We start from the raw sequence: 55,844 nt of genomic DNA on the forward strand, positions 1-55,844 counted from the left end.
AGGTGGCCTTCCTGTTCTCCGTGGGCATGATTGCCTCAGGCCAGACCCAGTTCATGGGCGCCATGGCCTGCGCCATCCCGGCTGCCCCCCTTGGCATGTCGCTCGCCACCGTGCTCGGTCGCAAGCTCGGCATCTTCGATGAAACCGAAATAGAGGCAGGCAAGGCCGCCGGCGCCATGGGCCTGGTGGGGATCTCCGAGGGGGCCATTCCGTTCGCCGCCCGTGACCCGCTCGCCGTCATTCCGGCCAACATGCTGGGCAGCATGACCGCAGCCGTCATGGCCTTCCTGTTTGGCATCACCAACAGCGTGGCCCACGGTGGCCCCATCGTGGCTCTGCTGGGGGCAGTCAACAAGCCGCTGCTGGCCCTGCTCTGCATGATCTGCGGCGCCATCGTTACCGGCGTGGTGGCGATTGCCCTGAAAAAGCTGCGGATGAAGAAGACGGACGAGCGCGCGCTGGCCAAGGCCGCCTGATCCCCTCCTGGCTGCAAGAAAGCACTGCAAGACGCAAAGAGGCCACCCCAAGGTGGCCTCTTCTTGTTTCTGGTCACAGCGCCTGCCCACTTACGGCCTGGCCAAGCCAGCCCTCCGTCATCACATTGACCATCCCGCCTCCCTGCCGCCGCGTCCCCTGCCGCCCACTCTTGCCGTGATCCCCTTCACAGTTCAGGGGCGAACACCGCCAAACTAGGAAATTTTCTTAAGTCCACTAGGGATGGCTCTCACGCCACAGGCGGCGCCCCTCATTACAGTCAGGCCTACCTGATGCAGTGATCCCCCGCCAAACGGCGACCGGACACAGGTTCCACAGGCAGGAGAGCGAGACAAGAGTCCACCCTGCCGCCTTTTCGTGGCGTGACCTCCCATAACAGGCCGACCCATCGGCCGCCAGAACCCAGGGGCGCGGCGAAAATTCCGTCTATTCGCAGAGGAAGAACGAAGATGTTGAAACTGCTCGAACAGGTCAGGGTCCCCACCCTGGATCTGCCGCTCGAAGCCCGGCGCAAGCTCTGGTTCAAGCCCTTTATGCAATCCTATCTGGTGGTCTTCATCGGCTACCTGACCATGTATCTGATCCGCAAGAACTTCAACATTGCACAGAACGACATGATCCAGGAGTACGGCCTCTCCATGACCGAGCTCGGCATGATAGGCCTCGGCTTCTCCATCACCTACGGGGTGGGCAAGACCATCGTCTCCTACTACGCGGACGGCAAGAACACCAAGCAGTTCCTGCCGCTGATGCTGATCCTCTCCGCCCTGTGCATGCTGGGCTTCAGCGCCAGCATGGGGGGCACGGGTTTCAGCCTCTACCTGATGATCTTCTTCTATGCTCTGAGCGGCTTCTTCCAGAGCTGTGGCGGCTCCTGCAGCTACTCCACCATCACCAAGTGGACCCCTCGCAACAAGCGTGGCACCTACCTCGGCATGTGGAACCTCTCCCACAACGTGGGCGGGGCCGGTGCGGCCGGGGTGGCGCTGTTTGGTGCCAATTACCTGTTCGATGGCAACGTGCTCGGCATGTTTATCTTCCCCTCCATCATTGCCCTCATCGTCGGCTTCGTGGGCCTGCGTTTTGGCAGCGATTCGCCGGAATCCTATGGCCTCGGCAAGGTGGAAGAGCTGTTTGACGAAGTGGCGAGCGAAGAGGACGTCGCCACCGAGGAGCAGAAGCTCACCAAGTGGCAGATCTTCGTGAAATACGTGCTGATGAACAAGGTGATCTGGCTGCTCTGCTTCGCCAACATCTTCCTCTACGTGGTGCGCATCGGCATCGACCAGTGGTCTACCGTCTATGCCCACCAGGAGCTCGGCTTCTCCAAGGACGTGGCCATTCAGGGCTTCACCTTCTTCGAAGTGGGCGCCCTGGTCGGCACCCTGATGTGGGGTTACCTCTCGGATCTGGCGAACGGGCGCCGCGGCCTGGTAGCCTGCGTGGCGCTGGCCCTCATCATCGCCACCCTGGGACTCTATCAGCACGCAACCACCCAGTTCATGTTCCTGGGTTCCCTCTTCCTGCTGGGCTTCCTGGTGTTCGGTCCGCAGCTGCTGATCGGTGTCGCCGCCGTGGGCTTCGTGCCGAAACAGGGCATCAGCGTGGCCGACGGGGTCAAGGGCACCTTCGCCTACCTCATCGGTGACAGCTTCGCCAAGCTGGGTCTTGGCATGATTGCCGACGGCACCCCCATCTTCGGTCTGACCGGCTGGGACGGCACCTTCGCGGCGCTGGACATGGCCGCCGCCGCCTGCCTGGTGTTGATGGCCTGCGTGGCCGTGGCCGAGGAGCGCAAGATCCGCCGCATCAAGCGGGAGATGAAGGCCGCCACCCTGGCGACCCAATCCGTCTGATAACCCAGGTTTCACTCCGTTGTGTGCATTCGGCTCGCCTCTGGCGGGCCGTTTTTTATACCGCCTTCAAATGGCCCCATGCCTTGCACAAAGGGGCACCAGAGCGCCGCCAAGATCCCACTTTTGCGGCTCCCCTTTGGCAAAAACGACCCTGCGGCGCTATTGTGTTGCCCCACCCGAATTTGCCGTGAGAGCCCATGAAGATCCTCGCCGTCACCGCCTGCCCCACCGGCATCGCCCACACCTACATGGCCGCCGAGGCGCTGCAAAAAGCCGCCGACAAGCTGGGGCTCAAGATCAAGGTCGAGACCCAGGGCGCCATGGGGCTGGAGAACGTGCTGACCGCCCGGGACATCGCCTGCGCGGATCTGGTGCTCATCGCCTCCGACATCGACATCGAGCAGAAAGAGCGCTTCGCCGGTTGCACGCTGCGCCAGGTATCGCTGGAATCCGTGCTGCTGGATGCCGCCGCCGTGCTCAAAACCGCCACCGCCACCCGCTGATGCTCAGCCGCGAGATCACCTTCTTCTGCCGCGCCGGGCTCACCATCACCCAGGCCAAGCAGCTTTGTCGGCTGGCGGGGCTGTTCAAATCCCATGTCCAGTTCGCCAATCTGACCCGCCGCCAGAGCGTGGGGGCGGCCAACCAGCTCGCTCTGCTCACCCTGGCGACCCAGCCGGGGGATCTCTGCCAGTTGCAGATAGAGGGGCTGGACGCCGAGCTCGCCCACATGGCCTTCACCTGCTGGTGCGGGGAGCTGGGCCAGCCGCTGGGGCGCCCAGGCCAGGCCGCCCAGGCCGAGCAACACCTGTGCCAGATCCTGCCCGATTATTGCTTCACCCAATCCCAGCTCGGTCACGCCAGCGCCCCCATCGACAAGGCGCTGGCGCTGACGGTGCTGGTGGACTTGCTGCCCGCCGAGCTGGTGCGCGATAGGGGCGCGCTGGATCTCGCCATCGACGAGCGGGAGAGACTCGCCCCTACCATCATCCGGCCGGGGCTCGCCATGCCCCATGTGATCTGCCCGGCCATCCGCCAGCCCTCCCTCTCGCTACTCAGCAGTGCCACCCCCATCGACTGGGGCTCTTCCCTGGGGCAGGTGGAGACCATCATCCTGCTGGCGATCCCCGCCGGGCTTCCCCCCGAGCAGTTGCGTCCCCTCACCCGCTTGGCCCGCGCCCTGATGGACGACGTGGTGAGCACGGGCCTGCTCAAGGCCGGCACGGCCTCCGCCCGTCAGGCCATGGTCATCGACGCCCTGCTCAGCTGAGCGCCCACGTTCCCCCCGTTCATCCCGTTCATCCCTGCGCCCGTCCCCCTGTGTTACAATCCCCCATCCCCTGTTTTTGGTATGCCCGCGATGAAACCAAGCCGCCCCCGCCTCTCCCTCTCCCCCCGGCCTGCTGCCGAGCGCACGCCCACCGTGGGCCAGCGCCGACGTGAACCCGGGAGCGAGGCCCCTCGCAAGCCTGAGGTGGCGCCCGAGGATCGCAAGCTGCTGCTGCTGAACAAGCCCTACATGGTGCTCTGCCAGTTCACCGACGAGGCCGGGCGCGAGACCCTCAAGGATTACATCTCCGAGCCCGGCATCTATGCCGCAGGGCGGCTCGACCGCGACAGCGAGGGGCTCTTGCTGCTCACCAACGACGGCAAGCTGCAGGCGCACCTCACCCAGCCGGGAGAGAAGACCCCCAAGACTTACTGGGTGCAGGTAGAGGGAATTCCGAGCGAGGCGGCGCTGGCGAGCCTGCGGGCCGGAGTGGCGCTGAGCGACGGCATGACCCTGCCCGCCGGGGCGCGGATCATGGCGGAGCCCGCCCTGTGGCCGCGTAACCCGCCGATCCGTGAGCGCAAGGCGATCCCCACCTGCTGGCTCGAGATCACCATAGTGGAGGGGCGCAACCGTCAGGTGCGGCGCATGACGGCCCACATCGGCCACCCCACCCTGCGTCTCATTCGCTACGCCATCGGAGAGTGGAACCTGGGTAACTGGCAAGAAGAGGGGCTGGCCCCGGGCGAGAGCCGCGCCCTGCCCGTCCCCGCGCTGACGGCGCTCTCTCGCGCGCCTGCCTCCCGCCGGGACGATCACAGCCACCCGAAACAGGCAGTCAAAAACACTACCCACGGCGTTTCTGGCGATCGGTCACCCAACAAAAACAGGTCAAAAACAGTACAAGACACTGCCGATCGCGCCGCCCCCCAGCGCCCTCGCACCGGTGGCCCCCGTGCCGACCAGCCCACCCCTGGCAAGCCTCGCAGCCCGGGTCGTGGCACGGCCCGCCGCCCCGCTCGCGGTGGCAATGGCAATGGCCAATCCTGAATCCCATCACGCGACAAGGAGTCCCCATGCTTGAACACCCGCCGACAGAGGAGAGAATGCAGAGCCGCCTGACGGTCGCCGCCCTGGTGCACTGGCAGGGCCGCTTCCTGCTGGTGGAAGAGGAGATAGCGGGCCAGCGCCGCTTCAACCAGCCCGCCGGCCATGTGGAGCCTGGCGAGACACTGATCGAGGCCGCCTGCCGCGAGCTGAAGGAGGAGACGGGCCTTGACGCCGCCCCCACCGCCTGGCTCGGGGTCTATCTGTTCAAACCGGCAGACAGCGAGGCCACCTTCATGCGCACCGCCGTCATCTTCGACCTTGAAAAGGCGCCGGGTCAGCACCATCCAGAGGATCCCGACGGGGACGTGCTGGCCTGCCACTGGCTCACCCTGGAGGAGATCGCCGAGTGCAAACCGGCCCTGCGCAGCCCCCTGGTGTGGCAATGCATCCAGGATTATCTGGCCGGCACCCGTTTGCCCCTGTCGGCGATCCAGGCCTTTATCTGAGGCCGGGTGACGCCACTTTTCCAATGACGGGGGGATGGCGAGAAAAACGATTTCCCCTTGCCGGGACTCCCACGGGATCCCGCGCAGGGAGATGTGACCGGGGGCGCAAAACTCTGGTAGAATACGCCCCGTTTAAACGAACTGGTAACTTCGACTAATGACAGACAACAGCCAAATCAAGGTGATCGTCGGCATGTCCGGCGGTGTGGATTCTTCCGTCTCGGCCTACCTGCTCCAGCAGCAGGGCTATCAGGTCGAAGGTTTGTTCATGAAGAACTGGGAAGAAGACGACACGGACGAGTATTGCTCTGCCTCCCAGGATTTGGCTGACGCTCAGGCCGTCTGCGACAAGCTGGGCATGAAGCTGCACACCATCAACTTCGCCGCCGAGTACTGGGACAACGTGTTCGAGCACTTCCTCGAAGAGTACAAGGCGGGCCGCACACCGAACCCGGATATCCTGTGCAACAAGGAGATCAAGTTCAAGGCGTTCCTGGAGTTTGCCGCCGAAGAGCTGGGGGCCACCTACATCGCCACCGGCCACTATGTGCGCCGTGACGACAGCACCGGCCGCCCGCGTCTCTTGCGCGGCCTCGATGGCAACAAGGATCAGAGCTACTTCCTCTACACCCTGAGCGAAGCTCAGGTGGGTCAGAGCCTGTTCCCGGTCGGCGATCTGGAGAAGCCCGAGGTGCGCCGCATCGCCGAGCAGCTCGACCTCATCACCGCCAAGAAGAAGGACTCCACCGGGATCTGCTTCATCGGTGAGCGCAAGTTCAAGGACTTCCTCGCGAAATTCCTGCCCGCCCAGCCCGGCCCCATCGAAACCGTCGATGGCAAGGTGATAGGCGAGCACCAGGGGCTGATGTATCACACCCTGGGTCAACGCAAGGGCCTTGGCATCGGCGGTCGCAAGGACGCCACCGAGGAAGCCTGGTACGTGGTGGACAAAGAGGTGGAGCGCAACACCCTGATCGTGGCGCAAGGGGAACATCCCCGTCTCTACTCCGACGGCCTCATCGCGAGCCAGCTGCACTGGGTGGATCGCACCCCCATCCGCGCGCCGCGCCGCTGCACCGTCAAGACCCGCTACCGCCAGGAAGACATTCCTTGCCTCATCCAGCCCATCGACGATGAGACCATCCGGGTCATCTTCGACGAGAAGCAGGCTGCGGTGACCCCGGGCCAGTCCGCTGTCTTCTACGACGGGGAAGAGTGCCTGGGCGGCGGCATCATAGAGCAGCGCTTCAGCCACCCGGTCTAAGGGCCGCCCTGGCGCCTTCCTCCGATGAGCGAAGGCACGGGAGAGGAGCAAGCCCCTCTCCCTCAACGAACAGAGAAAAGGATCATGGCTTGCTACGGCATCAGCCAATGAGTGAACAAGACAGGGCCGTGAAACGATGAGCGATAAATTCCAAGACAGAACCATGGCCTTTGCCGGCATCTGCCAGGCGGCCTACCTGGTGCAGAAGGTGGCCCGCGACGGCACCTGTGACGAATCCTCCCTGCGCGAGAGCCTGCAAAGCGTGCTGGTGACCGATCCCAAGCAACCCCTGGAAGTGTTCGGCAGCCACCTCGCCATTCGCGACGGCTACCGCGCCCTAGTGGAGCAACTCGGCGCCGACGGCAGCCAGAAGAACGCCGAACTGACCCGTTACGTGGTGAGCCTGATTGCGCTCGAGCGCAAGCTCGCCAAGCGCAAGGACATCCTCAACATGCTGGGGGAGCGGATCAGCCAGATCGGTCGCCAGCAACAGCATTTCGATCTGCTCGACGAGCAGATCCTGGCCAACATGGCGAGCATCTACAGCGATCTCATCAGCCCCATAGGCCCCCGGATCCAGGTAGCGGGCACCCCGCTGTTCCTGCAGCAGCCGCTGGTGCAGCACAAGGTGCGTGCCCTGCTGCTCGCGGGGATCCGCGCCGTGGTGCTGTGGCGCCAGCTTGGCGGCAGCCGCACCCAGATCATCTTCGCCCGCAAGAAGATGGTGGAACTGGCCAAACGTTTTTAAGTTTCTCACCCCCACACATCAGGAGTTCACCCCATGGAGCTGTCCGCGCTGACTGCTGTTTCCCCGATTGACGGTCGTTATGGCGACAAGGCCGATGCCCTGCGTCCTATCTTCTCCGAATTCGGCCTGCTGCGTTTTCGCGTCGAAGTCGAGGTGCGCTGGTTGCAAAAACTGGCAAGCCACGCCGGGATCCCGGAAGTCCCTGCCCTGAGCGCAGCCGCGAGCGCCCTGCTCGACGGCATCGTCAGCAACTTCAACGAGAGCGACGCCGCCCGTATCAAACAGATCGAGCGCACCACCAACCATGATGTGAAAGCGGTGGAGTACTTCCTCAAAGAGAAGGTGGAAGTGAACCCGGAGCTCGCCGCCATCAGCGAGTTCATCCACTTCGCCTGCACCTCGGAAGACATCAACAACAACTCCCACGGCCTGATGCTGAAAACCGCTCGTGAAGAGGTGATCAAACCTTATTGCGAGAAGCTGATTTCCGAGCTCAAGCGTCTGGCCCATGAGTACCGCGACATGCCGCTGCTCTCCCGTACCCACGGCCAGCCGGCGACCCCGAGCACCATGGGCAAGGAGATGGCCAACGTCGCCTACCGTCTGGAGCGCCAGTACAAGCAGATCATGGCCGTCGAGATCCTCGGCAAGATCAACGGTGCGGTCGGCAACTACAACGCCCACCTGAGCGCCTACCCGCAGGTGGACTGGCACCAGTTCGCCGAGGAGTTCGTCACCTCCCTCGGTCTTTCCTGGAACCCCTACACCACCCAGATCGAACCCCACGACTACATCGCCGAGCTGTTCGACGCCCTGGCCCGCTTCAACACCATCCTGATCGACTTCGACCGCGATGTATGGGGCTACATTTCGCTCGGCCACTTCAAGCAGCGCACCATCGCCGGCGAGATTGGCTCCTCCACCATGCCTCACAAGGTCAACCCCATCGACTTCGAGAACTCCGAAGGCAATCTGGGTCTGGCCAACGCCGTGTTCCAGCACCTGGCGAGCAAGCTGCCCATCTCCCGCTGGCAGCGTGATCTCACCGACTCCACCGTGCTGCGCAACCTGGGTGTGGCGGTCGGTTACTCCCTGATTGCCTATCAGGCGACCCTGAAGGGGATCTCAAAGCTCGAGGCGAACAGCGATGCCATGGCCGCCGATCTGGACGCGAACTGGGAAGTGCTGGCCGAGCCCATCCAGACCGTGATGCGCCGCTACGGCATCGAGAAGCCCTACGAGAAGCTGAAAGAGCTGACCCGTGGCCGCCGTGTCGACGCCGAAGGCATGCGTACCTTTATCGACACCCTCGAATTGCCTGAGGACGTGAAGGTAGAACTCAAGAAGCTGACGCCGGCCAACTACATCGGCGACGCCCAGCGTCTGGTCGATCTGCTGAAGTAAGCGGTCAACCCAACCTGACAGAGGCCCTGCCATGGCTGCAGGGCCTCTGTTGATCTTGGCCCGCGCCATCACATCATCCGTGATCGGGCCATATCAGAGCACTTGCCCAAGCCCGGTTTGGGCAAGATCTCTCACAAGATACGAGAAGCACCATGTACGAACTCAATCTGGATATCGCTCACTTCCTCGAGCATCACTGGCAGAAGCGCCCCCTGCTCATCAAGGGCGGCTTCAAGGACTTCCTGGATCCCATCAGCCCGGACGAGCTGGCGGGCCTGGCCATGGAAGAGGTGGTGGAATCGCGCCTCGTCACCCGCTTCAACAACAAGTGGGAGGCGGCCCACGGCCCCTTCGAATCCTACGATCATCTGGGGGAAGAGAACTGGACCGTGCTGGTGCAGGCGTGCAACCACTGGGCTCCCGAGGTACACGAACTGGCGCTGCCGTTCCAGTTCATCCCGGGCTGGCGCTTTGACGATGTGATGGTGAGCTTCTCCACCCCTCACGGCGGCGTCGGCCCCCACATCGACAACTACGATGTCTTCATCACCCAGGGTCAGGGCAAGCGCCACTGGCGGGTCGGCGATGCCAAGCCTTTGAACGAGTTCGCCGCCCACGCGGCCCTGCTGCACTGCGAGCCGTTCGAGGCAATCATCGACGTCATCATGGAGCCGGGTGACATCCTCTACATCCCGCCCGGATTCCCCCACGAGGGCTATGCCATCGAGCCCTCCCTGAACTTCTCCGTGGGCTTCCGCGCCCCGGACGCCAAGGCGCTCATCTCCTCCTTTGCCGATCACCTGATCGACAACGAGGTGCGCACCGAGCGTTATGGCGATGCCGATCTCAAGCCCCGCACCCGCCACGGCGAGATCCAGCCCCATGAGCTGCACCGCCTGCGGGAACTGATGCAGCAAGCCCTGGACGACGAGACCCTGTTCAAGGAGTGGTTCGGCGCCATGATCTCCGAGGCCAAGCACGATCTGGACGTCAATCCGGTGGAGCCGGACTACAGCGCCGAGGAGATTGCCGACCTGCTGACCCAGGGCGAGCCCGCCATCAAGGTGCCGGGCCTGCGTACCGTCTGGTTCAGCGGCGAAGCCCACGTCTGCTACATCGACGGCGAAGCCTGGTCCCTGCAAAGCGAGGACGCCGCCGCCATCTCCCTTCTGTGTGACAAGGACATGGTCACCCAGGCCGACATGGTGGAGCTCGCCGATCAGGCTGGCTTCCTGCAACTGCTGACCCAGCTGGTCAACCGCGGCTACTGGTTCTTCGCCTAAGCCCTGCCGGTCCGGACGAGCGCCGGGTTCCCTATAAAAAAGCGCCGCTGACATCAGCGGCGCTTTTTTATGGATGGGTTTATGGATGAGAGACATGAGGGCGCGCTGTCACCGTCATCACCATGCTGCCCTGGCGAGCCCCCCGCTTGTCGCTACACTTGAAGGCGCCCCGGCTGACCCAACCCCTTCGAACAGCGGCGCCGATTTCTTGCACCGCTTTTGTTATTTAACTACATAAGATCGGTTTGCCCCTGAGGGTGATGATGGGTACCAAATGGGCAGCGATGAGCGAAACCAATTATTTTAGCCCCTAAAATCAACAGTGAGCGAAAACGTTATCTTGTGAAATGAGGCTGTTTTAGCTCAAAACGTTGTTTCTGGATCATAAAAAGTATCCAAAAACTGGTGTATATTGCACGGCGGAAACTCCTTAACCATGAAGACTGACATGAAAAAGACCAAAATCGTCTGCACCATCGGTCCCAAGACCGAATCCAAAGCAATGCTCGGCAAGATGCTCGACGCCGGCATGAACGTCATGCGCCTGAACTTCTCTCACGGTGATTACGAAGAGCACGGCACCCGTATCAGCAACCTGCGTGAAGTGATGGCCGAGACCGGCAAGCACGCAGCCATCCTGCTCGATACCAAGGGTCCGGAAATCCGTACCATGAAACTGGAAGGTGGCAACGATGTGTCTCTGGTCGCTGGCCAGACCTTCACCTTCACTACCGACCAGACCGTAGTGGGCAACAAGGACAAGGTCGCCGTGACCTACGCCGGCTTCGCCAACGACCTGCGCGTCGGCAACCGCATCCTGGTTGACGATGGCCTGATCGGTCTGGACGTCATCGAGATCACCGAACGCGAAGTCATCTGCAAGGTGCTGAACAATGGTGACCTGGGTGAGAACAAGGGTGTCAACCTGCCGGGCGTCTCCATCAAGCTGCCGGCCCTGGCCGAGAAAGACAAGCGTGACCTCGTCTTCGGTTGCGAGCAAGGTGTTGATTTCGTTGCTGCCTCCTTCATTCGCAAGAAAGAAGACGTGCTGGAAATCCGTGAGCACCTGAAGGCCCACGGTGGCGAGAACATCCAGATCATCTCCAAGATCGAAAACCAGGAAGGCCTGGACAACTTCGACGACATCCTGGCTGTCTCCGACGGCATCATGGTCGCCCGCGGCGACATGGGTGTGGAAATCCCGGTAGAAGAGGTGATCTTCGCCCAGAAGATGATCATCACCAAGTGCAACAAGGCGCGCAAAGTGGTCATCACCGCGACCCAGATGCTGGATTCCATGATCAAGAACCCGCGTCCGACCCGCGCCGAAGCTGGCGACGTGGCCAACGCCATCCTGGATGGTACCGATGCGGTCATGCTGTCCGGTGAATCCGCCAAGGGCAAGTACCCGCTGGAAGCCGTGACCATCATGGCCACCATCTGCGAGCGCACCGACGCCGTGATGCCGTCCAACCTGTCTGCTGCCAATGACAGCAACAAGTTGCGCATCACCGAAGCCGTCTGCAAGGGCGCCGTCGAGACCTCCGAGAAGCTGGATGCCCCGCTGATCGTGGTTGCCACCGAAGGCGGCAAGTCTGCCAAGGCCATTCGCAAGTACTTCCCGAAAGCCTGGATCCTGGCCGTCACCACCAACAAGAAGACTGCCGCCCAACTGGTACTGACCAAGGGCGTGGTGGCTCACGTGGTTGACAGCATCGCCTCCACCGACGATTTCTATCGCATCGGCAAGGAAGCGGCACTGGCCAGCGGCATGGGCCTGAAGGGCGACGTCGTCGTCATGGTCTCCGGTGCCCTGGTACCGAGCGGTACTACCAACACCGCCTCCGTTCACGTACTGTAATCAGTCCTGAACCGATGAAAACGGCGCCTCCGGGCGCCGTTTTTTTTATCTCTCCCCCCTGCTGCCCCTTTCGGCCCGGTGTTAGAATCCACGCGGATTTCCCTCACGTGGGATATCTCCCAAATATCGCGTAATAACCCGGAAGTTTTATGCCCTCAACACAGTTCAGACGAGTCTCGGCCGCCTTGTTGCCGCTGCTCTGGTTATTCATCAGCCTCTGCGCCCCGCAAGCCCTGGCGCAGGACGTGCCGCAACGGGCCACGGTCCAGCGCTCCCTCGACGCCCTCGGCAAGTCGGAGGCCCTCACCGTCAGCCAGCAGGCGGATCAGAAATTCCTGACCGATACCCTGAGCCTGCTCGACAGCATCGACAAGGAGCAGGCCAAAGCCAAGGCCCAGACCCTGCGTGTGCGCTCGCTCCCCGCCGATTTGAAAGAGATCAGTGCCAAGCTCGATACCCTCGGCCAGAGCAAGAGCCCTGAGCAGCTCAAGAGCGAATATGCCGCCATGAGCGTGATGGAGCTGGAGAATCGCCAGGCCGAGATCATGGTCAATCTGCAGGAGGCCCAGGAGGCGCTCGGCACCATCGGCAGCCAGATCACCAGCTTGCAGACCCTGCCGGAACGCGCCCAGGCCAACATGAGCCGGGCCTATCAGCGCAGCCAGGAGATCCGCAGCCGACTGAACTCGGGCGACAACATCAGCAGCGCCGAGAAGATGAAACTCAACACCGAGTCGGCCCTGCTGGACCTGCAACTGGTCAACCTGCAAAAGGAGCTGGATAACCGCACCAGCATGCAGGATCTGGTGGTCAAGCAGCGAGACTATCAAAGCGCCCGTCTCGCCTACGAGGAGCAGCGACTGCAGGCCCTGCAGGAGCAGATCAGCGCCAAGCGTCTCGGCGACACCGAGAAGACCGCCGAGCAGACCGGTGAGCTGGTGACCACGGCTGACAATCCCCTGGTGCAGAAAGAGCAGGAGATCAACCAGCAGCTCAGCCAACAGCTCGTGAGCGCCACCGCCAACCTCAACACCCTGGTGCAGAAGAACCTGCAGGCCAAGAGCTGGCTGGAACGCGGCACCCAGACCGAGCGCAACCTGAACGAACAGGTGCAGATGCTCAAGGGCAACCTGCTGCTGTCACGCATTCTCTACCAGCTCTATCAGCAGCTGGAGGCGGCCCCCTCCTCCCTGGTGAAGAACCTGGAGGAGCAGATCGCCGACTTGCATCTGGCCCAGTTCGAATTGAGCCAGCAGCGTGATCAGCTGTTCCAGAAAAACCTGTACCTGGACAACCTCATCGCCGGCAGCAGCGAGCCGGTCAGTGAAGAAGACAAGGCGACCCTTGCCAAGCTCATCGATACCCGCGTCAGCCTGCTCGATCAGCTGAACCGCCAGCTCGACAGCCAGCTGACCAACGCCATCAGCCTGCAGCTGACCCAGCAGCAGCTGACCCGGGTCTATGCCTCGGTCGAATTCACCCTGCAACAACACATCTTCTGGGTCAGCAGCAACAAACCCGTCGATGGCAAGTGGCTGCTCAGCTGGCCTGCCCAGGCCTTCAAGCAGGCGTCCGACTGGGTGATCAAGCCGGAGGTGAACAAGTGGGGCGAGATGCTGCTGCCCCTCTCCCTGCTCGCCCTGCCGCTGTTGCTGATCGGGGGGTTGCTGCTGTGGAAACGGCCAGCCATCGTCGAGCGCCAGCAGAGAATTGCCAAGGATCTCGGCCGCTTCCGTCAAGACAGCCAGTGGCATACTCCGCGCGCCCTGCTCTACACCGTGCTGCAGCGCCTGCCCGGCACCCTGTTTATCCTGGCCGCCGGTCTGATGCTCACCTATTGCGGCCTCCTGAGCCCCAAACTCATCTTCCAGATCACCCTGAACCTGGCGCTCGGCTACCTGGTCTTCAGCGTCTACCTGTCGGTGATGCGGCCGGGGGGCATCGGTGAATCCCACTTCCGCATGCCACGGGCCGAGTTGCAGGCCAAGCGCAACAGCATGCGTTACCTGTGGATCCCCCTGTTGCCACTGATCATGCTGTCAACCAAGGCAGTGGTAGAACCTTCCTCTCTTGGCAATGACGTCATCGGTCAGGCCCTCACCCTGGTCCTGCTCGGTCTTACCGCCTATCTGGTGCTGCCCATCTCCCGCGCCAGCATCAAGGGCGAGGCCAGCATGGCGCAGATCATGAAGGCGATCGCCCTGGCACTGGCACCGGTGGCGCTCATCGTGCTCGTCGTCCTTGGCTACTACTACACGGCCCTGAAGCTCACCGGCCGATTGATCGAGTCCTTCTACCTCATCATCATCTGGGGTCTGCTCTATCGCACCGCCCTGCGGGGCCTGGAGCTGGCGGCCCGCCGTCTGGCCTACCGCCGCGCCGTTGCCAAGCGTGAGCACAAATCCTCCGAAGATGCGGAAGGGGGGGAAGCCATCGAAGAGCAACCCATGGATCTGGAGGATGTCAGCCAGCAGTCCCTGCGCCTGACCCGGATCATGCTGCTGCTGGTGTTCGGCGTCGCCTTCTACTGGCTCTGGTCCGATCTGGTGGCGGTCTTCACCTATCTGGACAGCGTGGTGCTCTGGCACAAGAGTGAAGGCACCGGCGCCAATGCCGTGCTCTTCCCCATCAGTCTGAGTGACGTGCTGACCGGCCTCTTCCTGTTCGGGGCCGCCTTGTCCCTGGCGCGCAACCTGCCCGGCTTGCTGGAGGTGCTGGTCCTCTCCAAGCTGCGCCTGGCCCAGGGCTCGGCCTACGCCATCACCACCATGCTCAACTACGTGCTGATCGGGGTGGGTTCCCTCACCGCCCTGGCCATGCTGGGCGTACAGTGGGAGAAACTGCAATGGCTGGCTGCCGGCCTCTCGGTGGGTATCGGCTTCGGCATGCAGCAGATCGTCTCCAACTTCATCTCGGGGATCATCATACTGTTCGAGCGTCCGGTGCGGATCGGCGACACCGTCACCATCGGCACCATCTCGGGCACGGTCAACAAGATCCGCATCCGCTCCACCACCCTCACCGACTTCGATCGCAAAGAGGTGATCATCCCCAACCAGCAGCTGATGATAGAGCGGCTGGTCAACTGGTCCCTGTCGGATACCGTCACCCGGGTGATCGCCCGGGTCGGGGTGGCCTATGGTTCGGATCTGGAGCTGACCCGCAAGCTGCTGATGCAGGCGGCCATGGAGAACAGCCGGGTGTTGAAGGATCCGGCTCCCATCGTCTACTTCCTCACCTTCGGCGCCAGCACCCTGGATCACGAGCTGCGCTTCTTCGTGAGCGAACTCGGGGATCGCAACCCGGCCATCGATGAACTGAACCGCCGCATCGACGTGCTGTTCCGCGAACACGGCATCGACATCGCATTCAACCAGATGGATGTGCATATCAAGAACGAGCAAGGGGAAGAGCAGAAGGTAGAGTCCCGCAAGAGCCTGCCGCCCGCTCCCAACCGGAGCCGCGATCCTAGCTGATCCGGCGCCACGCCGATACCAACGGGCCCCATCGCGGGGCCCGTTTCTTTTTGACCCCTTGAAAGGGAGGCCGGCTCCCCAATATAGAGGGGACAATGGAATGTCATAGCGCGAGGATTGAATGGATTATCTCTATGCCGTGGTGCTGTTCGCCGTCTCCTCCTCGGTCACTCCGGGGCCGAACAACCTGATGGTGATGAGTTCGGGGCTCAATTTCGGGGTGAAGCGGAGCCTGCCGCTCCTGGCCGGCATCTGCGTCGGCTTTACCCTGATGCTGCTGTTGGTGGGGCTGGGATTCGGCCAGCTGTTCACCCTCTTCCCCCCTCTGCACCTCATCATCAAATGCGTGGGCACCCTCTACCTGCTCTATCTGGCCTGGCTCATCGCCCGCTCGGCAGGCGAGCTGGCGGGCAAGGGGCAGGCCCGGCCCCTCGGCTTTCTCAAGGGAGCCCTGTTCCAGTGGGTCAACGCCAAAGCCTGGGTGGTGGCCACCGGCGCCATCGCCGCCTTCACCAGCGCCGGAGCCGGTTTCTATCAGCAGAACCTCACCCTGGCGCTGACCTTCTTCATCATCTCCTTCCCGAGCGTCGGCATCTGGCTGCTGTTCGGCTCCGTGCTCAAACGCTGGCTCGCCGGCGAGCGGGCCCGTCGCCGTTTCAACCAGGCCATGGGGGCCCTGCTGGCCCTCTCCGTCACCCCCGTGGTGTGGGAGATCTGGCAACAACTGGCCTGACCCCGTCCCGTCGGGAGTGAGTGAACGGCGCGCTGGGCTCAGGCTCCCATCTGTGCCACCATCCTCCGGCCATCCCGCCCGTTGTTTGCGGGACATATCGCCATCAGGAGGCGTCATGCAGCAAGTGGTTTATATCGCCAACCCGGTGAGCGGGTTGATCCATGTCTTCGAACTGACCGCTTCCGGGCTCAGCCCCCTGCAACAGGTGCAGACCGGTGGCGAGGTGCAGCCCCTGGTCGTCAGCCCGGACAGGCGCTGGCTCTATGCCGGGGTACGCCCCGACTTCAAGGTGCTGAGCTACCCCATCGCCGGGGATGGTCGGCTCGGTGAGCCCGCTTCGGCGCCACTCGCAGGCAGCGCCTCCCACACCTGCACCGATACCGCAGGCCGGCTCTTCTTCGCCGCCTCCTACGCCTTCAACCACGTCAGCGTCTCCCCCATGGATGAGACCGGCCGGGTGCGGGAGATGCAGCAGCGCATCGACAATCTGATGGCCGCCCATTCGGTCACCCTGCTGGTGGATGAACGGGGCAGGCAGGAGCTGCTGGTGGCCTGCCTGAAAGAGGATGCCATCCGCCGTTTTGCGCTCGATGATGAAGGCTGGCTGACGCCCCATCCGCTCGGGGATCTCCACACCGCTCCCGGCGCCGGGCCACGGCATCTGGCACTGCACCCGACCCATGGCAGCCTCTATTGCCTCAACGAGCTCGACGGCACCCTCAATCACTACCAGCGGGAGCAGGATGGCCGGATCCTGCTGCGCGAGTCTCTGGACATGCTGCCGCCTGGCTACGAGGGGGAGCGCTGGGGGGCGGATCTGCACCTCACTCCGGATGGGCGCTTCCTCTATACCAGCGAGCGTGCCAGCAGCCTGCTGACCCTGTTCGGGGTGAGCGAACACGAGGGCAGCCTCAGCGTGCTCGCCCACTTTCCCACCGCGCCCTGCCCCCGCGGTTTTGCCATCGACCACAGTGGTCAGTGGCTCATCGCCACCGGGCAGACCAGCGAGACGCTGATCCTGCACCGCATCGATGAGCAAACGGGCCAGCTGACGCAAACGGCTCGCCACGAGGTCGGCCAGGGGGCCATGTGGGTAAGGGTATTGACCCTGGATGGGCGCACGGCCTGAGAAGCCGGGCTCTGACGGGTCATAAAAAAACAGGCGGCGCTGATGAAGCGCCGCCTGCATTCAAGGGGAGACCCACCACTATCTGCCGTTGAGATCCTCATCCGGCCAATATTTGTACCCCTGCATGGTGGCCTGTACCGCCAGCCCCTGTTCGGTGAGCTGATACATCTTCACCTTCTGGAAATCCGCATTGGCCGCCTCGCTCACCACCACCTTGCCATCATCCGCCGCCTTCGCGGCCACATCGGCCTGGGCACTGGCATCGAAGCCGGTGGTAATGAATCTGTCCAGAGCGGTGACATCATTGAAGATGATCAGGGCCTGGAACTTCTTGACCCCCAACCCCACGCCAAAACCGGCGGTCGCCATCTTCATGTAGGTGTCGCGGCCGTTGCGGTTGTCCCGGAGCACCCCGTAGCCGGTCCCCGCACTGAGCAGCAGCAGGTTGTTGTTCACGTTGCTGAACACCGCATACCCCTTGGATCTGGCCACTTCCTGTCTGATCTTGCCATCCTTGGCATACAGGGTGGAGAGCGCCTGCTCGCGCATCTGCACTATGCTGCTGCGCTGCTCGGCCGGGGTATCCCCCTTGGCGCCGCAGCCCGCCAGCAGCAACAGGATCAGGATCTGGCTCCATCGCCGTAAGTGACGCATGTCATGACTCCTTTTCTGTATATCCCGCAGGGGCCAGGCCCCTCTGTCTGTTCGAAACGAAACCCGCAGCCTGTCGCCGATCCCGCCTCATCGTCCCTTGCCGCCATCTCGCTGGCACCGCAAAGGCCTGATGCAGAAAGTATAGGGCCCCTATCCCTTGGTGACTTCCCCCAGAAACTCGGTGAAACGCAGCCAGGACTTGGCATCGGCGTCGGCTCGATAGTTCTCGGAGCCAAACACGCTGAATGCATGGGGAGCACCGCTGTAAGTGGTCGCCTCATGCCTGATGCCGGTGCTTTCGAGCTCGGAGACCAGCCCGGCAAACTGACCGAGGGAGACCGCCTGATCCGCGCTGCCATGCTGAATGAGCAGTTGGGCCTTGGTCTGCTTGTAGTCCTGACCGGGGGGCGTCTCCAGGCCGCCGTGCACGCTCACCACTCCCTTGAGATCCGCGCCGCTGCGAGCCAGCTCCAGCACGGCGGCACCGCCGAAGCAGTAGCCGAGCGCCACGGCGTTGTCGAGCCGCCCCCCGAGCTTGCCCGCCTCGGCCAGGGCTCCGGCCAGCAGCTTGCGCATCCGGGGCCTGTCCTGATAGAGGGCGCCGGTGAGCTTTTTCTTCTCTTCCACCGCGGTGGGACGAACGCCTGCGCCGAACAGATCTGCCGCAAACACGCTGTAGCCCAGGGCCACCAGCATCTTGGCCCGCTTGACCTCGTATTCGGTCAGCCCGTCCCAGTCGTGTACCAGCAGCACCAGAGGCGCCCCCTTGCCCGCCGCCAGGTAATAGCCCTCGAACGACTGGCCGTCGACCTCGTAGCGCACCGCCTCCGCCTGGGCCAGAGCGCCCCACATCAACCCCATCAGGGCCAGGATCCATCGCTTCATCATCTTTCTCTCCCTGGATTGTGAATAACGCCCCTGATTGTAGTCGCCGGTGTCGGCAAGGCGGGGGAACCTGCAGACTCTCCATCCATGAGGCGCCAGGCAGCGCAACCTGCGGACCATCAAATGGGCAACAGACCAATGCCATCTCGCCCTTCCCTGCGCCGACTCGTGCACCTGGGCGGCAAAAAGCAGAAGACCACCCGCAGGTGGCCTTCTGGCGTCACGACCGAACTAATTTGGCGTTCAGTCCTTGGCGCTCTCCATGGCACCCGTTTCGGAGTGCTGGGGCAGGATGAGGTTGAGCAGGATGGCGGCCACCGAAGCCAGGCCCACGCCGGCGAGGGCGAAGTCACCGATCTTCATCTCGAGGGCCCCCACGCCGACGGTCAGGGTCACGGCCACGATGGCGATGTTGCGGGCCAGGCCGAGATCCACCTTGGACTCCACCAGGGTCTTGAGACCGATGGCGGCGATGGATCCGAACAGCAGCAGCATGATGCCGCCCATCACCGGCATGGGGATGGAGGTGAGCAGGGCGTTGAACTTGCCGAAGAAGGCCAGAATGATGGCGAATACCGCGGCCCAGGTCATGGTGACCGGGTTGAAGTTGCGGGTGATCATCACGGCGCCGGTCACTTCGGCGTAAGTGGTGACGGGAGGGCCACCGATGAAGCCGGCGAAGCAGACGCCGATGCCGTCACCGGCCAGGGTGCGGTGCAGGCCCGGATCCTTGGTGTAATCCTTGCCGGTCACGCCACCGATGGCGAGCACGCCGCCGATGTGTTCGATGCAGGGGGCGATGGCCACCGGCAGCATGAACAGGGCGGCGGCCCAGTTGATCTCCGGGGTCACGAAGTGGGGCATCGCCAGCCAGGGGGCGCTGACCATGCCATCGAAACTCACCTGACCCATCATGATCGCGGCCACATAACCGACGATGACGCCGGAGAGGATGGGGATGAGCTTGATCCAGCCCTTGCAGAACACGGCGGCGATCAGGGTCACCGCCAAGGAGATGCCTGCCAGGGTCAGGGCGGTCGCCGGCGGCACCACCTGTTCACCACCGGCGCGGCCCATCGCCATGTTGCAGGCGACCTGGGCAACCGACAGACCGATCACCATGATCACCGGGCCAATCACCACCGGCGGCAGCAGCTTGTGCACGAACCCCATGCCACGGGCGCGGATGATGGCGGCCAGGATGAAGTACATGAAACCGGCGGCAAACAGACCAAACATGGTGGAGGGCAGGCCCCAGGTCTGGGTGGCGTAGATGATGGGGGCGATGAAGGCGAAGCTGGAGCCGAGGAAGATCGGGACCTGGCGACGGGTGCAGAGCTGGAACAGCAGGGTGCCTACACCGGCGCCAAGCAGGGCCATGGAGGGGTTCAGTCCGGTGAGCAGGGGCACCAGAACCATGGCACCGAAGGCGACAAACAGAATTTGCAGCCCGGCGACACTTTGCTTGACCAAGGAAAACATGGGTGTCCTTAATTTTTTGATAACTGACAGGGATAATTGACACTTTTCAGTCATCACATCAGGTCTTCAAGGCAACAAGCGCACATCATGGCGTCATTTGTTACCTTTTACTGCTTGGGGAGGGCATGAAACTGGCTTTTTAGGCGGGATTCGTTGCTACAAGCATCGAGGATGCGATTTTACGCACTTTTCATGGCGAAGCAAAACGTTTTTCAGCTGAACTGAGTGAATGTGGAAGGGAGTACGCTGACATAGTGAGCACCAACCCGCTGATCCGGGGGTCGCCCTCGCCATGAGCGGGCAATCCGGGCCTGGGCCAATCAATCCGCCATAAAAGAGGGGATGGCATGGCCCTCCCCTCTTGCAAATCAGTCCGGTACCGGGCCGGACGACAGTGATATTCGCTGCCTTTATACCCTTCTATATGGCAGGTATACCGGTTCCCACATGTGACTCAGAATATGCTGCTGCAGATCCTGCCCGATGAGGGGATGGGAGGGATCCCGGCGCACTATGTCCTTGAGCACCGCAGTCGCCACGTGCACCGAGATGCTGCGCAGATCGCTGATGCGCGGGTAGACGGCGCCACGGGCCAGATCCGCCTCGTTCACGCACTCCGCCAGGGCAAAGGCCGCCGTGGTGAAGATATCCGGGCTGATTTCGTGGATCTGGCTGACGATGGCCGCGAGCCCCACCCCCGGGAAGATGAAGACGTTGTTGCCCTGACCGATGCGGTAATCCTGCCCCTCGAAGTGCACGTCCTTGAACGGACTGCCGGTGGCGACGATGGCGCGGCCCTGGCTCCAGCGGTAGATATCCTCCGGCAACGCCTCGCAGTTGGCGGTGGGGTTGGAGAGGGGGAATACCATGGGGTGCTCGCAGTGCTCCAGCATCAGCTGGATATGCTGCTCCTGGAAGGCACCGCCGGCGCCACTGGTACCAAGCAGCACGGTGATGGGGACGTGGCGCAGTACCTCGGTGAGCCCCGCCTTGCCCTGCAGATCCCACTGGGCCAGCAATAGGCCCGGCTTGGCATAGCGGCGCTTGTACTCGTCGAGCCCTTCCCGGTTGTCACACACCAGCCCCTGGGTATCCAGGATGTAGATGCGATCCCGCGCAGCCTGAGGATCCAGCCCCTCGCGGATCATGCCGGCGCAGATCTGATCCGCCACCCCGACCCCGCCGGCTCCGGCCCCATAGACCAGGTAGTTCTGCTGGCCCAGGGTCTCGTTCTTGGACTTGACCGCCCCGATGATCCCCGCCAGCACCACGGCCCCCGTGCCCTGGATATCGTCATTGAAGGAGGGCAGCGCCTGCTGGTAACGGGAGAGATTATTGAAGGCGTTGGATTTGCTGAAATCTTCCCACTGCAGCACGGCGTTCGGGAAGTGGCGCTTGACCCCGGCCACGAATTTGTCGATGAAGTCGTCATACTCCTTGCCGCGGATCCGCTTGTGGGGCTGCCCCAGGTACATGGGGTCATCCAGCAGGGCCTGGTTGTCGGTCCCCACATCCAGGGCGATGGGCAGGCAGCAGGCGGGGTGGATGCCGGCGGCCAGGGTGTAGAGAGAGAGCTTGCCGATGGGGATCCCCATGCCGCCCACCCCCTGATCGCCGATGCCGAGGATGCCCTGGCTGTCGGTGACGACGATGATGCGCACCGACTTGGCATCCATGTGCCGCGCCAGGGATCCCATGTCATCCACGTTGTGCTGGGTGATGTAGAGGCCGCGCGCCTTCTGGTAGCGGTGGCTGAACTCCTGGCACGCCTTGCCCACGGTCGGGGTATAGATGATGGGGGTCATCTCCTCCACGTGGCGCGACAGCAGGGCGTAGAACAGGGTCTCGTTGCGATCCTGCAAGGCCCGCAGATTCTGGTACTTCTCCATGTCGCTGCAGGCGCTCAGGAAGGCCTCATAAACCCGCTCCAGCTGGGCTTCGAAGGTCTGGACCTGGGGAGGCAGCAGGCCGTCGAGCTCAAAGTCGGCCCGCTCCTGTTCGGTGAAGGCGGTGCCCTTGTTGAGGTTGCGATCGTTGAGCAGGTTGGTGCCTGTCAGTGAGACGGGGCGAAAATCCTCTCCCTGTGCGTCTTTCCACAGCAGATATTGTCCGGTAGCCATAGTCATTCTCTTTGATTTACATGAAGTTGCCATTGGGCAGGAGAGCAAGACTCATAACCGCGCATCATAAGCGCTTTGGCCTTTCGGTTTTGTGAGCTCAGCCATACCCTGCGGCCAAAACGCAGGATTATCGGCCCCATCCCCCGGATTGGGTTGCAGGTCAGGCGCCCCTGGCGCAAGATCGGCAACCGACGGGCGCGGTGCTAACCCCCACAGGGCACACCGCCGCCCAGGCCCTTGACTCGACCATCCGGAGCACCATGACCATTCCCGCCCCCCACGCCTTTCCCGTCAGCGCCGTGATCCTGGCCGGTGGTCGCGCCACCCGTATGGGAGGGGACGACAAGGGCTGGGTGCCCCTGGCGGGCCAGCCCCTCATCTTGCATGTGCTGGCGCGGCTGCAACCCCAGGTGGACGAGGTGCTGATCAATGCCAATCGCAGCGAGGCGCGCTACCGCACCCTGGCCCCCGTTATCGCGGACGAGCTCGCCGACTTTCAGGGCCCCCTCGCCGGCATGCTGGCGGGCCTTCAGGCCGCCCGCCACGACTGGGTATTGTTCGTCCCCTGTGATGGCCCCGCCCTGCCTCTGGATCTGATGGTGCGCTTTCGCGCGGCGCTGAGCGCACAGCCGGATGCCGAACTGGTGGTGGCCCACGACGGCAGCCATTTGCAGCCCGTGGTCGCCCTGCTGCACCGCTCCTTGCAAGGATCGCTGCGCGAGGCCCTGGCGCAGGGCGAGCGCAAGATTGCCAGCTGGTTCGGCCGCCACCAGATGGCGGTGGTGCGTATCGATGAGCCAGACGCCTTTCTCAACCTCAACAGCCCGAGGGAACTGGCCGAGTATGAGGCGCGGCTGTCGGCCGACGCCGCCAAGGACGGTGGGGAGTCTGCATGATGCACGGCAATCGCCCCCTGCTCGGCTTCGTCGCCTGGAGCGGCACCGGCAAGACCACCCTGCTGGAGCGGCTCATCCCAGAGCTTCGTGCACGCGGCCTGCGCCTCGGGGTGCTCAAGCACACCCATCACCAGTTCGACATGGACAAGCCTGGCAAGGACAGTTATCGCCTGCGCCAGGCGGGCGCCGCCCAGGTGATGGCCGCCTCCAGCCTGCGTCACGCCCTCATCCGCGAGACCCCCGAGGGAGAGCCCCCCTTTGCCCAGCTGCTGGCCAGCTTCGACTGGTCGCAACTCGACCTGCTGCTCATCGAGGGCTTCAAGCACGAGCACTTCCCCAAGATAGAGCTGCACCGCGCCGCCATCGGCCGTCCCCTGATGTTTCCCACCGATCCCGATGTGATGGCCCTGGTGAGCGATGACCCCCTCACCACCACGCTGCCCAGGTTCGGATTTGCCACGCTTGCCCCCCTCTGCGACTTTATCTGCGCCCGCGTTGCCACTAAGGTTGGGGCGGCGGAACCGTCCACTGCCCTAGCGGCCGCCACAGCCCCCCTGCGCCTGCTCGCCCAGCTGTGCGCGCCCATCCCCGCCGGGGAAGCCGGGCCCCTGCCCGGCCATCTCGAACAGGATGCCGATGGCCGCTTGCAGGTGCGCCCGGCAAATGGTTTGATGTCTGCGGCCATGCCGGGCCCCAACTGCCTCATCGAGTGCCCCTCCCCGACCCGGTGCATCGCGCAGGGAGAGCAAGTCTGGATCCAGCTGCTGCCTCAGCAGCTGCGCTGATCGGGACGCCCGGCTTTTCGTTCAACCCGAGATGAGACGACGCACTTGCGCCTGAACGCCCCCCTCTCCCGCTTCGATCTGCTGGTGTATGGAAACTACCGACTGGTGCACGGACTGCGCATCGCCCTGGCCTTCACCATCACCTTCATGCTGACCCGTCACTTTCACGTGCCGGAGAGCACCTGGCCCCTCATCACCCTGGTGGTGGTGATGGGTCCCATCTCGTTCTGGGGCAATGTGTTTCCCCGCGCCCTGCAGCGGGTGGTGGGCACCATCTTCGGCGCCGCCTGTGGCGTGGTGGCCCTCTATCTGGAGCTCTACTCGATCCCCCTGATGCTGATCTGGAGCTTTGCCATCATGTTCCTGTGCGGCTATCTGGCCCTCGGCAAGCGCCCCTATGCCGGTTTGCTCATCGGCATCACGCTGGCGGTCATCATGGGGGGCAAGCCGGGGGACATAGAGACGGCTCTGTGGCGCAGCGGCGACGTCATCCTGGGCTCTTTGCTGGCACTGCTGTTTTGCAGCATCTATCCCCAGCGAGCCTATATCCACTGGCGGCTACAGATGCACGACACCCTGATGATGGCCCAGCGTCTCTATCACACCCATCTCTCCCCCAACATGCTGGAGCGGCCCAAGTTGACCCGCAACCATGCACGCGTGCTTGCCAAGATGGTCAGTCTGCGCCCCCTGCTGACCCCGGCCGTCAAGGAGACCCGCCTCAACGCCCCCCATTTCGAGGCCATCCAGGCGACCTTGCGCAACACCCTCTGTACCCTGGAGATGCTGGCCAACACCTACTGGAACGATCGCCACAGCCACTTCCTGATGCAGAGCACCCCTGAACTGCGGGCCTGCCATCAGGCGACCGAGACGGTGATCACCCAGCTCGCCCTCATGCTCAAGAGCGGCGAACAACGGGAGCTGGATGTCGCCATCGCCTGCCTGGACGAGGCCACCACCCGGGTGCGGCTCTGCGCCGAGGGGGAAGCCAGCATCAGCGGCTACCTCTGGCTCAACGTGCAGCTCACCGAGCAGCTCAAGCAGCTGAGCCGTTTGCTGGGGCTGGTATTGCAGCCCTATGGCAAACCGACCGCACGCTGATGCCGTCCCGTCGCCCATGAAAAAGCCCCGCATCTGCGGGGCTTTTTGTCGACATCCGGTATCAGCGGACTGCGCCAGCCATCAGGCCAGGGTGCGCTTGCCCTGGCTTATCTCGGCCAGCTGCTGCTCGCTCAGGGTCGATACCAGCTTGCCGTCGAGATAGAGATCCACCTGGTTGCCCCGCTTTTCACCGCGCATCATGCTGCTGCGGCCATCCAGGTAGTGAATTTCCATCTGGGCGCTGCGATCGTCAGGATAAGTGACTTCCACTTCCCGCACGCCCTGGGGCAGCATGGCGAGCGGTACCTTGTTGAGGGAAGGGTCCAGATGCTGGTTGACCTTGATCACCGCGTCGGCCTTCTGATCCACCAGGGCCGGCGACTTGCCGGTGATGGGATTCTTGCCGGACCAGAACTCGATGGTGTTGAACACGAACAGATCCGCGGTCGCCGCCAGACCATAGACGGGGGAGAGCAGCACGAAGACCCCGGCGCGGCCATATCGGTTATCCACCACGCTCAGGTTGCCCTTGGTCACCATGGCGGAGAGCCCCATGGACCCCATGCAGCCACTCAACCCCAGACTCGCCACCAACCCCAGCAACAGGGCCGTCGCCCTGCCTTTCTGTCCCACAGCCATCACATCACTCCAGCTCAATGAAAAATGAGCCGGCAGACTAATCAAGGGGAGAAGCCGGAACAATCGACAAGGGGGGCACGGTACAGGCCGGATTCAGTTTGCCTGACTGACCGCTCACACTTTTGGCGATCTCGTCAGATACCGCCGCAGGGGGCGGTACCCGACGCGTCGTCATCACTCAGATGGAGAGGTTGGAGACGGTCTCCGACACCCGGTTCGCCTCCTGGCGGATCTCCACCATGACGGCATCGACCCGGGCTATCTGCTCCTTGCCCAGCTCGGCGCTGCCCGCCACCCCGGCCATGTCGCCGGTCACCCTGGCCGTCAGCTCGCGGTTCTTTTGCACCACCTTGGCAATCTCGCCGGTCGACAGCGAGGTGCGGGCCGCCAGCTGACGCACCTCGTCCGCCACCACGGCGAAGCCGCGGCCCTGATCCCCCGCCCGCGCCGCCTCGATGGCTGCATTGAGGGCCAGCAGATTGGTTTGATCGGCGATGGCGCTGATGGTGGAGACGATGGCCTCGATATGCCTCGACTGCTCATTGAGCTGACCTATGAGGTCGATGGCCTGCTCCACCTGGGTGGCGATGAGGGAGGAGGTCTCCACCGCGGCGCGCAATAGCCCCGCCCCCTGCTCGGCGCTGCTGAGGGTCTCCTGGGCCGTGTGATGGGCGAGCCTGGCCGCATCCCGGGTGGCATTGTTCTGATGAATGCGCGCCGTGATGTCGCTGGCAAACTTGACCACCCTCACCACCTTGCCGCTCCCATCCCGGATCGGGTTGTAGGTCGCCTCCAGCCAGATGGCCTCCCCCCGGCTGTTGTAGCGCATGAAGAGACCGGACTTGAACTGGCCACGCGCCAGTTCATCCCAGAAGTGGGGCTGCTCGCGCAAGAAATCCTCGTCGCAGAAGATCTTGTGATGCTTGCCCTGCAACTGGCTCGCGCTGTAGCCCATGCAGGCGAGGAAATTCTCATTGGCGCTCAGGATGTCGCCACTCGGGGTGAACTCTATCATCGCCTGGGATTTGTCCAGCGCCAGGGCCAGCGCCTCCTGACGTTGCAGCTGCTGCTGACGGGCCGTGGTATCGCTGGCAATCAGCACCACCCGTACCACCCTGCCCTGCTGCTTCACCGGGCAATAGCTCGCCTCCAGCCAGAGCGACTCCCCGCGCTGGTTGATGTGCTCGAACACCCCGGATCCCTGCTGACCCTGGCGCAGCCCCGCCCAGAACTGCTGATGCTCGGCGGACTGGCCCCAGCCTTGGGGACAAAGCTGCGCATGGTGTTTCCCCACCAGCTCATCGGCGCGGTAACCCGTCAGCCTCGCAAAGGCATCATTGACGTCGATGATCTCCCCCTGTGGGGTGAAGATCGCGCTGGCAACCCCCTGCCGGATGGCATCCACCACCCCTTGCTGCTCATCGAGCCGCGCCTGGCAAGCCTGCAACTGCGCCTTCAGTTTGTTATTGAACATGGATGACCTACCTCTGAACCCTATAGATGGAGGCCATTTCGCCCCCTGTTCCGATCACGCCTGCACAGCCACTCACCTCCCTCGGGATACCCTGTTATCGGCAGGGCCGGACCCGAAGAGAGTGCGCCTGTTGAGGTCCGATGAGCAGACACCAACTTGCCCCGGCAGCGGTTCGTTGCCGGGGGCGCGCAGTGTAGAGAAAAGCAGCAGATGTGCCAAGGGCAGAGAGTACGTTTAACACTCGTTTTAGGATCATCAATAGCAGGCCTCCATTCATGAAACCCATTCCAGATAGGCTGCCTTATCCGCAGATCTCATGCGTTCCATGCCAACCCCATCAATCGATGGGGTGCCATTCCAGGCAGGCCGGGTTGCCCGCAAAGCCCATGCGCTCATAGAGGGGGCGTCCCTCCTCACTGGCATGAAGCCACAGCTTGCCCAGTTTCAACACTCTGGCACAGCGGGTCATGGCCTCGAGCAGCGCTCTCGCCATGCCCTGCTTGCGCCAGTCTGGCCGGGTATACATGTTGAGCAGATAGGCCTCTCGCCCGCTCAGGTTGCCGGGATAGGGGGGACGCACGAACAAGGCCAGGGTCCCGCAGGCCACGGCCTCTCCCTCCACCTCCACCAGCCAGGAGCGGCCGTTGCCCTCCTGCATGGCGGCCGTGAAATAATCCCGGGTCGCTCGCGCCAGGGCAGGATCGGCCTCGGGGCTGGCCAGCTCCCCCAGTTCACAAAACAACTGCAAGCGCAGCGCCACCAGGGCGGGGATATCCGCCAGTCCGGCCTCGCGTACTCTCATCTCGCGCACCTCGTACACCTCGCACACATCATGACTCTCCTCTTTGCGCCACCCTGAGCGGGGCGATAAAAAAGGGGCCAAAGGCCCCCTCACATGGCTTGCAGGCTAACCCTGCTGCCGGCCTCTTTCAAGGCGCCAGAAGTCCAGCGACAGGGGGCCGCCCCCCCAGACCACCAGGGTCAGCAGCATCCAGCCCCACAGCTGGTGATCGTAGAAGCCCCCCGCCCAGAGGGTGGGGTAGGAGACGACCGCCATGATGTTGAAGCCAAACAGCAAGAAGGCAACCGGGCGGGTGAAGAGCCCCCCCACCAGCAGCAGTGGCAGCAACAGCTCGGTGGCCGTTCCCACATAGGCCGCCCACTGCCAGGGCAGCAGCGGAACCTGATATTCGAACTCGAACAGATAGAGGGTGGAGTCCCAGGCACTCAGCTTGAGCCAGCCGGAGCGCAGGAAAATCAGCGCGACCCAGAGCCGTGCCAGCAGCAGCACGGCGCCGACGAGGGCGGGTTGAATACGCGACGCCCAGAGGCTGTCGGCCGGAATGATAGTGTGTTCAGTCATGGACAAGCTCCAGATCGACCAGCAGATCGAGGGTAACGAGGGTGGGCAGCTGTTCCGCCAGGGCGGGATCCTGCCCAAGCAGGGTGGCCAGCGGCTGACCCTGACAGCAGCCTTGCAGCAGTTGCCAGGCAGGCAGGTTGAGAGAGAGAGGATCGACTCTGTGATCCGGCCGCTTCTTGAGCACCAGCCAGCAAGGGGAGTCCAGCTCCTCGACCGCAGCCCCGCCGTGCAGGGCCATCTGCCAGATGGCGAGCACCGGATAGCGGCTCTCAAACCCCAGCACATCCCCGGCGCAACTCAGCACCAGTCGATCCCAGAGAGCGGGAGGAATGGCGGCCAGGCGCTGCGCCGGCCAGCGGCGGGGATCCGGTGGCAGCAGGGCGGTGCGCTCCAGCGCCCATTCGAAGCGGGCAAGATCCCCAAGCCAGGGGAGCGCGGCCGTGGTGGGCAGGCCCGCAAGCCAGTCACCAAACCCTTCGCCATAGTGCATGACAGAGCCCTCTTCCAGTGGCTCGGCCAGCACAAAGCCACGGGCGGCGGCGGCAAAGAACGCCTCCCCCACCATGGCCTTGACGGCGGGATAGGTGCTGGCCAGCACCTCGCTCAGACTCAGCACGAAGTTGTTGCGATAGACCTGCAGGAGGGCGGCGGCTGGCAGGCTGGCCGGGGCGATGAGCCCCAGGGCCGCCTCCTCGTCACCGAGCAGCCCGGCGGCAAATCCTTGCTGCACCCGCCGCAACGGCGCCAGCGGATCAGAGTCCAAAGATGCGGACATGGCAGTCAGCTCAGGCATGGGACGCCTCCCCGGCCAATGTGACCATGGATGGGGCTGCGCTGATGATCTCACTCGCCAGCTCAGCCTCCCCCAGCAGCACCGGCAGCGGTGGTATCTCCAGATCCCACTCGATAAGGGTAGGGATGGCCCGCCGGGCGCAGATCTGGCGATACAGATCCCACACGGGGGGTGCCACCGGGGCACTGTGGGTGTCGATATAGAGGTGCCCCTCTGGCAGGGATTTGTCGGTATAACCGGCGAGGTGAATTTCCCCCACCGCATCCAGATCGATGGCCGCGAAGTAATCGGCGCAGTCAAAACCGTGATTGAAGGCACTGACATGTAGATTGTTGAGATCGAGCAAGATGCCGCAGCCGCTTTGCCGGGAAAGCTCAGCCAGAAATTCCCACTCGCTCATCTCCCCCGGCAGTTGCAGATAGGATGAGGGATTCTCGATGAGCAACTGGCGACCCAGGGTCTGCTGCACCGTCTCTATCTTGTCGCTCATGCGGGCCAGCGCCGCCCGGGTGTAGGGCACCGGCAGCAGATCGTTGAAATAGCGCCCGCCGATGCTGCCCCAACTCAGGTGTTCGGAGACCCGCACCGGCCCGATATCTCGCACCAGGGCCGCCAGCTGGCGCAGATGCTGCTGATCCAGGGGATCGGCGGAACCCAGCGACATGCCCACCCCGTGCAGGCTGACGGGATAATGGCTGGCCAGCTCGGACAGTACCTCGAATCCCTGGCTGTGGCGCTCGAAGTAGTTCTCGCTGTGCACCTCCAGCCAACCCACTGCGGGGCGGGTCTGACGAAGGTCATCATAGTGAGGCGGACGTAATCCGATACCGATCAAGGGGTTCATGGCGGGATCTCTTGGCAGGAAATGGCCAGGGAGCGGAGGCCGCCCCCTGGCGCAGGGCTTACTTCGGCTGCAGGGAGCCGCCAGCCAGCTTCTCGCACAGGCCCTTGGGCATCACCACGAAGGCATCACCCTGGGCGTCCATCTTGGCGGTGCCGGCGCAGGAGGCCGTCTTGGTGGCGCAGTCGTTCTTGCCCGCTTTCACCACGCCGTAGCACTTCTCTTTCTCCTCGGCAGCCATGGCCGGGGCAGCGACCATCTGGGCTCCCAGGGCCAGCAGACCGGTCATGGCGCAGGTGATGGCGGTGCTTTTTTTCACGTTCATAGGGACATTCCTTATTGTTGAGCCTGACGGCTGATCTCTGCGGTGTGAAAGTGTTGCCGGGCTTGCGCGCCGGCTACCCCCTATAAAACCGGCACCGGGGGGAAAAGATTTCATCAAAAGCGTGAATTGGCGAAAATAAATGATGGGTGTAAATCTAACGCATTGTTTTTATTGAAAATAACATCATTAAAACAACACGAGGAAATCCTGACGCGCGGCTCGCCGGGCGGCGACCACCGCAGGGAAATGCATTGAGGGGATGAGTAACAGCATCAAACACTGCATTGCCATAAAAAACCGACCACTTTCGCTACCAGTACCATTCAGGCAGCAAGAGTCACTGCCCCACTCCCGTTGAATAGAGAAAGGGACCAGGGGCCCCTTTCATCAGAGCATAGGCGCTCAGGCCGTCTTGACGCATTTCTGGATGAAGCTGTTCTTGGCTGCCCCCGCCAGCTTCTTGTCAGCCGCCGCCTTCTCGCACTGGCTCGCCTTGTCCGCCGCCCCGTCCGTCTTCACGCACTTCTGGATAAAGCTGTTCTTGGCCGCCCCTGCCAGCTTCTTGTCGGCCGCCGCCTTCTCGCACTGGCTCGCCTTGGCGCTGCTGGCGCCAGCCGCGGCATCCTTGACGCACTTGCCCACAAAGCTGGTCTTGGCAGCGCCAGCCAACTTCTTCGCCGCGGCCTGCGCCTCGCACGCCTGCTCGGCCGCCGTGGCTGCCGCCGCGCTCTGGACGGCCCCCATGCCCATCAAAAACACCGTCATCAGGATGGCAATACCTTTCATATGACAAGCCCTCGTTATTGATTTGATTGTGGTTCTGGCAACGAGAGAACGAGCCTCACCCGCCTCCCTCTTCCGGTTGCACTATAGTCCTCCCACCGGCTGACCACCAGAACGCTGTCATTTGGATACTCCCCGGCACTTGTCAGAAAGCGGCCCATCGAGCGCGGAAGGGTCCGTCAGAGCTCGGGGAAGTGTGGATGGGGATCTTCACAAGATGTGCGCCTCACCTGTCCTTTCTGTTGCCAACCCACTTATAGTGTCTTGAGTCCCTCCAGCCAAAGGTGTCCCATGAACGCGTCACGCCCCCCCCGCAGCACCCTTTCATTGCCCATTTTTATCCCCGGCTTGCTCTTTATCCTGGCATTGCTGGCCATCTGCTCCCTGGCACCCGAGGCCGCCGCCCGCTTCTTCGGCGCAGGCCAGAGCTGGATCACCGAGCACTTCAGCTGGTTCTACGTGCTGGTGGTCGGCATGTTCCTGATCCTGCTGCTGGTGATCGCATTCAGCCACTACGGCAACATTCGCCTGGGACCGGATGACGCCCGCCCCGAGTTCAGCTTCACCTCCTGGCTTGCCATGCTGTTCGCCGCTGGCATGGGCATCGGGCTCATGTATTTCGGGGTGGGCGAACCCATGAGCCACTTCGTCTCCCCGCCCCAAGCTGCCCCCCTGACGCAGGCAGCCGCCCGGGAGGCCATGGTCACCACCTTCTTCCACTGGGGCTTCCACGCCTGGGCCATCTACGCCATCGTCGGTCTGGTGCTGGCCTACTTCGGCTTTCGCTACAACCTGCCGCTCACCATCCGCTCCGGTCTCTACCCCATCTTCAAGGAGAAGATCCATGGCCCCCTCGGCCACGCCGTGGACATCTTCGCCCTGGTGGGCACCATCTTCGGCATCGCCACCACGCTGGGCTACGGGGTGATGCAGCTGTCGGCGGGGATCACCCGGCTCACCGGGATGGACACCACGGGAGAGTTGTTCCGCTTCGGCCTCATCGGGGTCGTCATCGCCCTCGCCGGCCTCTCGGCGGTCACCGGCCTCGACAAGGGGGTAAAGCGCCTCTCCGAGCTGAACCTCTTCCTCGCCATCGTGCTCCTGCTGTTCGTGCTCATCGCCGGCCCCACCCAATACCTGCTGGGGGCCCTCTCCGAGAACATCGGCAACTATGTCTCCGCCCTGACCCAGCTCACCTTCCGCACCTTCACCTATAGCGAGACGCGCCAGGCGGGCTGGTTTGGCAACTGGACCCTGCTCTACTGGGCCTGGTGGATCTCCTGGTCCCCCTTCGTCGGCCTCTTCATCGCCCGCATCTCCCGCGGACGCACCCTGCGCGAGTTCATTCTGGGCGTCCTGTTCGTCCCCACCGCCTTCAACCTCATCTGGATGACGGTGTTCGGCAACGCCGCCATCTGGGCCAGCCAGCACGCCGGCGGCCAGAGCCTCATCGACTCGGTGGGCAACATCGACACCCTGCTGTTCAACTTCTTCGATCTGCTGCCGGGGGCCGACATCACCTCGGCGCTGGCGGTGATCCTCATCAGCGTCTTCTTCGTCACCTCCGCCGACTCCGGCGCCTTCGTCATCGACAACATCGCCACCCAGGGCAAGGAGGGCTCCCCCGTCTGGCAGCGCCTGTTCTGGGCCGTTCTGCTCGGGATCACTGCGGGCACCCTGATGAGCACGGGGGGACTCGCGGCCCTGCAATCCATGACCCTGATCGCCGCCCTGCCCTTTGCCTTTATCATGGTGCTGCTCTGTCTCGGTCTCTGCCGCGGCCTGGTGGCGGACAGGGAGCACTCGGCCAGGCGCCTCTCCCCCGCCACCGACTTCTGGAACGGCAAGCAGTGGCGCACCCGCATGGATCACCTGCTGCGCCCCTCCACCGAGCAGGGAGCCCGCCGCTTCCTCAATGACATCGCCCTGCCCGCGCTGACCGCCCTGCGCCAGGAGTTCGAGGCCCGCGGACTCACCTGCCGGGTCGAGCAGAGCGACCCGGATCAGTGCCTGCTGCTGGTGCCCCAGGAAGGCCGGCGCGATTTCGGCTACGGGATTCGTATCGAATCCAGGCCCGCTCCCGCCTTCAACCCCCTGGAGGCCGCCCACAATCACGATCCGGAGGCCTGCATCTTCGAACCCATGACCTTCTTCGCCGATGGCCGCGCCGGTTATGACATCCAGTACCTGACCCGGGACGAGCTGAGTGCCGACGTCCTGCGCCAGTACGAGCGCTATCTGGTGCTGAGCCAGGACGAGGGGCTGGACTTGTTGAGCGCGGCGCCCGAACACACCCAGCCGGAGTCCGGGAGCTGATACGCTGCTGATCGCCATCAAGCGGGTCATGTCTCCGGCACAGCCCTGCTGCTGCGCTGGTGCCAGAGAGAAATAAAAAATCCCCCATCACGGGGGATTTTTATTGTCACGCCGCCTCGTTGACTATCCCACCATGAGAGCATGATTGCGCCCTCTTTTGAGCAAACTGCCGCGTATCACGTCGCGTGACAGGGCCCAAGAAAATCCCGGTGGCATAAAAACACCGGCCGAGGCCAGTGTTTGCTCACTTTCGGACGCCTGTCCGTCGCTACCCGATACGGTCGCGTAAAAATGAGAACACCTTTGCATCGGACTCAGCACTGTCAGGGTCGACGAAGTAGGCGACATCGATCCTCGGGGAGCGCCGAGTCTCATCCCCGGACCACTCCAGCACGCCCCACTTCAAGGTCGCGGAAAAAATCTGGTGATCCCACTGATAGACATAGTGCCTCAGGGGAGCGCGCCGCTCTTCGATCGCCTGCAATATGTCATCCGCGACCAGCGCCCTGTTCTTGTACTCGGCAAAGAATGTCGCATCCCGGCTCGCCGTGACGGGATCCAGGAAGTACGCCACATCATGGTGAGGTGACAAGGCGATGGGGCCACCGCGGGCCCGGAGAGGTTATTCCGGGAAAGGCTCCTCCGGCAGCGGCGCCTCGGACTCCCCCTGAGTGCAATCGATGATGGAGCGCTTGGGGTTGTTGGGATCGCGCAGCAGCAGGGGGGCTTCCCCCTTGTTGTGCTTCTCCTCGTTGGCAAATTCGCTGCCATAGGCGTTGTGGGTCAGCCGCCTGGCGTTGGCGATGGGGGTATCGACGAAGAGCGCATGCACCTCGAAGGTGGAGGTGGGAATGAGGAAGCCCGTGATGGGCAAGCCGTGCAACTCCTGATGGGTCTTGTACCAGGCAAAGCCGTCGCTGTTCTTGTAGGGGGTGAAGGTCTTGAGCAGGGGATGGGAGGGCTCCCCCGTCTCGCTGTCGAGATAGAGACCATCCAGCTCGCAGGTCGCCAGCCCTTGCCACATGGATTCGAACGGCGTGGCGCACGCCGTCAGTTGTAGGCACACCAGCGCGGCCAGCGTCTCTCTTCCCATTCCCCTTCCCTTCTCTGATTGCATCATTGCCCGTTGAATACCTGCAGGCGCTCCACCAGCAGATCGATGAAACCGTGCCTGTCCAATCCCAGCAAGACTAGGGCATTGGCTGGCTTGCCGGTCAGGCCGTAGCGATCCACCACCGTCATCCCCACAGTATGGGTGCCCCGGGTTTCGATGCCGACCCAGCAGTCTATCCCGTGGAACAGCGTTGGCGCCAGCAACCAAGCGATGGTGCAAGGGTCATGCAGGGGGGCGCCGGTGAATCCCCACTTGGGATCCCTGTGGTAGATCATGAAGAAATCGAGCAGCCCGGCCACGCACTGGGCCACCGGATTCGCGATGGCCCGCACCCGCTCGATGTCTTCGTCCATCACCTGGGCCTCGTGGGTCACATCCAGCCCGCACATGGTGATGGGAATACCGGACTTGAACACCATATCGGCCGCTTCCGGATCCACGTAAATGTTGAACTCCGCCGCCGGCGTCCAGTTGCCCGGCCCGGCCGCGCCCCCCATCAGCACGATGCGGGCAATCCTCGGCTTGAGTTCAGGGTGGGCGGCCAGCAGCAGGGCGATGTTGGTGAGCGGGCCGGTCGGCACCAGGGTCACCGGCTCCGGGCTCTCGCGCAACGTCCTGGCCATCAGCTCCAGCGCCGTCATGGCCTGGGGAGCGAAACCGGGATCCGGCAGCCTGGGGCCATCGAGGCCAGTCTCCCCGTGCACGTTGTCGGCGATGATGAGTTCGCGGGCCAGGGGCTTGGGTGCCCCCGCCGCCACCGGAATGTCGTGGCGCCCGAGCAGGGTGAGGATGCGCAGGGCGTTGTTGAGGGTCTTGTCCGGGGTCTGGTTGCCCGCACTGGTGGTCACTGCCAGCACGTTCACCTCCGGACTCGCCAGCGCCAGAATGAGGGCGATGGCATCATCGTGGCCGGGATCGCAATCGAGAATGACGGGCAAAGACATGGCAGACTCCTGACAAGGTGACAAAGCGCATACCTTAGCAAGGGAGCTGAGAATTAACTCAGGGGGCAGTCACAAAATGGCTCCGCCTGAATAATCAGTGGCTTGCCAGCGACGCCCACAGGCTGGGGCCGGTGGATTCGCCGAACGGGGCGGCTTCTTGTATGATCCCCTCCCGCTCCTCAACCCCAACGCCCTATGTCCGTCATCGTCGATACCTTCATCGCCCCCCCCTGCGCCGCCGCCATCGAGATCCTGTTCGAGGACGAGCACCTGCTGCTCATCAACAAGCCGAGCGGGCTGCTGAGTCTCTCCGGCAAGAATCCGCAGAACCTCGACTCCGTGCACCACAGACTGGTACAGGACTACCCCGGCTGCACTCTGATCCATCGCCTCGACTTTGGCACCTCGGGGATCATGGTGCTGGCCAGAAACAAGGCCATCAATGCCCTCTTGTGCCAGCAGTTCAGCCAGCGCGCCGTGACCAAGACGTACGAGGCGCTGCTCTGCGGCCACCTGGCCGAGGACGAAGGGGTCATAGAAGCTCCCATCGCCAAGGATCCGGCCCTCTTTCCCCTGATGACGATCTGCGCCGAGCGCGGCAAACCTGCCCGCTCCCGCTATCGGGTGCTGGCGCGGACCGAACGCCTGAACGAGGTCGGTGAGCCCCTGCCCGTGACCCGGGTAGCGCTCAGTCCCGAGACGGGTCGCACTCATCAGCTGCGCATTCATTGCCAGTGGCTGGGGCACCCCATCCTGGGATGCGATCTTTACGGCGGCCTGGTGCAACCGGGCACGGAGCGGACTCCCCGACTGATGCTGCACGCAAATGCGCTGAGGTTCCGACATCCGGTGAGTGGCGAGCAGATGGCAGTGACGTGTGCCACGCCGTTTTAATCTGACAGAGGAAATGAATCGTAAAACTGGATAGAGCCAGCAGGCGGGATGGGGGAATGGCTGAACGGCAGATAAAGATAGGGGCCGTGCTTTCGCAGCGGCCCCCACCCCCACTCGGTACTCTCTGTCAAGAGAGCGTCAGATCAGCTTGCGGGCGGCGCCCAGCACGATCTTGATAGCGTCAGATTCGGTTTTGGCCATGGTGGCGGCACTCGGGATCTCTTGCTGGGTACGGTTGACGATGATGCCCGCCACCATACCGGCACGCAGACCCTGGCTGGCACACATGGTCAACAGGGTGGCAGACTCCATCTCGAAGTTCAGCACGCCCATGGATTGCCACTCCTTCATGGAGCCCTGGAAGCGGCTCACCACGCGGCCGGAGTAGGTGTCGTAACGCTCCTGACCCGGGTAGAAGGTGTCGGAAGAGGCAGTCACGCCCACGTGCAGCTTGGAACCCAGCTCCTTGGCGGTCTCGACCAGTGCGGTGGTGCACTCGAAGTCGGCGACGGCCGGGAATTCCATGGGCGCGAAGTGCAGGCTGGCACCGTCGAGGCGCACGGAGCCGGTGGTGACGATGACGTCGCCCACGTTCAGGTGCGGCTGGATGGCGCCGGTGGTGCCGATGCGCAGGAAGGTGCGGATGCCCAGCTGGGCCAGCTCTTCCACCGCGATGGAGGTAGACGGGCCGCCGATACCGGTGGAGCAGACGATGACGGCGGTGCCGCCCATCTCGCCGCGCCAGGTAGTGAATTCACGATGACTGGCCAGGTGTACCGGGTTGTCCAACAGTTCTGCGATACGCTTCACACGCTCGGGGTCACCGGGAACGATCGCCAGGGTGGCGCCTTGCAGATCAGCTTTCTTCAAACCCAAGTGAAAAACATCAGACATAGTGGACTCCTGGTTGCGCTCCGCCACGAATGGCAGCGTGCAGTTAAGATGGTTCTTTATGTAATTTTCAAGCCAGTTTTCCCCTCGTTCGGGAAGGCGCAACTATGGGCGAAAGCGCTTTCCAAATCCTTGAGGCAACTCACAGTTTCACGCATTGACAGCAGCCATTTTCATGCAAAACGTTTGCTAACGTGATGAATTAATTGAAAAACGTTTTTCTGTTATCAACCCCTTCCCGCCCCTTGTCAAGCCCTCTCTGGGGGTGAATCCACAGAGCGCGATCGAGTCCACAAAGTTGTACATCAGATACCATTGAAGCCTGCCAATCCCGATTGACGCTGTTATTTTGACGCCACACTACTACTTAATGGCTAATCTACGGAGTTCACCATGGCTACATTCAAGTTCTATATCCCGGCGGTCAACCTGATGGGCGCGGGTTGCCTGCAGGAGGCTGCCGCCGACATCAAGGGCTATGGCTATCGCAAGGCGCTGATCGTCACCGATCGCATCCTCAACCAGCTGGGCGTGGTGGCCAAGGTGGCCAAACTGCTGGCGGAGCAGGGCATCGAGAGCCAGGTGTTCGATGACACCAAACCCAACCCCACCATGACCAACGTCGAGCAGGGGCTGGCCATGCTCAGGGCCAACCAGTGCGACTGCGTCATCTCCCTCGGGGGCGGCTCCCCCCACGACTGCGCCAAGGGGATCGCCCTGGTGGCGGCCAACGGAGGCAGCATTCAGGACTACGAAGGGGTGGATCGCTCCGCCAAGCCCCAGTTGCCGCTCATCGCCATCAACACCACGGCCGGTACCGCCTCCGAGATGACCCGGTTTTGCATCATCACCGACGAGGCCCGTCAGGTGAAGATGGCCATCGTCGACAAGCACGTCACCCCGCTGATGTCGGTCAATGACCCCGAGCTGATGCTGGCCAAGCCCGCCGGGCTCACCGCCGCCACCGGCATGGACGCCCTGACCCACGCCATCGAGGCCTATGTCTCCATCGCCGCCACCCCGGTGACCGATGCCAGCGCCATCATGGCCATCCAGCTCGTCGCCAAGCACCTGCGCACCGCGGTCCATCAGGGGGATGATCTGCACGCCCGCGAGCAGATGGCCTATGCCCAGTTCCTGGCCGGCATGGCGTTCAACAATGCGAGCCTTGGCTATGTGCACGCCATGGCCCACCAGCTCGGCGGCTTCTACGACCTGCCCCACGGGGTATGCAACGCGGTGCTCCTGCCCCACGTGCAGGCCTACAACGCCCAGGTGAGCGCCGCCCGCCTCAAGGACGTGGCCCGCCACATGGGAGTGGACGTGAGCGCCATGAGCGACGAGCAGGGGGCCGCCGCCGCCATTGCCGCCATCAAGACGCTGGCCCGGGACGTGAACATCCCCGCCGGTCTGGAGCAGCTCGGGGTCAAGGCCGATGACTTCGACGTGCTGGCCACCAATGCCCTCAAGGATGCCTGCGGCTTCACCAACCCCAAGCAGGCTACCCACGCCGAGATTGTCGAGATCTTCCGCACCGCCATGTAAGCCGTGCGCCAGCTTGCCAAGGGCCGCCTCGCGGCCCTTTTTACTGCCAGTCAGATCAATGGCTTTTTACTTCCGCGCAGGGAGTGGGTATGATTTGCCGAGCTAAAAAAGACTGTATGGATGATCTGAACCCGATATGCGGATGAAACACCTGATTGCCGCGGCCTTGACCGCCCTCACCCTGTCCGGTTGCAGCCTGGTCTATCGCATCGATATTCCCCAGGGCAACTACGTAGAACAAAAGCAGGTCGACAAACTGCGCCAGGGCATGACGCGCGAGCAGGTCGTGTACGTGCTGGGTTCCCCCATGCTGCGCGACGGTTTCGACCCCAATACCTGGTATTACCTCTACGAGTTCACGCCCGGTCGTGGCGACAAGGAGCGCAAGGAGCTGACCCTGAACTTCGTGGGTGACCGGCTCTCCACCGCCACCGGTGACTTCCCGCTCCCGGCAGCCTTCACGACCCCGCTCTGATTGCACACAAAACCGGCCTTGGCCGGTTTTGTCTTTCTGGGGGGTGGAGCCCAGGTTGAAGCATGCGGCGGCTTGGCCCAAGGTTGAAGGGCCCCCATTCACACAGGGCCTCAGTGCCACACCGGGAGATCCCATGAGCCAGATCCTCATCGCCGGGGCCACCGGCCTCATCGGCCGCGCGCTCGTGCGCCAGCTTGGCGCCGACCACGCGCTGACCCTGCTCTGCCGCACGCCAGGGGAGCCTGCCCCGAACCGCCACTGGCTGCCGGTGGATTTTGAGCGACTGGCAGAGGCGGTACTCCCCACCCCGGTCGATCTCGCCTTCTGCTGTCTCGGCACCACCCGCAAGGACGCCGGCTCGGATGCCGCCTTTCGCCGGGTCGATCACGACTATGTGCTGGCCTTCGCCGCCCTCGCCCATCGTCACGGCTGCCGCCGCCTGCTGATCGTCTCAAGCCTCGGCGCCAACCCCCGCTCCCCTGCCCTCTATCCCCGCACCAAGGGGGAGATGGAGCAGGCGCTGCTGGCCCAGCAATGGCAGCGGCTCGCCATCGTCCGCCCCGCCATGCTGCTCGGGGATCGCCAGCCGCCGCGCACCTCGGAGCGACTCATCCAGGCACTCTATCCCCTGGTGAAACCCCTGCTGCGCGGGCGCCTCACCCGCTGGCGCGCCATCGAGGCGAGTCAGGTGGCCCATGCCATGACGGTGCTCGCAAGCCAGGATGACGGCGTGGAGATCGTTGAAAACGAGCGACTGCTGGTGCTGTGACGGCCCCGTTTGGCAGTGCATATCGCTGCCGCATGACCTGAAATCAGTTATAAACGACAAGAGGCGCCATGGCGCCTCTTGTTTATGCTGCAGGAGCAGGGTGTATCAGGCCGGGTCACCCTCGTCCCGCTTGCGGTGCACGTCCGGCCGCCCGCCGGTGACCACGTCGGCCCGTCCCTCTTCCTTGGCCTTTTCGGCCCGCTTCTTGCGCATCTCCTTGGGGTCGGCGATGAGGGGGCGATAGATCTCGATGCGATCCCCGTCCTGCACCGCCTCCCCCCCCTTGACCGGACGGCTGTAGATGCCGAATTTGTTGACCGCGAGATCGATCTCCGGATGTTTGCCGAGGATGCCGGACTGCTCGATGGCGGCCAGCACGCTGGTGCCGGGGGCGACCCGGATACGCAGTACCGTCTGACGTTCGGGCAGGGCGTAGGCGACTTCGATATTGAGCAGATCAGACACCGTAGACCACCTTGGCACGATTGGAGAAGGCCAGCACCATGGAGCTCACCAGCTCGCGGAAGATCTGGCCAAACGCCAGTTCGATGAGTTTGGAGGTGAATTCGAAGTCGAGATCGAACTCCACCTTGCAGGCATCCACATCCAGCGGGGTGAAGGTCCACCAGCCCGCCAGCGTCTTGAAGGGCCCCTCCACCAGCTCCATCTTGATGCGGCGGTTGGCATCGAGCTGGTTGCGGGTGGTGAAGGTCTTGGCGATGCCCGCCTTGGCCACATCCACCGAGGCGGTCATGTAATCCTCCCCCGTCTCGTGAACGCGGCTGCCGACACAGCCGGGCAGGAATTCGGGGTAGGCGTGAACGTCGTTGACCAGCCGGAACATCTGTTCGGCGCTGAACATCACCAGGGCACTGCGAGTAATACGGGGCATGGGGTTTCCTCATCCAATCGGGGCGATTTTATCACCTTGGCGGCCAAAATCCTCCCCCACAACCGTGCACCACCCCGTCATCGCCCGCCATCCTGGCTCGTTTACCCCGCCAACCCGGGGTTGAACGCCCCCAACCGGCCTGAATTGCTCAGAAAGCAGACACTCGAGCGGCTGCGCGTTTTACAGCCGCCGCCGCCCACGTATAATGCGCCTTCATCAACATCGCCTAAGGCCCCCGTCATGAGCAAAAAGAACAGTAAAAACAAAGCCGGGTCCAGCACCATTGCACTCAACAGAACCGCCCGTCACGAGTACTTCATCGAAGAGCGCGTGGAGGCCGGCCTGTCTCTGCAAGGGTGGGAAGTCAAATCCCTGCGGGCGGGCAAGGCCAACATCAGCGAAGCCTACGTCATCTTCCTGCAGGGAGAAGCCTTCCTGTTCGGTTCCAGCTTCCTGCCCCTCAACGCCGCCTCCAGCCACGTGGTGTGTGACCCGACCCGCACCCGCAAGCTGCTGCTGAGCCGCCGTGAACTCGACAAGCTCGAGAGTCTGACCGCCCGTCAGGGCTACACCATAGTGCCGCTGGCCCTCTACTGGAAAGAGTGCTGGGTCAAGGTCGAGATCGGTCTGGTGAAGGGCAAGAAAGAACACGACAAGCGCGAAGACACCAAGGCCCGCGAATGGGATCGGGAAAAGGCGCGCATCATGAAGAACAAGAACCGTGGCTGAACCCTGCGGGGTCGCCCAATAAACCAGCAATCGACCGGCCCAGGCCGGTCGATTGCCATCAACGCCTTGCCATGACAGGTTTTTTGCGTACAATCGCTTTTGACAACTTGGGGCTGATTCTGGATTCGACAAGATTCACGAAACCCAAGGTGCATGCCGAGGTGCGGTAGGCCTCGTTAATAAACCGCAAAAAAATAGTCGCAAACGACGAAAACTACGCACTCGCAGCTTAATAACCTGCGCTGAGCCCTTCTCCCCTAGCTTGCCTGTGTCCTAGGGAAATGGAAGGTCATCCTTCACAGGATCGTGTGGAAGTCCTGCTCGGGGCGGAAGCATTAAAACCAATCGAGCTAGTCAATGCGTGGCGTGTCTCTCCGCAGCGTGTTGGCGAATGTAAAGAGTGACTAAGCATGTAGTACCGAGGATGTAGTAATTTTGGACGGGGGTTCAAATCCCCCCAGCTCCACCAAACGTTTGGAAAGGGCCACTTCGCAGGAAGTGGCCCTTTTTTATGCGCGATTGCCGCTCCTCACACCACCCGGTCCGACGTCACTCTTCGGCGGCCAGCACCAGCCTGCGCCAGGGGCCCGTGATGTCACAGTGGCCGGTCTCGTCCGTGTTTTCCCACCCTAGCCGGTGATAGAACGCCAGCGCCGTGGTGTTGCGGGTGGCGACCTTGAGGGAGGCCGGTTGCCTGGATCCGGCCAGCCCTTCAGCCAGCAGGGCCCGACCGACTCCCTGGCCATGCCAGTCCGCCGATACATAGAGATGGTGCACGAAGCTATCCTGCTCCCAGATGGAGACGAAGCCACAGGGGGAGCCTCCCTTCTCTGCCACCCAGATCCGCTCCCCCCGGGTCTGCTCGGTGAAATCCTCCAGCCGGAACAGGGAGGGTTCAACCCACTCGAAGGTTTGCCGCCTGCCCTTTAAGAACAGCTGTGCCAGCACGGGCGTGTCCGCCGCTCGCATCGCTCTGATCATGAAGACGTCCTTTTTCCTGGTCATTCCCACCCACTTTGCGGTGGATCCCGCCGCCCTGTCAAATGCTCAAAGCAGACCCTCTTGAATACATCTCTGTGACCCAAGGCTGCCTATTTTATCGCCCGAGGGGCTATACTGCCGGGGTCCCATCCATGACTGGTTCGAGGTTCACTGATATGGATAACAAGCAGATCGAAGACAGCATCCTGGTCCCGGCCCACATCGACGATGTCTGGCGAGCCTGGACCACGGAGAGTGGATTGCGCAGTTTTCTGGCCCCTGAATGCCTGATGGTGGCCGAGCCCAACGGCCCGTTCGAGATCTACTTCAGGCCGGATGCGCCATTGGGTGAGCGGGGCAGCGAGGGGTGCCGGGTGATGGCGGTGATGCCTCACGACTTGCTGAGCTTCAGCTGGAATTTCCCTGTCCAGTTCCCCCATATTCGCCAGCAGAAGACCCTCATCAGCCTGCGCTTCGTGCCGGAAGGACAGGGTACCCGCCTCCACTTCCTGCAGACCGGCTGGGCCAACGACCCTGACTGGGAGCGCGGTTATGCCTACTTCCGGGAAGAGTGGCTGGAGCTGAGCCTGCCGAGGCTGCAATACAGATTCACCCACGGCCCCATCGACTGGAACAACCCTCCCAGCCGGCAACAGCTCAAAACCCTGGCACAGTAAGCCGCTCGCTTCGAGGGCCAGGCCCCTGGATGGGCAGCGCGATAAAGCGGACCAGCGACCTCTCACCGAGTCGGGGCAATGCCCTACACAGAATATGTATATATCAATAAAAACAAGCAGATAATGTTAAAAAACTCATCAATGCCCTCTGTTTCATGCGATGATCATCGTCGGCAGAGGATGCCTTTTCTGCACAGTAGCGATATAAAACATAATAACAGCCATCCCCCTGCACCAATCCGGGGAACATGAGGTAGCCATGTTGATCGAGAAAACACTGCTTGAGCAATTCAACATCAATGAGATCGAAATCCAACGCCGGATGGAGCTCTTCAAACTGACTCCGGGTGAGCTGGATCTGCTCGCCGCACAGCAACCCATCATCGAGCGAAACCTTGAGGCCATCGTGGCCAAGTTTTATGACCAGCAAACGGAGTTCGATGAAATCGCGCTGCTCATCGGTGATTCAGATACTCTGCAGCGGCTACGCAGTGCCCAGCGGCGCTATATCCAGGATCTCTTCTCGGGCCATTATGACAACAACTACGTCAATAGCCGGCTGCGCATCGGCCTGGTCCACAAGCGGATCGGGGTCGAACCCAAGCTCTATCTCTCCGCCAGTTGCACCCTCAAATACCTGATTGAAGATGTGCTGGCCGAGCACATGAGCAAGCAGACCGACCTGCCTCTGGTACTGCGAGCCCTCGACAAGCTGATCAGCTTCGATACCGCCCTGGTGTTTGACACCTATATCGGTACCCTGCTGAGCGCGGTCGAGAACGCCAAGAAGCGGATGGAAACCTATGCCCGCGAGCTGGAGGAGAAGTCCAAGATCCTGAGTGCCCATGCGGAGCGCGACCCCCTCACCGAGCTCTACAATAAACGGGCCATGCAGCGCACCATAGTCCGCGAACTCAATGCCGCCATCCGTCGCAAGAGCTTCCTGTCGGTCATCTATATCGACGTGAACAAGTTCAAGTTCATCAATGACACCTTCGGTCATGCGAAGGGAGATGAAGTCCTGCAGACCCTGGGACAGGCCATCACCGAGAGCTGCCGCGTGTCGGACTTCCCCTGCCGGATCGGCGGAGACGAGTTCTGCGTCATCCTGCCGGAGGCGAGCAAGGCCACCGCCCTGCATATCAGCGATCGCATCGAGGCCGCCTTCACCACCGCCTACCCCGAGTACTCCGTCAGCATCGGCATCTGCGTGACCGGCAATGAGAAATTCGTCACCGCCAACGAGCTCATCGAGGGGGCCGACAAGGCAATGTACGAGGCCAAGCAGCAATCCAGCTGAGGATTTCCCTCACCCGCCAAAACAAATGCCGCTCCCGGAGGAGCGGCATGGTTGTTCACGGGGTCCTGAGTGCGCCGAGGCGCTACTCCTCTTCCATCTCGTCAAACAGGGGATGATAGAGCACCTCCCCGGTCAGGCCCGCGAGGCCGCCCGGTTGCAGCTCCATCGCCATGAAGCAGTCGGCGGGCACCTCATAGATGCAGTTCAAGCCGAAATCGCTGGCGGGACGAAAACCGAAGCGCGCGTAGTAGGCCGGATCCCCGAGCACCACCACCGCCTTCCAGTCCATCTCGAGGGCCGTGTCCAGCCCCTCGCGCACCAGATCCGAGCCAATCCCCTGCCCTTGCCAGTCCGGATGCACAGCCACCGGTGCCAGGCCGAGCCAGGGGCCCTCCTGACCGTTGATGGTGATCGGGCTCAGCATCAGGTGCCCCATGAACTCGTACTCTTCCTCCTCGACCATGGTGACCACGGCGGCCCCGCATTCGCGCAGGCGGTTGACCAGCTCGGCCTCATCGGATCGGCCAAAAGCGGCGCTCACCAGCTCGTAGACGGGCAACATGTCGCCAGGACGCTCGGTTCTCAACATAGGGCATAACTCCTCGTACAGCAGGGGGGCCATTATTCCACACAACTGGCGCCCGACTTGAATGCCTTTATTCGAAAATGGGAGGCCGGGCCCAGGAAAACGAATGGCGACCGGGGGGATGGCTGTCCGGCACCCGCTCGTTCAACCCGGCATAGAGTCAGCCTTCGGCCCGCCGGGGATCCCGCAGCCCCAGCAGGTAGTCAAGCCCCAGCGCCCCTCTGTCCTTGAGCAAATACCCCTGCCTGTGGGTCCATGACAAGGGGCCGGGCGCCGCCAGCCAGGCGAGAGGATGGCATCGCAGTGCCATCCCCCGTCTTCCCGCTGCGTCCAGCCCGGCGACCCACGCCGGGAGCGGCTCGGTCACAAACAGCGCCAACGCGAGGCAAGGGCCCGCAGACCCTGCCTCATCATGCACTATGGCCACCGCCACCTCCTCCCTCGCCAGCAGCATCGCCAGTTCGTCACCCATCTCCTCGGGCAGCACCGGCCTGTTGTCCAGCCGCCAGTGGCTCAGCTCGCCCTCCTGCTCATCCGTTCCGGCCCTTGTCCCGCAGTGGTGCATGCCTGTCTTGGCCATCACCCGGCCGGAGGCGAGATTGTCCGGCATGTGGCGGGCCGTCAGGGCGGGCAGGTGCAACTGCTCGAACGCAAATGACTTGACCAGGCTCGCCGCCCGGGTGGCGAGCCCCCGACCCTGCCAGGGGACACCCACCCACCAGGCCAGCTCCCCGTTCCAGTGCAGGGAGATGACCCCAAGCAAGGGAGCGGGTTCCGGGCCGCATGGCAGACTGAGCGCCCAGGCTCGGCCAAGGCCGAGGGCGGCCTTGCGCCCGCTCAGGGCGAGCCAGTCCCGGGCCGCCTCCGGTGGATAGGGGTGGGGAATGTGGAGGGTATAGCGGGCGATCACGGCGTCGGCGCAATAGTGCAGGATCTCGGCCTCATCCTCGGGCCGCAGGGGGCGCAGTACCAGGGCCTCCGACCCAGCGGACTCACGCAGCAGCGGGATCGACAACCGTCTGGCGAGCAGCCGTTGCAGCACCTCGGCCAGATCGTCGTCGGGGCCCAGCATCAGATCCGCCCCAACGGGCCCCAGGGTGAGCAGGCCGCTCTCCTTGGCCAGGGTCAGCAGGGCGCTGGAGGCGCTGATCAGGATCTGGTGGCTCAGATCCGCCGCCATCACCGGGGCTGCATCCCCGTCCAGCCAGGCGGCGAGCAGATCGCTGGCAAAGAGAATGCCATCGGGCGGACAGGCGGCCCAGGGGCTCAGCGCAGGGGGCGCCGCCTCCGTCCCCCGCCCTGTCCGGCGGCTTTGCAGCAGCTGCCAGCGATGGCCTTGCGCCTGCCAGGCCTGCAATGCCCCTTGCCAGTGGGGCTGCCAGAGCCCCCCTTCAATCAATAATTCCATCCTCCCCCCAGGTGCGTGCCGCGATGAGCAGGTGCATAACCGTGATCGGGCGACGCCGCCACGACCGTACCATGACGGGCAGCATGGCTGACTGCTAACCGACTGTTAACCCACATCTTAATCATGGTTAAACGGCATACCCCATGAAAAAATGCCATATGTCTGCCTTGATGGGAGTCACATTAATGGGGTCTCTGCCTTTCTATCATGGCCACATCATGCACCACCAGCGCGGGTTCATGAATAACCATGCATAACAAGAGAAAAGACTATGCAGCAAACCACTCCCCTCAAGACGGTGTTAGTCAGTACCCTGGCGACCGCCCTGCTGATCTTCGTGGCCCAGTATCTGATTGGGAAACAGGAGATCAGGATCGGCATCGCCATCATCCCCATTTTGCCCATGTTGTTTGCCGTCATCATCGGCATGATCGTCTCCGCCAAACCGGTCAAGGATCGCATCCCCGGCTGGAAGAAGCTCTTCACCGAGAAAGAAGAAGGCTTCTGCGGCAAGATGGTGGGCTTTAGCCTGCTGATCCTCGGCACCCAGTATGCAGGCATGATCATCCCCAACCTCAAGATGATCCTGAGCGTCGGCGTCCCTCTCTTCCTGCAGGAGATAGGCAACCTGCTGCCCATTCTCATCGCCATCCCGCTGGCGGTGAAGTTCGGTTTCGGCCGCCGCGCCATCGGTGCCTGCTCCTCCATCAGCCGTGAACCCTCGGTCGCCGTCATTCAGGGCAAGTTCGGTACCGGCTCCCAGGAGTACATCGGCGTGCTCGCCATCTACCTGTGCGGCTCCGTCATCGGCACCCTCTGGTTCAGCGTGCTCGGCAGCATAGCGCCGCTGACCGGCCTGCATCCCCTGGCTCTCGCCGCCGGTTCCGGAGTCGGCTCCGGCTCCATGCTGAGTGCAGCTTCCGGTGCCCTCATCAACGGTCTGGACGAGGCACTGGCCCAGCAGGTGCTGAGCATCGCCGCCGCCTCCAACCTGCTCTCATCGGCCCTCGGCGCCCTCTCCCTCACCTATCTGGGACTGCCCCTCGCCGAGAAGATCTTCGCCATCTCTGCCAAAGGAGAGCAAGCATGAAAAGCATCGTGATGGATATGCGGTTCGTCTTCCTGGCGATCCTGCTGGCCATGTTTACCCAGACCCTGACCACCGGCCTGCCGCTGTGGCAGATGGGGGACAGCTTCGTCGCCATGGCCCTGGTGGTGTTCGCCTCCCTGGTGGCCAAGCGCTATCTGCCCTCCTCCCTGCCGGCCTTTGCCTATGCCACCATCATCGGCATTCTTATCTGCCTGCCGGAAACCCCGGTGCGCAGTCTCTTCATCGACGCGGTGGCGAAGATCTCCTTCCTCTCCTGCTGCGTGCCACTGCTGGCCTTCGCCGGCCTCTCCGTCGGCGGTCAGCTGGAAGAGCTCAAGAAGATGTCCTGGAAGGTGATCCTCATCTTCATGATCGTCTCCACCTGCTGCTTCTTCGGCGCCTCGCTGGTTGCCCAACTCGGCTTCTCCATTCAAGGGATCATCTGATGCACGACTACCATATCGAACCTGACCTGCTTGCCCTGCGTGACTTCAGCTGCGAGGTGCGCCACCACCTGCACAGCATTCCGGAATACTCGGGTGCCGAGTTCAAGACCTCGGCCTACTGCCGCGCCCTGATGGAAGAGTTCGGCTACCGGATCACCGACTACCCGGGCTTCACCGGTTTTCACGGGGATCTGCACATCGATCCCAGCCTGCCCACCATCGCGTTTCGCGCCGACATGGACGGCCTTGAGATGCACGACATGACCGAGGTGGCGTTCAAGTCCACCCATGAAGGGATGGCCCACAACTGCGGCCACGACTCCCACATGGCGATCGCACTCACCACCGCCAAGTTCCTGGCCGCCCATCAGGAGAGGCTCGGCTACAACCTGCGCATCATCTTCCAGATGGCGGAAGAGGACATGCGGGTGCCGGGCGCCGGCAAGATGGTGGAACTCGGCTGCATGGCGGGGGTGGACGAGGTCTATGCCCTGCACAACGACGGCGCCATGGAAACCGGCACCATCAAGTTCAACCAGGGGGTGATGTCCTCCTGGGGCTCGGCCTGGACCCTGGACGTGCACGGCATTTCCGCCCACGGCTCGACCCCCCACAAGGGGCTGGACGCCATCCGCGAGGCGGTGCGCATCATCGAAGACATGGACTACATCGTCGCCAAGCGCACCAGCCCGTTCAGCCCGGCGGTGTTCGGCTGCGGCATGATCAACGGCGGCACCATTCCCAATGCCATCGCCGATCACGTGCAGGCCCGTGGCACCATCCGCGCCATGGACGCCGAGACGGATCAGATCCTCAAAAACAGCTTCAAGGACATGGTCGCCCAGAGCGAGCTGCGCGGCTTCAAGACCAGCATGATCTACTCAGGCTACCCGGCGGTGGAGAACCACGGCGCCGCCTGTGAGCGGTTGCAACGGGCCGCAAGCGGCGTGCTGCCCGCCGAAGGCATCAATGCCCAGGGCCAGCCCATGACCGGCAGCGAGGACTTCAGCTACATGATCAACGCCACCCCGAACCGCATGGGCGCCATGTTCTTCCTCGGCAGCGGCTGCCAGGCCAAGGGGATCTGCAACTACCTGCATGCCAACCCCTACTACCTGGACGACGACTGCCTGCTGATTGGAGCACAGATCTTCGTCAACCTGGCGACTGGGAACGCCTGATGGACAAGGGGGGATCAGCAACGACCTGCGATGTCCAACCCCCCTGCTACCCGGATGACGACGGCCTGCTGATCGGAGCCCGGATCTTCGTCAATCTGGCGACCCGGGCGGCGTGAGTGCGGCCTTGAACGGTTCGATGCAGGGGGCAAGGCGCCTCCTGTGATCTGAGCAGCATCGGCCATTGAACGTCGCCAGATCTTCGTCCATTCGGCAACCATGGCAGATTAAACGCTGCCTGACAGCGAAAAGAGAGGCCAATGGCCTCTCTTTTTTTCGTCATTGGCAGTGGTTTCATCCGCTGCATGACGCTCTGGTTCAGAGCCAGGGCAGGGTCGACAGATTGATGGCCGGCGCCTGGTTGATGAGGGTGAGCTGTATGGTCTCCCGGCTCACGTGGGGGGCGAAACGGTGGATGAAGTCGTAGCTGTAATCCCGCAGGTGTACGTGCCTGCGCAGACAGATATGAATGGTGCTGGAGGCGATCAGGTGATCGATGTTGAGGGCCACCAGGCTGCCCTTGTCCCCCTCGTCGAAGGCGGAGCTCGCGATCACCCCCACCCCCATGCCGAGACGCACATAGTGCTTGATGATGTCGGTGTCGGTGGCCGTCAGCACGATGCGGGGGCTGAGGCCATGGCGACCGAACGCCTTGTCCATCTTGGAGCGGCCGGTGAAGCCGAACACATAGGTGATGAGGGGATAACGGGCCAAGTCCGCCATGGAGAGCGGCTGATAGTCGATGAGGGGGTGGCCGTGGGGCACCACCACACTGCGCCCCCAGCGATAGCAGGGCACGGTGGCCAGCTCGTCGAACAGGTGCATGGATTCGGTGGCGATGGCCATCTCCACGTCCCCGTTCTGCACCATCTGCGCCAGCTGGGCCGGTGCCCCCTGATGCAGGTGCAGGGTAACCTCGGGGTAGTGGCGGGAGAATCCGCTGATGGCGGTGGGCAGCTTGTAGCGCGCCATGGTATGGGTCGTCGCGATACGCAGCGCCCCGCTGGTGGCAAGCTGCTCGCAGGAGGAGAGCTGACCAATCTGCTCCACCTGGGCCACCACCCCCTTGGCCAGCTCCATTACCTGCTCCCCCATGGGGGTCAGGCCGATGAGGTTCTTGCCCTTGCGACTGAACAGCGCCAGCCCCAGCTCATCCTCCAGCATCTTCATCTGCTTGCTGAGAGTCGGTTGGGAGGTATAGAGCTTCTCCGCCGTCGCCGAGATGTTGAAGTTGTTCTTCACTATCTCGGTGAAATTCTTGAGCCGGGCGATGTTCATCAGGGGGCCAGCCGCTCGATGTGCCAGCCTTCCCCTTCCCGGCTGTAGTAGAAGCGATCGTGCAGACGATGGGCCCCGCCCTGCCAGAACTCCACGGTGTCGATGACCACCCGGTAGCCCCCCCAGAAGCTCGGCAGGGGCACCTCGCCATTGGCAAACTTCTGCTTGAGTTCGAGGAACTTGGCTTCCAGCACGCCGCGGGCCGAGATGCGGGAAGACTGCTGGGAGACCCAGGCCGCGATCTGGCTGTCTTTGGGGCGGCTGTGGAAATACTTCATCACCTCCAGGGCGCCAAGCTTCTCCACCCGGCCGGTCACATGCACCTGCCTGTCCAGGGTGTGCCAGGGGAAGTGCAGGCTGATGCGGGGGTTGCCCTCGAGCTGACCCGCCTTGCGGCTGCCCATGTTGGTGTAAAACACCATGCCCAGGGCGTCATAGTGTTTGAGCAGCACGGTACGCTGCCAGGGCTGGCCGTCCGCATCCACGGTCGCCACCACCATGGCGGTGGGGTCGCTCAGCTTGGCCTCGCAGGCCTGAGCCAGCCACTTTTCAAACAGATCCAGCGGCTCGGCCGGCAGATCGGCACGGTGCAACCCCCCCTTGGTGTATTCACGGCGCAGATCGGCTACATCCATCATCTTGATTTTCCTTCTCTCTTTGCCGTTGGCACGGCCATATAGGGGGCATTGTGCGACGAGCGGAGACAGGGTTCAAGCCGCATCCTCCCAAAGGGGGGCCCAAAAAAGCGGGGAGGCCTGCGCCTCCCCGATCCTTGGCCCCACCGGGCCTATTGCGTGTCAGTTGCGGCTATTTTGCCGCCGGACAGTGAGCCAGCATGCGCCTGTTGTACTCGGCGGCATAGTCGCTGAGTCTGGCGTGCTCCTCTTTCTGCTCTGGCCGGATCACATCCCCCAGCCCGTCGAGATAGCGCACGCCACAGCGCGCCTTGGCACCGGCTTGCGCCTCGGCCGGAATGCCGGGGGCCACCTCGCCGCGCCCGGCCCGCACGATCAGCCGATAGTCCTGCTTGGCCAGACTCTGCTCGATGGCCTGATCCAGGGTGTCGGCATCGGCCTGACAACCGGTGAGCAGGGTCAGCAGCAAGGCATAACAGGCCTTCATCTGCGCCTCCGCGACCAGCCCAGCAACGCCAGTGCCAGGGGCCAGAGACCGAGGGCGCCGCCGCCACCACCGCCCCCCTCTTCCACTCGCTGGGTCACGGAGAGCTTGAACGGGCTGATGGCGAAGAAGAGGTTGTTGCTGCAGGCGACCTTGAGGCGGGCGGTGCCGTCGTTGCCAGCGGGAATGGCCACACTCGCCGACCCAGAGTTGGCCAGGCCGCTGGCCAGCAGGGTCCAGCTCGCCCCCTCGTCACGGGTCATGGCGATGTCGACCTTGCTGCAGTTGATGGGCGCCGCGTTGGTGCCCGCCACCTCCCAGCCGATGGTCTGATTGTGGCCGGCCGCCAGCGGCGTCACCAGCGGGCTGGTCAGGCGGAAGGCCTTGCCGGTGTTGACCACCTGGATCTGCATGTCATCGCTGGCCACCCCGCCCTTGCCATCCCTGGCCGTCAGCCGGAAGTTGAGCACCCGGTTGGTGGTGGGCCAGGCCTCCCCTTTCGCCAGGGTATTGGTGAGCAGGGAAGGCAGGCTCGGCAGGGTACGTTCCGGCAGGCTGATGGGTGCCACGAAGGGGAACAGCGGGCGGGAGCCATCGTCAATCATGCTGGCGGCGCTAAACGACGCATTGCCCAGATCGATCTGCTCCCAAGTATAGGAGAGGGGGTCGCCGTCCAGGTCGCTGCCGCCCCCCTTGACCACGAAGGGGGTATTGGCCGGAATGGCATAATCGCTGCCGGCCGAGACCTGGGGCGCGTTGTTGGTCAGACTCTGGGCCGTGCCGCAGCTCGGCACCGAGGCCATGTGGGCCCGCATCTGCTCGATGGACTTGCTGTGGAAATAGGGCAGGCTGTTGACTTGCAGGTTCTCCTCCCCGCAGATCCCGGCATAGGCCATGATGGAGCTGCCGCTGCCCGGCTCCCAGGCCTGGCCGGGGGAGCGGTTGCCGCTGCCACAGCTGCCGGTGGTGCCGTTGAAGGTGTGCTCGGCGCCGAACTGGTGGCCGATCTCGTGGGCCACGTAGTCGATGAAGAAGGCATCCCCCACCGGATCGGCGGAGCCCGTCATCCCCGCCGAACGCTCATCGCCGCCGCACAAAGAGGCCAGCTGGGCCAGGCCACCGCCACCGGTATTGACCACGTGGCCGATGTCGAAGGGGCCGAGCTTGTTGCCGGCAAGGCTCTGGGCGCTCTTCTGCACGTTGACGTTGATATCGATGTCGTTGTCATCGTTCAAGAAGGGATCCGTGGCGACATCGGTATAGATGATGGTGTCGTTGCCGCTGGCGAGCTGGAACTCGGCCGCCACATCCCGCTGGTACACCTCGTTGACCCGGTTGAGCATGGTGGCGATGGCGGCCAGACCAGCCTCGACGGTGCCGCCGTGATACTGGGTGTATTCCCCCGCTGCCGAGACGGCAATCACATAGCGCTTGCGCACATTGCCATCCACCAGCACCTGGCGCGCCAGCTTCTTGGCCTCGCCGCCGATCACCTTGTCTGCCTCTTCCTCGAGCCGGCTGTGGGCATCCTGCTGGTAATAGACGGCATAGCCTTCGCCATTGCGCAGGGGATCGACGAACACCATCCGCCCCTCATGGCTGAACATGGCGTGGAACCCCTGAGGACCGAGGTCGAAGCGTCCCGTGTCAGTCGGGGAGAGTTTATTCTGCCCCTTGAAGGTCAGGATATCGGGATATTTTGCCGCCAGGTCTGCCGGCAGCAGATCATAGGGCTGAAGGGTGAAGACGGCCTCGTTGCCATCCGGCAGGGGCAGGGTCAGCTCGCGCGCTCCCCCTTTCAGGGCATCGAAGTGGTCGGCCGGCACTGTCGCTATGCGGTAGTGATTGGCCCGCACCTCGTAACCGTCGGCATCGGTGGCGCGCGCCACCAGGGTCTGCCACTCCTTGGCGGCCAGACCGGTGGAAGCCATCAGGCCCGCCACCAGCAATGCCAGCGGGGAGAATTTCATCGACTGCATCTTTTTTTCATCCTTTTTAATGCGTTCACCCGAACTGCCACGGCATCATTTGCCTGCTGCCGTCATTAGTCCAGCCCCATCCCCTGTACATTCCCCGAATGGGGATGGTTGCACCGGCTCAGTCTAGCCCCTATCATTGCGCGGATTTGTCCGTTTCAGAACCCCCTCCGTGATGGGGCCGGTTCATCCTTTTTTGGCCAAGGTTAATCTCATGCTCAAATCCCCACTGTTGCCCCGTTTCGGGGATCTGGTCGTTGCCATCGTTGATGATGTGCTGGCTCAGGGTCTCACCCTGGACAGGGCCTATGCCCGCCACTTCTCCGGCATCGAACTCAAACCCCAAGAACAGGCAAGGATTGCCCTGGTCACCGGCGATCTGCTGCGTCGGCTCAGCCTCTACTGCTTCCTGACCGGCATCCAGGTGCGCCAGGCCTCGAAAAACGTCTGGCCGCTGCTGCACAGCTGGCACGCCTTCCACAAGATAGCTCAGCCGAACAACCCGACGCTGGATCGCTTCAACGAAGAGGCCTTCCGTCGCCGCCTGACCGAGGCCAAGAAGAACCCGGTGCTGATGGATGGTTGCCCGACCTGGCTGGAGAAACTCGGCAGCGAGCAGCTCGGCGAGGCCTGGCCTGCCGAGCGTGCCGCCCTGACCTGGATGCCCAAGCGTTACCTGCGGGTCAACACCCTCAAGTGCACCAGGGAAGAGCTGCAAGCGGCCCTGGCCAAGGAGCAGGTCACCACAATCCCGGTGGAGGGGGTGGAGAGCGCCCTGCAGGTCACCTCGGACGCCGCCCTGTTCCGCACCAAGGCCTTCGCCGATGGCTGGTTCGAACAGCAGGATGCGGGCTCCCAACTGGTGGCTGCGGCCTTGGACGTTACCCCCGGCATGCGGGTCATCGACGCCTGCGCCGGCGCCGGTGGCAAGACCCTGCACCTGGCCGCCATGATGAACGGCAAGGGCCGCCTGCTGGCCATGGACGTGGAAGAGTGGAAGCTTGAGAACCTCAAGCAACGCGCCCGCCGCGCCGGTGCCCACAACGTGGAGACCCGGGTCATCGAGAGCAGCAAGACCGTCAAGCGCCTCAAGGGCACCGCCGATCGGGTGCTGCTGGACGTCCCCTGCTCCGGCCTGGGCGTGCTCAAGCGCAATCCGGATGCCAAGTGGCGCGATACCGCCGAGCGGCTGCCGGTGCTGGTCGCCCTGCAAGAAGAGATCCTGCAGCGCTACAGCCAGATGACCAAGGTGGGCGGCATCCTGGTCTACGCCACCTGCTCCATCCTGCCCGAGGAGAACCGCCAGCAGGTGGACAAGTTCCTGGCGGCCAACGACAACTACCGCCTGCTGGATGACCACAGCGTCAGCCCTGCCGCGACCGGCTTCGATGGCTTCTACATGGCGCGTATCGAGCGCATCGGCTGATGAGTCGGTGAAGATAAAAAGGGGAGCCACTGGCTCCCCTTTTTGCATGATATGGCTGCAACCTTATTCGGCGGCGGCATCATCCTGCTTGTGCTTGGCGGCCACTTCCTTGATCAGGGTCTGCAGTTCGCCGGCCTGGAACATCTCGATCATGATGTCACAGCCGCCGATCAGCTCCCCTTCCACCCACAGCTGGGGGAAAGTCGGCCAGTTGGCAAACTTCGGCAACTCGGCGCGAATGTCCGGGTTTTGCAGGATGTCGACGTAAGCAAAGGGCTCGCCGCAGGACATCATGGCCTGGGAAGCCTGGGCAGAGAAACCGCAGCTCGGAAGCTTGGGGGAACCCTTCATGTAAAGGATGATGGGATTTTCAGCCAGCTGCTGTTTGATCTTTTCGATAGTTTCCATAGGTGCCTCACTGGAGCGATTTCGGCGCTCATTCTACTGCAAACCGGGCGGAGCACAAACTGGCAAACCGGGAGAAATGGAAGAAGAGATGCATCAATAGTCGCCCCGTTGATCCAGGTCATGGCGCGAATCAAGAGTTGTTAGCCCATCTTTGATACTGCTACAATCGATGGGCTTTGGGCC

The 55,844-nt window shown here is 62.9% G+C and carries 54 protein-coding genes, 1 other RNA gene and 2 pseudogenes (1 of these 57 only partly in view); 30 read left to right on the plus strand and 27 right to left on the minus strand.

Annotated features, from left to right (window positions below):
- The 14 genes from VZC39_RS13875 to pgl all read left to right on the plus strand — a co-directional run.
- Positions 1-476, plus strand: partial view of a PTS fructose transporter subunit IIABC gene (locus tag VZC39_RS13875; protein ID WP_434663316.1) — the 3' portion only. It extends 1,432 nt beyond the left edge of the window; 476 of the gene's 1,908 nt are visible here — the last part of the coding sequence; its start codon lies off the left edge, out of view; it ends in the stop codon at positions 474-476.
- A gap of 468 nt (positions 477-944) precedes the next feature.
- Positions 945-2,351, plus strand: a complete 1,407-nt coding sequence (gene uhpT, locus VZC39_RS13880; protein ID WP_434663319.1) for a hexose-6-phosphate:phosphate antiporter — start codon at positions 945-947, stop codon at positions 2,349-2,351.
- A gap of 197 nt (positions 2,352-2,548) precedes the next feature.
- On the plus strand, positions 2,549-2,854 hold the full coding sequence (locus VZC39_RS13885; protein WP_434663321.1) for a PTS fructose transporter subunit IIB: 306 nt from the start codon (positions 2,549-2,551) through the stop codon (positions 2,852-2,854).
- Complete coding sequence (locus VZC39_RS13890) at positions 2,854-3,621, plus strand: PTS sugar transporter subunit IIA (protein WP_434663323.1); 768 nt, start codon at positions 2,854-2,856, stop codon at positions 3,619-3,621. The genes VZC39_RS13885 and VZC39_RS13890 overlap by 1 nt, the downstream gene beginning before the upstream one ends.
- 90 nt (positions 3,622-3,711) lie before the next feature.
- On the plus strand, positions 3,712-4,671 hold the full coding sequence (locus tag VZC39_RS13895; RefSeq protein ID WP_434663325.1) for a pseudouridine synthase: 960 nt from the start codon (positions 3,712-3,714) through the stop codon (positions 4,669-4,671).
- Between the two features lie 26 nt (positions 4,672-4,697).
- Positions 4,698-5,177 carry an NUDIX hydrolase gene (locus tag VZC39_RS13900; protein ID WP_349918750.1) on the plus strand — a complete coding sequence of 160 codons (480 nt, stop codon included), beginning with the start codon at positions 4,698-4,700 and terminating at the stop codon, positions 5,175-5,177.
- Between the two features lie 157 nt (positions 5,178-5,334).
- Positions 5,335-6,441 carry a tRNA 2-thiouridine(34) synthase MnmA gene (gene mnmA, locus VZC39_RS13905; RefSeq protein ID WP_100860296.1) on the plus strand — a complete coding sequence of 369 codons (1,107 nt, stop codon included), beginning with the start codon at positions 5,335-5,337 and terminating at the stop codon, positions 6,439-6,441.
- Between the two features lie 136 nt (positions 6,442-6,577).
- Entirely contained in the window at positions 6,578-7,189 is a 612-nt protein-coding gene (gene hflD, locus VZC39_RS13910; RefSeq protein WP_349918752.1) for a high frequency lysogenization protein HflD, read from the plus strand.
- Between the two features lie 33 nt (positions 7,190-7,222).
- A complete protein-coding gene (gene purB, locus VZC39_RS13915) occupies positions 7,223-8,593 on the plus strand; it encodes an adenylosuccinate lyase (protein ID WP_349918753.1) in 1,371 nt (456 codons plus the stop codon).
- Between the two features lie 152 nt (positions 8,594-8,745).
- Complete coding sequence (locus VZC39_RS13920) at positions 8,746-9,876, plus strand: JmjC domain-containing protein (RefSeq protein ID WP_434663329.1); 1,131 nt, start codon at positions 8,746-8,748, stop codon at positions 9,874-9,876.
- A 448-nt stretch (positions 9,877-10,324) separates the two neighbouring features.
- Positions 10,325-11,737, plus strand: a complete 1,413-nt coding sequence (pykF, locus tag VZC39_RS13925; protein ID WP_434663331.1) for a pyruvate kinase PykF — start codon at positions 10,325-10,327, stop codon at positions 11,735-11,737.
- Between the two features lie 149 nt (positions 11,738-11,886).
- Positions 11,887-15,213, plus strand: coding sequence for a mechanosensitive channel MscK (mscK, locus tag VZC39_RS13930; protein ID WP_434663334.1), 3,327 nt, complete (start codon positions 11,887-11,889; stop codon positions 15,211-15,213).
- A 121-nt stretch (positions 15,214-15,334) separates the two neighbouring features.
- Complete coding sequence (locus VZC39_RS13935) at positions 15,335-15,946, plus strand: LysE family translocator (RefSeq protein WP_434663336.1); 612 nt, start codon at positions 15,335-15,337, stop codon at positions 15,944-15,946.
- 115 nt (positions 15,947-16,061) lie between these two features.
- Positions 16,062-17,075: a 6-phosphogluconolactonase gene (gene pgl / locus VZC39_RS13940; protein ID WP_434663338.1), complete on the plus strand. Its 1,014-nt coding sequence runs from the start codon at positions 16,062-16,064 to the stop codon at positions 17,073-17,075.
- A gap of 78 nt (positions 17,076-17,153) precedes the next feature.
- Here the strand turns inward: pgl and VZC39_RS13945 are convergent, their stop codons facing one another.
- From VZC39_RS13945 to VZC39_RS13960, 4 genes are all read right to left on the minus strand, one after another.
- A complete protein-coding gene (locus VZC39_RS13945) occupies positions 17,154-17,729 on the minus strand; it encodes a YSC84-related protein (protein ID WP_349918761.1) in 576 nt (191 codons plus the stop codon).
- Positions 17,730-17,879: 150 nt separating this feature from the next.
- Positions 17,880-18,617 carry a dienelactone hydrolase family protein gene (locus tag VZC39_RS13950; protein ID WP_434663341.1) on the minus strand — a complete coding sequence of 246 codons (738 nt, stop codon included), beginning with the start codon at positions 18,615-18,617 and terminating at the stop codon, positions 17,880-17,882.
- Between the two features lie 240 nt (positions 18,618-18,857).
- Positions 18,858-20,096 carry a uracil-xanthine permease family protein gene (locus VZC39_RS13955; protein WP_349918764.1) on the minus strand — a complete coding sequence of 413 codons (1,239 nt, stop codon included), beginning with the start codon at positions 20,094-20,096 and terminating at the stop codon, positions 18,858-18,860.
- Between the two features lie 410 nt (positions 20,097-20,506).
- Positions 20,507-22,216 (minus strand): NAD-dependent malic enzyme, encoded by a 1,710-nt coding sequence (locus VZC39_RS13960; protein ID WP_434663344.1) that lies wholly within the window; start codon positions 22,214-22,216, stop codon positions 20,507-20,509.
- A 260-nt stretch (positions 22,217-22,476) separates the two neighbouring features.
- Between VZC39_RS13960 and mobA the strand changes: the two genes are divergently transcribed.
- The 3 genes and pseudogenes from mobA (at position 22,477) to VZC39_RS13975 (ending at position 25,001) form a co-directional block, all read left to right on the plus strand.
- A complete protein-coding gene (gene mobA / locus VZC39_RS13965; protein ID WP_434663346.1) occupies positions 22,477-23,112 on the plus strand; it encodes a molybdenum cofactor guanylyltransferase MobA in 636 nt (211 codons plus the stop codon).
- A pseudogene (mobB, locus tag VZC39_RS13970) lies at positions 23,109-23,600 on the plus strand (molybdopterin-guanine dinucleotide biosynthesis protein B); the annotation flags it as partial. The gene mobA and the pseudogene mobB, both read left to right, overlap by 4 nt.
- A 342-nt stretch (positions 23,601-23,942) precedes the next feature.
- Positions 23,943-25,001: an FUSC family protein gene (locus tag VZC39_RS13975; RefSeq protein WP_434663347.1), complete on the plus strand. Its 1,059-nt coding sequence runs from the start codon at positions 23,943-23,945 to the stop codon at positions 24,999-25,001.
- Between the two features lie 81 nt (positions 25,002-25,082).
- Here the strand turns inward: VZC39_RS13975 and VZC39_RS13980 are convergent, their stop codons facing one another.
- From VZC39_RS13980 to VZC39_RS14020, 9 genes and pseudogenes are all read right to left on the minus strand, one after another.
- Positions 25,083-25,640 carry a DUF3332 domain-containing protein gene (locus VZC39_RS13980; RefSeq protein ID WP_434663350.1) on the minus strand — a complete coding sequence of 186 codons (558 nt, stop codon included), beginning with the start codon at positions 25,638-25,640 and terminating at the stop codon, positions 25,083-25,085.
- A gap of 178 nt (positions 25,641-25,818) precedes the next feature.
- A complete protein-coding gene (locus tag VZC39_RS13985) occupies positions 25,819-26,394 on the minus strand; it encodes a methyl-accepting chemotaxis protein (RefSeq protein WP_434476197.1) in 576 nt (191 codons plus the stop codon).
- A gap of 3 nt (positions 26,395-26,397) precedes the next feature.
- A pseudogene (locus tag VZC39_RS13990) lies at positions 26,398-27,114 on the minus strand (PAS domain-containing protein); the annotation flags it as partial.
- Between the two features lie 337 nt (positions 27,115-27,451).
- Positions 27,452-27,916, minus strand: a complete 465-nt coding sequence (locus tag VZC39_RS13995; RefSeq protein ID WP_434663353.1) for a GNAT family N-acetyltransferase — start codon at positions 27,914-27,916, stop codon at positions 27,452-27,454.
- A 105-nt stretch (positions 27,917-28,021) separates the two neighbouring features.
- A complete protein-coding gene (locus VZC39_RS14000) occupies positions 28,022-28,477 on the minus strand; it encodes a DoxX family protein (RefSeq protein WP_349918775.1) in 456 nt (151 codons plus the stop codon).
- Positions 28,470-29,225 (minus strand): HvfC/BufC family peptide modification chaperone, encoded by a 756-nt coding sequence (locus VZC39_RS14005; RefSeq protein WP_434668478.1) that lies wholly within the window; start codon positions 29,223-29,225, stop codon positions 28,470-28,472. The genes VZC39_RS14000 and VZC39_RS14005 overlap by 8 nt, the downstream gene beginning before the upstream one ends.
- Before the next feature lie 37 nt (positions 29,226-29,262).
- Positions 29,263-30,114, minus strand: a complete 852-nt coding sequence (bufB, locus tag VZC39_RS14010) for an MNIO family bufferin maturase (protein ID WP_434663356.1) — start codon at positions 30,112-30,114, stop codon at positions 29,263-29,265.
- Between the two features lie 58 nt (positions 30,115-30,172).
- Complete coding sequence (locus VZC39_RS14015) at positions 30,173-30,436, minus strand: BufA1 family periplasmic bufferin-type metallophore (RefSeq protein WP_349918777.1); 264 nt, start codon at positions 30,434-30,436, stop codon at positions 30,173-30,175.
- Between the two features lie 402 nt (positions 30,437-30,838).
- Positions 30,839-31,201: a hypothetical protein gene (locus VZC39_RS14020; protein ID WP_434668480.1), complete on the minus strand. Its 363-nt coding sequence runs from the start codon at positions 31,199-31,201 to the stop codon at positions 30,839-30,841.
- Between the two features lie 309 nt (positions 31,202-31,510).
- On the opposite strand from VZC39_RS14020, the gene VZC39_RS14025 reads away from it, so the two are divergent.
- The gene (locus tag VZC39_RS14025; protein ID WP_434663358.1) at positions 31,511-33,535 is read left to right on the plus strand and encodes a BCCT family transporter; all 2,025 of its coding nucleotides are present in this window, start codon (positions 31,511-31,513) and stop codon (positions 33,533-33,535) included.
- Between the two features lie 268 nt (positions 33,536-33,803).
- On the opposite strand, the gene VZC39_RS14030 is transcribed toward VZC39_RS14025, so the two are convergent.
- Genes VZC39_RS14030 through rihA form a run of 3 tightly spaced genes read right to left on the minus strand, consistent with a single transcriptional unit; the run spans position 33,804 to position 35,593 of the window.
- Positions 33,804-34,127: a hypothetical protein gene (locus tag VZC39_RS14030; protein WP_434663359.1), complete on the minus strand. Its 324-nt coding sequence runs from the start codon at positions 34,125-34,127 to the stop codon at positions 33,804-33,806.
- 30 nt (positions 34,128-34,157) lie between these two features.
- Positions 34,158-34,628, minus strand: coding sequence for a hypothetical protein (locus VZC39_RS14035; protein WP_349918780.1), 471 nt, complete (start codon positions 34,626-34,628; stop codon positions 34,158-34,160).
- Positions 34,629-34,651: 23 nt separating this feature from the next.
- The gene (gene rihA / locus VZC39_RS14040) at positions 34,652-35,593 is read right to left on the minus strand and encodes a pyrimidine-specific ribonucleoside hydrolase RihA (protein WP_434663360.1); all 942 of its coding nucleotides are present in this window, start codon (positions 35,591-35,593) and stop codon (positions 34,652-34,654) included.
- Between the two features lie 195 nt (positions 35,594-35,788).
- On the opposite strand from rihA, the gene VZC39_RS14045 reads away from it, so the two are divergent.
- A complete protein-coding gene (locus VZC39_RS14045; RefSeq protein WP_349918782.1) occupies positions 35,789-36,487 on the plus strand; it encodes an RluA family pseudouridine synthase in 699 nt (232 codons plus the stop codon).
- Between the two features lie 138 nt (positions 36,488-36,625).
- Here the strand turns inward: VZC39_RS14045 and udp are convergent, their stop codons facing one another.
- Positions 36,626-37,381, minus strand: coding sequence for a uridine phosphorylase (gene udp / locus VZC39_RS14050; protein WP_332500696.1), 756 nt, complete (start codon positions 37,379-37,381; stop codon positions 36,626-36,628).
- 390 nt (positions 37,382-37,771) lie between these two features.
- Between udp and yiaY the strand changes: the two genes are divergently transcribed.
- From yiaY to VZC39_RS14065, 3 genes are all read left to right on the plus strand, one after another.
- Entirely contained in the window at positions 37,772-38,923 is a 1,152-nt protein-coding gene (yiaY, locus tag VZC39_RS14055) for an L-threonine dehydrogenase (protein WP_349918783.1), read from the plus strand.
- A 136-nt stretch (positions 38,924-39,059) separates the two neighbouring features.
- Complete coding sequence (locus tag VZC39_RS14060) at positions 39,060-39,398, plus strand: outer membrane protein assembly factor BamE (RefSeq protein ID WP_349918784.1); 339 nt, start codon at positions 39,060-39,062, stop codon at positions 39,396-39,398.
- 133 nt (positions 39,399-39,531) lie between these two features.
- Complete coding sequence (locus VZC39_RS14065; RefSeq protein ID WP_349918785.1) at positions 39,532-40,167, plus strand: NAD(P)H-binding protein; 636 nt, start codon at positions 39,532-39,534, stop codon at positions 40,165-40,167.
- 105 nt (positions 40,168-40,272) lie between these two features.
- On the opposite strand, the gene VZC39_RS14070 is transcribed toward VZC39_RS14065, so the two are convergent.
- Together VZC39_RS14070 and VZC39_RS14075 are read right to left on the minus strand one after the other, a co-directional pair.
- A complete protein-coding gene (locus VZC39_RS14070) occupies positions 40,273-40,632 on the minus strand; it encodes an RnfH family protein (RefSeq protein ID WP_349918786.1) in 360 nt (119 codons plus the stop codon).
- The gene (locus tag VZC39_RS14075; protein WP_349918788.1) at positions 40,625-41,059 is read right to left on the minus strand and encodes an SRPBCC family protein; all 435 of its coding nucleotides are present in this window, start codon (positions 41,057-41,059) and stop codon (positions 40,625-40,627) included. The genes VZC39_RS14070 and VZC39_RS14075 overlap by 8 nt, the downstream gene beginning before the upstream one ends.
- A gap of 240 nt (positions 41,060-41,299) precedes the next feature.
- On the opposite strand from VZC39_RS14075, the gene smpB reads away from it, so the two are divergent.
- On the plus strand, positions 41,300-41,788 hold the full coding sequence (smpB, locus tag VZC39_RS14080; protein ID WP_025326288.1) for an SsrA-binding protein SmpB: 489 nt from the start codon (positions 41,300-41,302) through the stop codon (positions 41,786-41,788).
- Positions 41,789-41,897: 109 nt separating this feature from the next.
- Positions 41,898-42,257: a transfer-messenger RNA gene (gene ssrA, locus VZC39_RS14085) on the plus strand.
- A gap of 80 nt (positions 42,258-42,337) precedes the next feature.
- Here ssrA and VZC39_RS14090 read toward each other — a convergent pair.
- Complete coding sequence (locus tag VZC39_RS14090) at positions 42,338-42,769, minus strand: GNAT family N-acetyltransferase (RefSeq protein WP_349918791.1); 432 nt, start codon at positions 42,767-42,769, stop codon at positions 42,338-42,340.
- Between the two features lie 176 nt (positions 42,770-42,945).
- Between VZC39_RS14090 and VZC39_RS14095 the strand changes: the two genes are divergently transcribed.
- Positions 42,946-43,446: an SRPBCC family protein gene (locus tag VZC39_RS14095; RefSeq protein WP_349918793.1), complete on the plus strand. Its 501-nt coding sequence runs from the start codon at positions 42,946-42,948 to the stop codon at positions 43,444-43,446.
- Positions 43,447-43,705: 259 nt separating this feature from the next.
- Positions 43,706-44,746, plus strand: coding sequence for a GGDEF domain-containing protein (locus VZC39_RS14100; RefSeq protein ID WP_434663367.1), 1,041 nt, complete (start codon positions 43,706-43,708; stop codon positions 44,744-44,746).
- A gap of 82 nt (positions 44,747-44,828) precedes the next feature.
- Here VZC39_RS14100 and VZC39_RS14105 read toward each other — a convergent pair whose 3' ends face one another.
- Together VZC39_RS14105 and VZC39_RS14110 are read right to left on the minus strand one after the other, a co-directional pair.
- Positions 44,829-45,335, minus strand: coding sequence for a GNAT family N-acetyltransferase (locus VZC39_RS14105; RefSeq protein WP_434663370.1), 507 nt, complete (start codon positions 45,333-45,335; stop codon positions 44,829-44,831).
- Between the two features lie 157 nt (positions 45,336-45,492).
- Positions 45,493-46,740, minus strand: coding sequence for a GNAT family N-acetyltransferase (locus tag VZC39_RS14110; protein ID WP_434663372.1), 1,248 nt, complete (start codon positions 46,738-46,740; stop codon positions 45,493-45,495).
- 271 nt (positions 46,741-47,011) lie between these two features.
- Here VZC39_RS14110 and VZC39_RS14115 point away from each other — a divergent pair, with 271 nt between their 5' ends.
- The 3 genes from VZC39_RS14115 to VZC39_RS14125 are packed head-to-tail and all read left to right on the plus strand — an operon-like array spanning position 47,012 to position 49,457.
- Complete coding sequence (locus VZC39_RS14115) at positions 47,012-47,830, plus strand: DUF3100 domain-containing protein (protein WP_434663374.1); 819 nt, start codon at positions 47,012-47,014, stop codon at positions 47,828-47,830.
- Positions 47,827-48,276 (plus strand): hypothetical protein, encoded by a 450-nt coding sequence (locus tag VZC39_RS14120; RefSeq protein WP_349918801.1) that lies wholly within the window; start codon positions 47,827-47,829, stop codon positions 48,274-48,276. The genes VZC39_RS14115 and VZC39_RS14120 overlap by 4 nt, the downstream gene beginning before the upstream one ends.
- On the plus strand, positions 48,276-49,457 hold the full coding sequence (locus VZC39_RS14125) for a M20 metallopeptidase family protein (protein ID WP_434663377.1): 1,182 nt from the start codon (positions 48,276-48,278) through the stop codon (positions 49,455-49,457). Before VZC39_RS14120 ends, VZC39_RS14125 begins: the two co-directional genes overlap by 1 nt.
- 315 nt (positions 49,458-49,772) lie before the next feature.
- Here the strand turns inward: VZC39_RS14125 and VZC39_RS14130 are convergent, their stop codons facing one another.
- The 4 genes from VZC39_RS14130 to VZC39_RS14145 form a co-directional block, all read right to left on the minus strand.
- Positions 49,773-50,732 (minus strand): LysR substrate-binding domain-containing protein, encoded by a 960-nt coding sequence (locus VZC39_RS14130; RefSeq protein WP_434663378.1) that lies wholly within the window; start codon positions 50,730-50,732, stop codon positions 49,773-49,775.
- Complete coding sequence (gene pdxH, locus VZC39_RS14135; RefSeq protein WP_349918805.1) at positions 50,732-51,370, minus strand: pyridoxamine 5'-phosphate oxidase; 639 nt, start codon at positions 51,368-51,370, stop codon at positions 50,732-50,734. The genes VZC39_RS14130 and pdxH overlap by 1 nt, the downstream gene beginning before the upstream one ends.
- Positions 51,371-51,539: 169 nt before the next feature.
- Complete coding sequence (locus VZC39_RS14140) at positions 51,540-51,854, minus strand: hypothetical protein (RefSeq protein WP_434663380.1); 315 nt, start codon at positions 51,852-51,854, stop codon at positions 51,540-51,542.
- Positions 51,851-53,830 (minus strand): reprolysin-like metallopeptidase, encoded by a 1,980-nt coding sequence (locus VZC39_RS14145; RefSeq protein ID WP_434663383.1) that lies wholly within the window; start codon positions 53,828-53,830, stop codon positions 51,851-51,853. Before VZC39_RS14145 ends, VZC39_RS14140 begins: the two co-directional genes overlap by 4 nt.
- 211 nt (positions 53,831-54,041) lie before the next feature.
- On the opposite strand from VZC39_RS14145, the gene VZC39_RS14150 reads away from it, so the two are divergent.
- A complete protein-coding gene (locus VZC39_RS14150; RefSeq protein WP_434663386.1) occupies positions 54,042-55,253 on the plus strand; it encodes an RsmB/NOP family class I SAM-dependent RNA methyltransferase in 1,212 nt (403 codons plus the stop codon).
- Between the two features lie 63 nt (positions 55,254-55,316).
- Here the strand turns inward: VZC39_RS14150 and VZC39_RS14155 are convergent, their stop codons facing one another.
- Complete coding sequence (locus VZC39_RS14155) at positions 55,317-55,661, minus strand: Grx4 family monothiol glutaredoxin (protein WP_349918812.1); 345 nt, start codon at positions 55,659-55,661, stop codon at positions 55,317-55,319.
- Positions 55,662-55,844: the final 183 nt, after the last annotated feature.

Origin of the sequence: Aeromonas sp. NJAU223, assembly GCF_051125555.1 — a bacterium.
Lineage (GTDB): Bacteria > Pseudomonadota > Gammaproteobacteria > Enterobacterales > Aeromonadaceae > Aeromonas > Aeromonas veronii_G.

Bases quoted from the DNA above. Each gene is read 5' to 3' on its own strand.
- uhpT (WP_434663319.1), top strand. From the start codon at position 945: ATGTTGAAACTGCTCGAACAGGTCAGGGTCCCCACCCTGGATCTGCCG.
- VZC39_RS13885 (WP_434663321.1), top strand. From the start codon at position 2,549: ATGAAGATCCTCGCCGTCACCGCCTGCCCCACCGGCATCGCCCACACC.
- VZC39_RS13890 (WP_434663323.1), top strand. From the start codon at position 2,854: ATGCTCAGCCGCGAGATCACCTTCTTCTGCCGCGCCGGGCTCACCATC.
- VZC39_RS13895 (WP_434663325.1), top strand. From the start codon at position 3,712: ATGAAACCAAGCCGCCCCCGCCTCTCCCTCTCCCCCCGGCCTGCTGCC.
- VZC39_RS13900 (WP_349918750.1), top strand. From the start codon at position 4,698: ATGCTTGAACACCCGCCGACAGAGGAGAGAATGCAGAGCCGCCTGACG.
- mnmA (WP_100860296.1), top strand. From the start codon at position 5,335: ATGACAGACAACAGCCAAATCAAGGTGATCGTCGGCATGTCCGGCGGT.
- hflD (WP_349918752.1), top strand. From the start codon at position 6,578: ATGAGCGATAAATTCCAAGACAGAACCATGGCCTTTGCCGGCATCTGC.
- purB (WP_349918753.1), top strand. From the start codon at position 7,223: ATGGAGCTGTCCGCGCTGACTGCTGTTTCCCCGATTGACGGTCGTTAT.
- VZC39_RS13920 (WP_434663329.1), top strand. From the start codon at position 8,746: ATGTACGAACTCAATCTGGATATCGCTCACTTCCTCGAGCATCACTGG.
- pykF (WP_434663331.1), top strand. From the start codon at position 10,325: ATGAAAAAGACCAAAATCGTCTGCACCATCGGTCCCAAGACCGAATCC.
- mscK (WP_434663334.1), top strand. From the start codon at position 11,887: ATGCCCTCAACACAGTTCAGACGAGTCTCGGCCGCCTTGTTGCCGCTG.
- VZC39_RS13935 (WP_434663336.1), top strand. From the start codon at position 15,335: ATGGATTATCTCTATGCCGTGGTGCTGTTCGCCGTCTCCTCCTCGGTC.
- pgl (WP_434663338.1), top strand. From the start codon at position 16,062: ATGCAGCAAGTGGTTTATATCGCCAACCCGGTGAGCGGGTTGATCCAT.
- VZC39_RS13945 (WP_349918761.1), bottom strand. From the start codon at position 17,729: ATGCGTCACTTACGGCGATGGAGCCAGATCCTGATCCTGTTGCTGCTG.
- VZC39_RS13950 (WP_434663341.1), bottom strand. From the start codon at position 18,617: ATGATGAAGCGATGGATCCTGGCCCTGATGGGGTTGATGTGGGGCGCT.
- VZC39_RS13955 (WP_349918764.1), bottom strand. From the start codon at position 20,096: ATGTTTTCCTTGGTCAAGCAAAGTGTCGCCGGGCTGCAAATTCTGTTT.
- VZC39_RS13960 (WP_434663344.1), bottom strand. From the start codon at position 22,216: ATGGCTACCGGACAATATCTGCTGTGGAAAGACGCACAGGGAGAGGAT.
- mobA (WP_434663346.1), top strand. From the start codon at position 22,477: ATGACCATTCCCGCCCCCCACGCCTTTCCCGTCAGCGCCGTGATCCTG.
- VZC39_RS13980 (WP_434663350.1), bottom strand. From the start codon at position 25,640: ATGGCTGTGGGACAGAAAGGCAGGGCGACGGCCCTGTTGCTGGGGTTG.
- VZC39_RS13995 (WP_434663353.1), bottom strand. From the start codon at position 27,916: ATGAGAGTACGCGAGGCCGGACTGGCGGATATCCCCGCCCTGGTGGCG.
- VZC39_RS14000 (WP_349918775.1), bottom strand. From the start codon at position 28,477: ATGACTGAACACACTATCATTCCGGCCGACAGCCTCTGGGCGTCGCGT.
- bufB (WP_434663356.1), bottom strand. From the start codon at position 30,114: ATGAACCCCTTGATCGGTATCGGATTACGTCCGCCTCACTATGATGAC.
- VZC39_RS14015 (WP_349918777.1), bottom strand. From the start codon at position 30,436: ATGAACGTGAAAAAAAGCACCGCCATCACCTGCGCCATGACCGGTCTG.
- VZC39_RS14020 (WP_434668480.1), bottom strand. From the start codon at position 31,201: ATGACGGTGTTTTTGATGGGCATGGGGGCCGTCCAGAGCGCGGCGGCA.
- VZC39_RS14025 (WP_434663358.1), top strand. From the start codon at position 31,511: ATGAACGCGTCACGCCCCCCCCGCAGCACCCTTTCATTGCCCATTTTT.
- VZC39_RS14035 (WP_349918780.1), bottom strand. From the start codon at position 34,628: ATGGGAAGAGAGACGCTGGCCGCGCTGGTGTGCCTACAACTGACGGCG.
- rihA (WP_434663360.1), bottom strand. From the start codon at position 35,593: ATGTCTTTGCCCGTCATTCTCGATTGCGATCCCGGCCACGATGATGCC.
- VZC39_RS14045 (WP_349918782.1), top strand. From the start codon at position 35,789: ATGTCCGTCATCGTCGATACCTTCATCGCCCCCCCCTGCGCCGCCGCC.
- udp (WP_332500696.1), bottom strand. From the start codon at position 37,381: ATGTCTGATGTTTTTCACTTGGGTTTGAAGAAAGCTGATCTGCAAGGC.
- yiaY (WP_349918783.1), top strand. From the start codon at position 37,772: ATGGCTACATTCAAGTTCTATATCCCGGCGGTCAACCTGATGGGCGCG.
- VZC39_RS14060 (WP_349918784.1), top strand. From the start codon at position 39,060: ATGCGGATGAAACACCTGATTGCCGCGGCCTTGACCGCCCTCACCCTG.
- VZC39_RS14065 (WP_349918785.1), top strand. From the start codon at position 39,532: ATGAGCCAGATCCTCATCGCCGGGGCCACCGGCCTCATCGGCCGCGCG.
- VZC39_RS14075 (WP_349918788.1), bottom strand. From the start codon at position 41,059: ATGCCCCGTATTACTCGCAGTGCCCTGGTGATGTTCAGCGCCGAACAG.
- smpB (WP_025326288.1), top strand. From the start codon at position 41,300: ATGAGCAAAAAGAACAGTAAAAACAAAGCCGGGTCCAGCACCATTGCA.
- VZC39_RS14090 (WP_349918791.1), bottom strand. From the start codon at position 42,769: ATGATCAGAGCGATGCGAGCGGCGGACACGCCCGTGCTGGCACAGCTG.
- VZC39_RS14095 (WP_349918793.1), top strand. From the start codon at position 42,946: ATGGATAACAAGCAGATCGAAGACAGCATCCTGGTCCCGGCCCACATC.
- VZC39_RS14100 (WP_434663367.1), top strand. From the start codon at position 43,706: ATGTTGATCGAGAAAACACTGCTTGAGCAATTCAACATCAATGAGATC.
- VZC39_RS14105 (WP_434663370.1), bottom strand. From the start codon at position 45,335: ATGTTGAGAACCGAGCGTCCTGGCGACATGTTGCCCGTCTACGAGCTG.
- VZC39_RS14110 (WP_434663372.1), bottom strand. From the start codon at position 46,740: ATGGAATTATTGATTGAAGGGGGGCTCTGGCAGCCCCACTGGCAAGGG.
- VZC39_RS14115 (WP_434663374.1), top strand. From the start codon at position 47,012: ATGCAGCAAACCACTCCCCTCAAGACGGTGTTAGTCAGTACCCTGGCG.
- VZC39_RS14120 (WP_349918801.1), top strand. From the start codon at position 47,827: ATGAAAAGCATCGTGATGGATATGCGGTTCGTCTTCCTGGCGATCCTG.
- VZC39_RS14125 (WP_434663377.1), top strand. From the start codon at position 48,276: ATGCACGACTACCATATCGAACCTGACCTGCTTGCCCTGCGTGACTTC.
- VZC39_RS14130 (WP_434663378.1), bottom strand. From the start codon at position 50,732: ATGAACATCGCCCGGCTCAAGAATTTCACCGAGATAGTGAAGAACAAC.
- pdxH (WP_349918805.1), bottom strand. From the start codon at position 51,370: ATGATGGATGTAGCCGATCTGCGCCGTGAATACACCAAGGGGGGGTTG.
- VZC39_RS14140 (WP_434663380.1), bottom strand. From the start codon at position 51,854: ATGAAGGCCTGTTATGCCTTGCTGCTGACCCTGCTCACCGGTTGTCAG.
- VZC39_RS14145 (WP_434663383.1), bottom strand. From the start codon at position 53,830: ATGCAGTCGATGAAATTCTCCCCGCTGGCATTGCTGGTGGCGGGCCTG.
- VZC39_RS14150 (WP_434663386.1), top strand. From the start codon at position 54,042: ATGCTCAAATCCCCACTGTTGCCCCGTTTCGGGGATCTGGTCGTTGCC.
- VZC39_RS14155 (WP_349918812.1), bottom strand. From the start codon at position 55,661: ATGGAAACTATCGAAAAGATCAAACAGCAGCTGGCTGAAAATCCCATC.